Origin of the sequence: Delftia sp. Cs1-4, assembly GCF_000214395.1 — a bacterium.
Lineage (GTDB): Bacteria > Pseudomonadota > Gammaproteobacteria > Burkholderiales > Burkholderiaceae_C > Comamonas > Comamonas acidovorans.
On the sequence record NC_015563.1, the window covers coordinates 3,212,233 to 3,267,601 of the forward strand.

Sequence of the window (55,369 nt, forward strand, 5' to 3'; positions counted from 1 at the left end):
TTTGTTGTTACCCCGTTTTTTGTTTCTCTAACTGCAATGAACTTTTGAGCTTCTTGCAAAGTTTCTTTGACAGCATTGAGAGTAATTTTGTCTATTGTTTCTGCCAGTTGGGGGTAGGCTGCTTTTAATATTGATAAATCTTTATTGCAAGATAAAGTTAAATCATAAGTTCTGTGCTTGCCAGTTTGATAAGTAAGATTTTTGCCATCCGGTGATTGGCCTTTAAATAGCTTATTGTATTCGTCTATCGTAAGTTCATCTTTTAGACCTAAAAATTCTTTAGCAGAGCCGAGCCAAAAACCTTTGCTTTCTTTGTCGTAATAGTTTTCTTTTTCGCCGTACTCATTGGTATAGTAGCTACTATTTTTTGATTGTTTTATTCTTAACATTTATTTTCTCCCTTTTAGTTTTTTTAATTTTTCCTCAGTTGTCAGAGTGTTAGTATTCTTTGTGGGTGGCTCTATAGCCTCTAGAACCTCTACAGCCGTGTTCAGCAAGCCAACGGCATGGCTTGGGTCAGCGAGGCTCACAAGAGCCTCTAAGCCGATTTTTGCTATCTCGTCGGTTTCTTCTTTAGAAGAAGAGCTTTCAGCCGATGGCTGTTCTGACTTCGTAGTTAGATTTTCTTCAAAATCTACAGAGAATTGAATTCCATCTTTTCCTTGAAAAGATTGGGTTTGTTCAACATTTTTGCTTGCAGTATTCATAACGATCTCTTTGCTTTCTTTATTCTTTTGCTTGAAAGTATTTGTTATAAATTTCTTGTTGTTCGCTTTGCATTGAGCTTGTCTTTGCTCAATGATTTCTTTGCCAAAATCTTTGAATGGAATTTTAACTACTGCAAAAATGGGATTTTGCACAGTCTTGATGCAGACAAAAACACCTGTTTTATCGGGGCCTAAAATATTCTTTAGAATGAGCGGATCATTTTTTACGTCTCTTTCTTGAGTTCTCTCTGATGAGCTTTGACCATCCTTGTTAAAATTTGCAGATTGTGAAGTTTCAATGATTTTGTAAGAGCCTAGAATATTTTCATAGTCTTTTACATCGTCTGTAGCCATTCTGCATATTACTAAGTTGGGAAACGTAGAAAGAAAATCGTTTGCTAAATCTTTGTTTTTTGTAAAGTGAAGTGCTTGAGTTCTTCTCTGTAAGCAAATAACTAGCCTAATTCCGGCCTGTCGGCCCAGGTCGTTTAACCCGTTAAATTTTGGTATATCCAAGAATTTTGCAAAGGCATTGAATTCATCAAGAAGAAATCTGAATTCTTTATTCTTCAATTTCTTTGAAAAATTCAAGTATTCACTATCTAATAGAAATGCTGTTGCAACATTGACAAAGCAAGCAACTACAGAGCTTGCAATGCTTTCATAAGTTGCATCGTTTCTTATGATGATATGCTTGTATTTTGCTCTTCTGTAGATGAAGTCTTTTACATTCAGCCTGCTTTTTTCGTCGTGCCAGAAATTTGCAATTGACTGCCATTTTATGATGGTTGGAACACAAGAGCCAATAATTCCATCAACCATGTTATTTCCATCTTTGGAAATTAAGTTTCCTAGTGGTGCGTAAAATTCTTTGAGATTGTGGAAGTCTTCGGCTGTTTGCTTTGCGTAAAATTCTTGACAAATATCTATTTCTTGCCAATCTTTTTCTTTTTCTTTGCAGAGTTTTAAGCAAATAGCTTTAATCACTGCATATGATGTTTCATACCAATAACTGTCGCCGTCAGGTTTTGTCCCGTGAAAAGATAAAATAAACAAGTCAAGAATTGCATCTTGCTTGTTCTTATCTTTGTTGAAAATCATGCCCCCAAAATCTATGGCTTTTGTTTGTTCAAGCCATGGGGCAATCACTGCAATCTTTTCCCCGACTGAAAGATATTTGTCTGTGTAGTCGCCCTTGGGGTCGTGAACAATTGAGTAGCTGCCGGCCTGAATACTGGCTTCGTGGTAGCGGTCAAGAGTCACTGTCTTGCCTGAGCCTTGTTCTCCAGTGATGAGAGTGGCCACCTCGGCGGCCCTCTTGGATAGCTGTACCAGGTCAGTGAGCTGTAAAGCCTTGGGAGCGGGCTCGTAGCTGTTGAACTGCTCTAAAGCTGTTTCGTCGTAGACAAGTCGCGGGCTGTTCAAGTCTTTTATCTTGAGTCGTTGAAATGGCTTGACAAACTTGACTGCTGGATAGCTTGCAATGATTGTTGAGACAATGATGTAAAAAGTTAGCTTGTCTTTGATTTTCAGAGCTTCTTTGAACTCGTAGCCTTGTGCTTTGAAAAATAGAAAAAATAAAAAAGTGGAGAAGCAAAAACCTAAGATGAAGAAGAAAACATGTTGGTCAAGATAAGTTCTGTAGTCTTCGTTTGAGATTTGATAATCTGTTTTTCTTGAACGAGCATAGAGTATTTTTCTTTTAGTTATCATTTTTTAACTCGTCTATTTTTTGATTTATCTCCAAAAGAATTTCTGCAAGGGTTGCAAAGTTGTCTTCAAATTTCTTGTTGCTTTCAATTTTCTTTTGCTCTTCAAAGAAAAGTTCAAGCGAAGTTTCCACTAAATATGTGAGAGAAATATTTTTCTCTTTGACAAATTCTTGAGCTTTCTTGTGAAGAAAGTAATTTAATCCGGCTGATATTTTTATCTTGTTTTTATTTTGCATATGTATTCCTTTGTTGCTTATTTATAGTATTCTAAAAATACTAAAAATCAAGTCTTCGTCGGAATACTTTCAAAATCTCTTGCAAGCCTTATTTCATAAGGCTTTGAGTGGAATACTAAAGCCGTCTTAGAGTTGTTTTGTATTCTTCTCGTATTCCATAGAAAAACCCTGGTTTTCAGAGAGGGGCAGAGCCCTATGCAAGCCCGTCAGGGGTTGCGACAGGTGTAAAAGTATTCTGTCTTGTCCCTTGGAGTGGAATACGGTATTTTCTAGGGGGTCAAAAAGTAGTGTTACTTTTACGGGGGTAAATTGAGAAAGATAAAAATTTCAAGAGGCAAAAAAGAAAAGGGCTACATTTCTGTAGCCCTTTTTTATTATCAATTTACTTCGTTTATATGTTGACTTCAATCTTGATGCCTTCAGATTTGGGCGAGAGTTGTACATCATTCCAAGTTTCATATTGCTCTAAATTTTGAATTCCTGCCTCAAGAAATCTGATGGCATTTAAAAATTGTAGCTTCGCTTTTTTGCATCGTTCTGTCTCAAGTTCACTTTGTTTGATGTTCTTGAAATCAAAATCTTTAGCTCGTTGAATGTAGACTTTTAGAAAAGGCTTGTCATCAAATTGAATAAAGTAAACTAAAAATTGCTTGTTGATATTTAGATAAACTCTTTCTTGATTGACGAACTCATTGCTAATTTTTGAGTAAGTTGCATTGATTTTCTTTTCAGTTAGTCTTGTTTGTAGTTCTTGTAATTTCATATTTTCCCTTTTCTTTTTCTAGTTGTTTTGTAATTCTTGTGTATTCTTGATTGAAGTTGTGATGATTTATCTTGTCATCTTTGAGAATTTTCTTTAATTCTTCGTATAGTTTTTCTTGCTCTGTTTTCATTGTTACCCCCTAAAAATCAGATAAATCAGAGCTAGTATCATGCCGGCAAACATGCTGAAGAAGAAAAAACCGGCAAGTTTTAGTTCTGCTTCTGCTTTTGGACTAAAATCGTATTGTCTTTTTTCTTTTTTTGTCTCGTTCATTTTTTGTTCCTTTATAAAAAATTTGCTATCGTGTGAATTCCTGTTTCTGCCAAACCGACAAAAATTATCAGTACGGAATAGCAAGCTAGTTCTAAAATATCTTGTATATCTTCATTCATTTGTTTCTCCTTTTTTCTCAATAAATTCTTGCAGAGCTTCAATCATTGTGTAAGTTCTTGATTTGTTTTCTTTGTCAGCAATCTCTTTTATTTCGTTGTAGATTGCGGTTGGCAAATCAAGTCTAAACGATGATGACTCTATAAACTTCCTATCTATTTTCTTCATTTCTTTCTCCTTTTTTCTTGTACAGTTATACAGTTATATCAAATCTTTATCTTCTTTTCAAGTTTATCGTGTTTTATTTCTAATTTATTTTCTATAGATTTTTTTCTTCTCCCTATTTTTTCCGTTTCGATATCAAGATTTATAATTGAATTAAAAGTATTTGCATTGACATTTTCAAGATCAAGAGATTTTAGATAATCTTTATTTTCATCAAATGCTTTGATGATAAAGTGATGCTCATAGACTTCAAAGTAATCATCTAAATTTTCAGGCTCCTCTATGATTTTAAGTGCCATTAAGAAAAGAAAATGAGGATTTTTCTTATCGTCTATTTGTTTTTGAAATTCTTCTAATTCGTGTTGCTCTAAGTTCTCTAAATTCATTTTATTTCCTTTATTTAATTGATTTTTGTCTTATAAGTTTTGCTAGCCTTTTGCTTTCTCTAACTAATTCTGAAAGTGTCTGCCATTCAATATTTTTTATAAAGCTGTCAAATTGACAAACATTTACACATAGTGTAGGGAAAGATTTATCGTCTTTTATGTCAGATGACCTGAAAAAACTTTTATGTATATTAATCTTTTGGTAAATTGCTTTCCATTGAATGCAATAATTTATTATTGCAAATTCTAAACAGTGGTGGCCGGACTGATTCTCATTTAATATGTTGTATTGAATGCATATTAAATGAGCTAGCTCGTGAATAAAAAGATTGGTATTGTCTGTTGTACTTGCTATGTTGTAGACAATAGCATGTATGTAATCTTCGTTTCTAAAGTCAAAATACTTGTAGTCAAAATCTGCGTAAGCAGCATAATTTGCATGTTGATTGTTGACAAATAATATTGTAGTTTTGTTTAAAAACTCTAATTCTTCACTGTTATCTTTTTGAAAACTTAGCAAGTTAAATATCTTTTCTTTGACTTCTTTGAACTGTTTTTTTGCTAAATTAGTCTCATCTTGTTTTGATAAATCTTTCATATCTCAATCTTTCTTTGTTGTTGTTCGTATCTTTCCACTATCTCTTTATTTTTCTTGATGTGTTGAGCAAAAGGGTCAAATTCTGGCGAGTCAGCAAACGGGTCTAGCTCATCAATTTCAGCCCGCCATGCCTGAGCCTGGCTGAGCTCAACGGCTGTGGGTTGTGCTCGGGTAGGTCTACTCTTTATGAGCTCGTCTAGAGCCTGCTCCTTGGCTCCTGATGGAGTAGGGGAGGGGGTAGCTAGTGGCTGTATGTTGAAAGTGCTGTAAAACTCGTTTGCTCGTCTTCTATGTACATTGAAATGAAACTCTGCTTCATTGTTCTGTACATAAGAAAAAACCTCTTCTAATGTCTTTAGGTTTTCAGCAAACTCCGCTTGAACCAAAAGAATTAGAAGAGGTTTTTTATTGTGAGTCTTGATTAGATTGTTTTTCTCAAGCTTGTTTAGATAGTATTTTGCTGTTGTAGTGTCAATGTTCTTGTTCAGTGCTTCGCTCAAGTATTTTGAAACATCATAAATTGTTAATTCTTCAAAAACTCCGACAAGTCCGTTTTTGAAGGTTTGTTTGCTAGATAGATAAAAATACAGTGTGTAGCTAGCTAAACAATTTAACTTAGCTAAGGCTGTTATTGTTAAATGACTGATTGCTACAAATCTATCTCTCACTGTCTTGTTGTTTATATTATTCATTGATTTTCTGTTGTTGTTATATAACTGTACAGTGAAATAATAAAAAATCAAGAGCAAATTGCATTTTTTCGCGCCGCCTCCTTTTTTTTATTCTTAATACAAAGAATACAGTTGTCTACGACAATACTAGTCTAAATCTAATAGATATTTATTCTAGAATACATCTGTCACTCTTAATATCAACAATGCACGAAAGTAGTGTATAGAAAATTTGTCAACCCCTTTGAAACCCGCATGGATAAACGATTTCAAGGTTTCTTGAATAGTGTATAAAAAAAGTAGTGGGGTGTATGGATTAGTGTATAAGAATTTTCTCAATCGTTCGGAAAGCCTTTATCCATGCGGGTTTTACTGTTTTTTGAGTAGTGTATAAAAAGGTGTATAGAAAAAACATCATATAAATTCTTTGATTTTTCTTGTGTCGCTGTGCGAAAAGATGTTCTTTAAGAAAAAGCTAAATTAAGCAAAAATGATTTAGACGAAAAAAAAGCACTCCGTAGAGTGCTTGTGTGGGGTGTGCTGTTTAAGCAAAAGCCTTGGCAAGCCAAGTTTTACCGGCTTCTGTCTCAAACCAAGCCTTGCCCTCCGCAGTAGACTTCTCAACAAAACTATCTTTGCCAAGCTGCTTAACTGACTGCCAGTATTTGAGAGCATCAGCAGTGAGCTTCCAAACTTCGCGGTCTTTCCAGACTTTAAAGGTACTTTGCCGACCTTCTTTTGTCGTGACAGCAGTAGTAAAGATTAGTTCTTTATCTGTGGATTGGCTTCCCGCAGGAAGAATAATAAGCTTTTCTGCAACAAGCAGAGCAGTGAGAGCCTTGGGGTCAATCTTGCTCTTCTTGATTTCTTCAATAATTTTCTTGCTAGATTTTTCAATCTCTTCTGCCTGTGCAAGCTGTGCTTGCAGTGCCTCCATTTGGGCTTTGATTTGTGCAGAAGTCAAAAAACTTTGGTTGGCAAACATTTTAAAGCCCTCGTTTTGGCTGTTTAAGAAGACTCTATTTTATTGTTGTTCTTTTATGCTGTCCAGGACTTTTTTAACTTTCTTCTGCGATATTGAAGTAGTGTTTTGTTTGTTGCCCTGAAGCATGCCCTATGGACTTTATTGCTTGTTGTTGTGTTGTCATTTCTTCAGGGGCAACTATTGAACTATGTAGCTCTTCAAATTTTCGTACTGATTGCAAGCCCAAGATTTCAGTTGCAAGAACTGAATTTCCTTGGCCTATTTTTGAAAGCAATCTTGAAATGTTGGTTCTTCTTAAGTCATGAAATCTTATCTTTTTGTGTAGCTCTACAGACTTGAGGAAGTCGGTCCACATTTTTTCAAATCCACCTATTGAATAAGAAAAGAACCGCCCATTTTCCGCATTTGGTTTTAGGGTAGCTATGAAGTCCCTGGCATCTTTTGTTAGATAGACTTTTCTAGGTTTGTTGCTCTTAGTGTGTGTGAGCTGTATGTATGTGCTCTTAACTTGTTCTTGTGTCAGGTAAACAATTTCACTTCTTCTCATTGCTGTTAGCAATGAAAGTCTTGTTATGTTGTACAAATCCTTGTTATTTTTTTCAATCAGCTTGCTATAAATAAGTTCCTCTTGTTGCTGCGACAAGATAACTTCTCTTTTTGTGATGGTGTAGTGCCCAAGTAGTTCTTTGTCATAGTTTTTTGTTGGATTGGATAGGTCGGCTAAACCCTCATTGAAGTATTGAAGTTTTCTGTACACATTGGAAATAAAAGTTATTTCCCTACTGACAGAAATAGGCTTGATGGTTCTTAGTCTTGTCTTGATGTAGTTGTTTATGTCAATAGCTTTAATCTCTCTAACATCAAAGCCTTTGAGAAATTTGTAGACTGGCTCATCGGGGTCTAAAGCAAGCTCTAATTTCTTCTCAAGTGTTATATTTCTATCAAGAATGCTTGTGTTCTTTATTGTTTTCAAAAAAGATAACTTGTTATTTCTGTTTCTTCTTTGAAGTTCGGTGGTTGGCTCTTTGATGTAGTCTTGTGCATACAAATCTACAAAATAGCCAAATTGATAGTTGTTGTTATCTAAGGAAATTTCTTTCTTTTCAGACTCAACAGAGTAGATAAGTTCTTGTCCCTTTTTTGCTTTGGTTAGTGCAAGAAATGCTTTGGCTTCATTAATATCTTTAAAATACTTGTCGCACTTGAAATCTTTACGACTAACCTTCACTCTGTAGTAGATAGTTGTGGGCTTGCGGACTAGCTGGATGCCTCTGGGTAGGGTAGTAGCCATAGTGAAATCTGTGGTGAAATTTGGTGCAGTAGTGACATTCTAGAGGCTGTGTAGTGAAATTTCCAGGCATCCTTAACTCATTGATTTAAAAGGGAAAAGTATGATTGAAACCATCACCCTGGGCGGTGGCTGCTTCTGGTGCACTGAAGCCGTTTTCGACCGCGTGCGCGGCGTGAGCGACGTGCAAAGCGGCTACGCCAATGGCGATCTGGACGATCCCAGCTACGAAGACATCTGCACCGGCGAGACCGGCCATTCCGAGGTCATCCGCGTGCAGTTCGATCCTGCCGTGATCCCGCTGCGCGACCTGCTGACCGTGTTCTTCGGCACGCACGACCCGACCACGCTCAACCGCCAGGGCAACGACGTGGGCACGCAGTACCGCAGCGGCATCTACACCACGAATGAGCAACAGGCCGAAGTGGCGCGCACGCTGATCTCCGAACTCACCCAGGCCGGTGCCTACGACGCGCCCATCGTCACCGAGGTGCAGCCCCTGGCCAGCTACTGGCCGGCAGAGGACTATCACCAGGACTACTTTCTCAACCATCCCAACCAGGGCTACTGCGCCTTTGTGGTGGGGCCCAAGGTGCAGAAGTTCCGGGGCGCCTTTGCGCGCTGGGTCAAGCCGTGAGCGGGTGGCGGCGCGTGATGTAAGCGGTTGTGATTCGCAGGCATAATGCAACCCGGTTGCGATAATGCCGCCTGGCTGCCCTGCCGTGTTCAGCGGCCTGACCTTTGATCACCCATGTCCTTGCCGATCCCCACTTCCCTGCCCATACCTGCCGGCATGCGTTCGACGCGTGCCACGCGGGCCGTGCTGGCGATGTGGGAGTCGCGGGCCGACGCACTCCTGAGCGAAGCCGATGTGGAAGCGGCCCTGCACGCCCAGGGCGTGCAGGTCAACCGCGTCACCGTCTACCGGCTGCTGGACCGCCTGGCGGCAGCCGGTGTGTTGCGCCGCAGCGTGGATGCTGCCCGCGTGGCCCGCTACGGCCGGTCCGTGCCGGGCGCGGCCAGGCAGGCCGATGCCGCTGCGCATTTCGAATGCGCGGATTGCCACAGCGCTTTTCGGCTGGGCGGCGAGGGCGGTGGGGGCGGCGAGCCGCTGCAGGCCGCTTTGCTGCAGCTGCACCAAGCGCTGGCCGCCAGCGGCCTGCAGGGCCGGGCAATCGATGTGGCGGTGACAGGGCTGTGCCAGGACTGCAGCAGTGCAGGGCCATCCCGAAATGCCCCTTCCGCCTGAGGCGATCGCCCTAGCCCCTTTCTTCTCTTGCATAGCTCTTCAGGATTTCGCATGACCCTTGCACCGTTGCGCCCCGTTTCCTTGATCCTGGCCGCTGTCTTCCTGGCCGCAGCAGCCCAGGCACATGACCACGACCACGCGAAAGCCCAGCCGGACGCCAAGGCACAGGGCGCCTCGGCGCCGCTCGATGCCCATGCCCGGGCCGACATGGAACGCCATCGCGCCATGGCCAAGGCCCACGAAGCCGCCGCGCAGTGCCTGGCAGCCGGCCGTGATCACGAACAATGCCAAAAGCAACTGCAGGCCGATTGCAAGGGCCTGGCGCTGGGCAAGTTCTGCGGCATGCGCCATGCGCATTGAGTGCGGTCCTGCCCGCCGTGTGGCGCCGTGAGCAATCGCCAGTCTTTGTGACGGGATGGTGAAACCTGCCCCGCAAATTGGCGCATACACTCTGCGCTGCCCATCCAGCCCCTGATCCCTCCATGCCCTTGCAACCCCCGGAACGTCACTTGCCAGCGCAGGCCTCAAGGCTTGCGTTGCGCGGCGCCGTGCCGGGTCGAGCCTGGCTCGTGGCCTGGCTGCTGGTCTGGTCCATTGCCCTGGCGCCGTTGCTGGGCCAGATGCACCGCGTGGTACACGCGGGTGGCCTGGCTGCAGCCACGCTCCATGGCCCGGTGGAGGAGTTTGCCACTTCCTGCAATGCACCCGTCGATTGGGTCCATGCGCTGTTCTCGGGCCACGGCCCGGCGGATTGCCAACTGCTGGACCAGTTGCACGAAGGCATGGCGGGGCCGCCATCCGCCGTGGTGCTGCCGCCTTTCTGGGGCGAGCAGGCCGAACCCGTCCAGCCGGTCGTCGTGCGCGATGGCCGCATGCTGGCGGCCTTCTTCGATGCGCGGGGTCCCCCGCATCCCATCACTGTCTACCTGGCGGCTTGAATCTCCGGGACTGGCGCTGCATGCGCCTGCCCTGCACAGCCGTTTGGCCGCGCCTTGCTGCATTGATCGCAACAAGGCGCCGCGCCCAGGTGCGGCAGTTCCTTGAATGCATATCCGATCGGATGGCTGCATGCGCCTGCAGGGCGCGCCGTGGCCGTCCGCTTCCGACGCCATTTTTTGCAGTGCCCGGATTTCCACGCCCCGCAGGGACGTGGCCGGCCGCTGCCGGGAAGACCAGTGATGAGAGTGACAACAAAGCAATACCACCAGGACGCCAGGGCGCAGGGGGAGAGGACGAAACTGCGCCCGCTGCTGCAGCAACTGCTGCTGGCAGGCGTGCTGGGCCCGGCGACCGGCGGCCTGGCCATGGCGGCAGAGCCTGCCGACCCCATGCCCGCAGCAGGACCCGCAGCCGCAGCTGCCGCCGAGGCGGGCGCGCCGCGCAGTGATGCCCCCGTGCTCAATGAGGTGACGGTCAAGGCCAGCGGCCTGGGCCTGACCTCGGCCGACATGTCCACGCCGGCCACGGTGCTGGAAGGCGACGTGCTCACGCTGCGCCAGGCCGCCACGCTGGGCGAGACGCTGGACGGCGAGCCCGGCATCCACGCCAGCCATTTCGGCGCAGGCGCAAGCCGGCCCATCATCCGCGGCATGGACGGCCCGCGCGTGCAAATCCTCAGCGATGGCTCCGAGCTGCACGATGCCTCCACTATCAGCCCTGACCATGCCGTGGCCAGCGAGCCCATGCTCGCCACGCAGATCGAGGTGCTGCGCGGCCCCTCGGCGTTGATCTACGGCGGCGGCGGTGCCATGGGCGGCGTGGTCAACATTCTGGACGACAAGATTCCCACGTCCATTCCCAAGAATGGCATCACGGGCTCGGCCCAGTTGCGCGGCAGCACCGGCGCTGGCGAGACGGCGGGCGCTTTCTCGCTGACGGGCGGCGCCGGCCAGCTGGCCATCCACGCCGAGGGCATGGCGCGCGATGCCGGCGACTACCGCGTGGGCAGCGGCTGGGCGCCCAACGGCCAGTCCCAGGGGCGCGTGGGCGGCAGCTTCAACCGCACGGACACGGGCAGCCTGGGTCTGTCCTGGATCGGCACGCAAGGCTACCTGGGCCTGGCCTACACGCGCCAGACCGCACGCTATGGCCTGCCAGGCCACAACCACAGCTTCGAGGGCTGCCACACCCATGGCGACCATCTGCACTGCGGCGGCCATGACCACGGCGACGAGGACGGGCATGACCATGGCGGCGACGAACACGATCACGACCATGGCAGCGTGCCGGTGGTCGATCTCAACAGCGAGCGCTGGGATCTGCGCGGCGAATGGCGCAATCCGACGGCTGGCATCGCGGCGCTGCGCGTGCGCGGTGGCTGGACCGACTATCGCCATGACGAGATCGAGGGCGGCCAGGTCTCGACCACGTTCAAGAACCGCGCCCATGACCTGCGCGTGGAGGCAGAGCTGGAGCCCATCGCCGGCTGGCGCGGCGTCATTGGCCTGCAGACCGTGCAGCGCAAATTCAGTGCCGAGGGTGAGGAGGCCTATGTGCAACCCACCGAAACCCGCCGCAACAGCATCTACTTGCTGGAGGAATACCGCTGGCAGGACTGGCGCTGGCAGGCTGCGCTGCGCCACGAGCGCCAGACCGTGGACGCCCAGCAAAGCGGCATCTCGCGCAGCCACAGCGGCACATCGTTCTCGCTGGGCTCGGTGTGGAAGTTCACCCCGGGCTACAGCCTCTCGGCTTCGCTGACGCAGGGCAACCGCCTGCCCACGGCCGAGGAGCTGTACGCCAACGGCCTGCACATGGCGACTTCCACCTACGAGCGCGGCAATGCCGACCTCAAGCGCGAACGCTCGCAGGCGCTGGACATCGGCCTGCGCAAGACGGCAGGCGACACCACGTTCAGCGTCAATGCCTTCCACCATCGCGTCAAGGGCTACATCTACGGCGCCACGCTGGATGAGCATGACGGCCTGCAACTGCTGCAGTACACCCAGGCCGATGCGCGCTTCACCGGCGTGGAGGGTCAGGTGCGCCAGAAGCTGTCGCGCCAGTGGGGCGTGACCCTGTTCGGTGACGCCGTGCGTGCGCGGCTGGAAGACGGCTCCGCCTTGCCGCGCATCCCCGCGGCGCGCGTGGGCCTGCGCGTGGACACCTTCTACAAGGGCTGGGATGCCCAGGCCGAATGGGTGCAGGTGCTGCGCCAGAACCGCGTCACGGCCTATGAGACCGAGACGGACGGCTACGGCATGCTCAACGTCTCTGCCAGCTACACGCTGCGCACCTCGGGTGGCATGCCCTGGCAGTTCTTCATCAAGGGCAACAACCTGACCAACCGCCTGGCCTTCGCCCACACCTCGTTCATCAAGAACGCTGCGCCGCTGATGGGGCGCAATATCACCGTGGGCGTCAAGGTGTCGTTCTAAGGCGGGTTGCCCGCTGCGCTCCCCGCGCCGTCTGCTACAGGTAATGCTGCAGATGGCGCAGGGCGCGCGCGCTGTCAACGCCTATCCACTGCACGACTTCGGTCTCGGCACGGCCCGCGCGCAGCCACTGCACGATGGCCGTGTTGCGCAGCACCTGCGGGCCGACGCGGTGCAGCGGCGCCTGCTGCGACGAGGCAGGCTGCGCGGCATGGGCGCGCTGTATCAGCTGTGAAGCCACATGGAACAGCACGCGCACCGACAGCGGCTGCCCTTCACGCGAATAAAAGACCGTGGCATCGGGTTGAACGGCCTCCGGCCCGCGCTGGCCGGCGCTGAAACCTTTCCAGTCCTGCAGCGCCTTCACCACCGTTTCCGATAGATCCAGCGTGCGCTGCTGCGCGGCGCGTGCGCCATCGATATGCAATTGACAGGGAAGGCCATTGCCTGGTCCGGCGCATTGCACATCGCGCCAGCACAGGCCGCGCACCTCCTCGGGCGCCAGCGCCAGTTCGTACAGCAGCAGCAAGATGGCGCGGTCGCGCGCCGACTGAAAGCCGTCGGCCATCGGTATGTGGCGGGGCAGGGCATTCCACAGCGGCGCGGGAAGGCAATGGCCCTGGCCGTCTTCGGCAGGTGGGCGTTCCTGCGGCGCCAGCCCTGCGGCGGGATTGGCGCCGACCCATCCGTGGTCCAGCGCATGGTCGTAAATGCGTTCCAGCAATCGCCAGTAGCGCCTGCGCGTGACCTCGCTGATGCGGCGGCCGGGCTGGTGGCCCGACAACTGGCCTTCGCGCGGGCGCAGGAAATTCTGGACATCAACGGCGGTGGCCTGTTGCCAGGCGCGGGCCTTCGCCTTGACTTTGCCTTTCGGCGGGGCCGGGGAGGGGGGACCTTCTTTGGCTGACATGCCGGCATCGCCCAGGCTGCGCAGCCAGGCACGCCATACCTTTTCGTAGCCGCTGTCGGGCGCCGTGTCCAGGGCATCCCAGCCCTTGGCGCCCTCGGTTTCCAGCCAATGCCGGAACAGGGCCAGCCCGTCGGGGACAGTGGACGGCGGCTTGCCGGCAGCGGGTGTCTGAGAGGGTGATGAAGTCATGGGCGTTGAGAACAAAACGAGTCAACCAATGGAGTTATTCAATGTAACTTACATGAAGTCAAGCGGCAACCTTGTTATCGACTGATGAACACCAGTGGCGACAAGTCGCCAGAAAAAGGGCCGTTCGGCCTGGATTCGAGTCCTTGGCACGTCTCTAGACGTGTATTGGGCACTTTCAAGCACCCGCGCTGGATCTGCGCGCTGGTGATCGCAAGCGCTGGTCCAGGGGAAGCAAGGGGAGGGCAGAAGGCGGCCCCTGTCTTCAGGACAGGGGCCGCAGCGGTCAAGCCGCCATGCGCCCGAATCGGCCGGCGTTGAAGTCGGCAATGGCCTCGCGGATCTCGGCCTCGCTGTTCATCACGAACGGGCCGTGGCCCACCACGGGCTCTGCAATGGGCTCGCCCTCCAGCCACAGCATGGTGGCGTCGTTGTTGGCCTCCAGGCGCACCAGATCAGCCTCGCGATCGAAGTGCACCAGCTGGCCTTCGCGAACAACCTCGCCGTCGTTGACCAGCACCGTGCCATGCAGCACGACCAGGGCCAGCGTATGTCCGGGCTTGGCGCGCAGCTCGGTGGTGCGGCCGGCTTTCAGGCGCAGGTCCCAGACATTGATGGGCGTGAAGGTGCGCGCCGGCCCCAGGCTGTTCCCAAAGGCTCCGGCAATCACCCGCACCCGGCCCGAGCCGCCTGGCAGTTCCACGGACGGGATCTGTCCATCCACCAGGGTCTGGTAGCCAGGCGCAGCCGACTTGTCCCTGGCGGGCAGGTTCACCCACAGCTGCACCATCTCCAGCCGCCCGCCGCGTTCGGTGAACGCATGGGAATGGAATTCCTCATGCAGGATGCCCGCGCCAGCCGTCATCCACTGCACGTCGCCAGGGCCGATCAGCCCGCCAGCGCCGGTCGAGTCCCGGTGCTCGACTTCGCCCTCATAGACGATGGTCACGGTCTCGAAGCCGCGGTGCGGATGCACGCCCACTCCGCGAGGCTGGGCAGCCGGCTCGAAGCTGGCGGGGCCTGCGTGGTCCAGCAGCAGAAAGGGGCTCAGAGCCGCACCATGGTTGCCATAGCTGAACAGCGAGCGCACGGGAAAGCCGTCGCCCACCCAATGGGCACGGGGAGCGCTGTAGACGCCGAGCATCTTCTTGAGCATTTGCTTCTCCTTGGGAATCGTGGCTGCCGCAGCGTTAGCGCCAGCCACTTTTTGCACATGGGAGAATCTTAGGATTTGAACGATGAATGCGGTAGATAGCAAAATTTGCCTTCATCGTCCTGAATAAAGAACAATGACCATGCTGCGTGTGCTGGCCGAAAGGGCGCAGTGCCTGGTCGTCCTGCCCGGCTGGGAGCCGCGTCGGGAGCTGATCCATGTGGTGTACGCATCCCGGCGCGGGCAATTGCCCGCCGTGCGGCTGCTGATCGACCATCTGGCCCAGGCCTTCGAGGCCCTGGAAGAAGCCTGAATGAGGCAGGGCCTGGCCTGCGGCGCATAATCTGCGCGCGCCGCCAGCCTGCGCAGGCGCAGCTTCCCGATCCCGCTTCAGTGAACTCTCCCGTCTTTGCCTCCCTCATCCCCGTCATTCTTTGCATTGGCGCAGGTTTTCTCGCCGCCCGCCTGGGCTGGGTGCGGGCCGCCGCCATCAAGGATTTGTCCAACCTCGTTTTCCTGGTGCTCACGCCGGCGCTGCTGTTCCGCACCATGGGCGCGGTGCGGGTGCAGGAGCTGGACTTTCAGCCCGTGGCGCTGTATTTCCTGGCGACTGCGCTGATCTTCGGGGTGTCCATGGTCCTGGGCGGTTTTTCCACGCGTTCGGCCGCGCGGGGGCTGGCCAATATGTTCAGCAATACCGTCATGATCGGCGTGCCGCTGGTGGGGCTGGTCTACGGGGAGGAAGGGCTTGTCACGTTGTTCACCCTGGTCTCGCTGCATGCGCTGATCCTGCTGACCGCAGCCACCATCGTGTTCGAGCTGGCCGAGGCCCACGAGCGCCAGCGCTGCGGCCAAAGCGCACCTCGCCCCATGTGGCGCACGGTGCTGCAGGCGGTGCGCAACGGCATCGTCCATCCTGTGCCGCTGCCCATACTCGCCGGCCTGCTGTTCGCACAGACCGGTCTGGCTCTTCCTGGCGTGGTGGATCGCTCCCTGCAGGTCTTGGGCCAGGCGCTGGGCCCCATGGCGCTGCTGCTGGTGGGGGTGACCCTGGCCTATACCAAGGTGGGGCAGAACCTGCGCGAGGCCGTGGGCATCGCGCTGGTCAAGAACCTGGTGCATCCGCTGCTGGTGCTTGCGCTGGCCTGGGCCTTCGGTCTGGGCGGCCTGCCAGTGGCCGTGATGTTCACGGCGGCTGCATTGCCCGTGGGGGCCAACGTGTTCCTGTTCACGCAGCGCTATGGCGTGATGCAGGAGGAGGTGTCCGCCAGCATTGCGGTGTCCACGGCGCTGGCTTTGCTTACCGTGCCGCTGATGCTGTGGCTGGCCCAGCGTCTGCTGGGCTGACGGGTTTCAGCAGGAGCAGCGCCGGCAATCCGGGGGATCAGGGCGCCAAGCGCTGGCGCAGCCAGGTTCCAGATTCCAGCTGGTAGCACAGGCGGTCATGCAGGCGGCTCTTGCGGCCTTGCCAGAATTCCCAGCGCTCAGGCACCAGCCTGAATCCGCCCCAGTGCGGCGGGCGTGGCGGGTTCAGCAGGAATTGCGCGCCGTACTTGGCCGCATTGGCCACCAGTACGCTGCGGCCACTGATGACCTGGCTTTGCGGACTGGCCCAGGCACCGATGCGCGAGTCCAGCGGGCGGCTGTTGAAGTAGGCGTCGCTTTCGGCATCGCTGACCTTTTCCACGCGGCCCTCGATGCGCACCACGCGCTCCAGCTCCACCCAGTGGAACTGCAGCGCTGCAAACGGATTGCCCGCCAGTTGCTGGCCCTTGCGGCTGTCGTAGTTGGTGTACCAGACCAGGCCGCGCTCGTCATAGCCCTTGATGAGCACGATGCGCGTGCTGGGCCGCAGGTCGCCGCCCACGGTGGCCAGCGTCATGGCATTGGGCTCGGGCACCTGGGCGCTCAGGGCTTCCTGCAGCCATTGGTCAAACTGCTGCAGCGGATCGGCCAGGGAGGCCGATTCGCTCAGTTCCGCGCGCTCGTAGCTTTTGCGCAGATCGGCGATCGAGGTGGAAATGCTGCTCATGGCCAGCATTGTGCCTGCGCCCGACCTCCCATTTGCTGCGCTAGAGTTGCGCATGCTCAGAGACTTCAAAGGCCGCCCCTGCGTGATCATCCTCGCCTCGGGCCGTGGCGAGCGTTTCCGCGCGTCGGGCGGCACCATGCACAAGCTCGCCGCGCCGCTGGGCGGCAGCTCCGTGCTGGAACACACACTGGCCGCCGTCCGCGCCAGCGGCCTGCCCTGGCATCTGGAAGATGCGGGCCACCCCGGAATGGGCGATTCGCTGTCTGCGGCCGTGCGTGCCACAGCCGATGCGCCAGGCTGGCTGGTCTTGCCGGCCGACCTGCCGCTGGTGAGTCCACAGACCTTGCTGAAAGTGGCCGATGCATTGCATGCAGGGGCCCGAGCCGCCCAGCCTGTCCATCAAGGCGAGCGTGGACATCCCGTGGGTTTCGGCGCCGCATGCGGCGCGGCGCTCATGGCGTTGAGCGGAGAGAAGGGCGGGGCGCCTGTGCTGAAGGCGCTGCGCGAAGCCGGACATGTGGTTCAGGTCGATGTGGACGATGCTGGTGTGCTCACCGACATCGATACGCTGGACGATCTGGCGCGCGCTGAGGTGTTGCTGCAGAACCGGCCTGAAGTGGGCTGAATTCAGGCTTCGCCGTCTGCCGTAGCGGGGCCGCCTTCGGTCGCTGGGTCGGCTTGGCTGCCTTGGCAATAACCGCGCAGTTTGAGCAAGGCCCGATACATCACCTCCCGTTCCTCCTGCGTCAGCGCCAGCAGAGCAGCGGCCTGGTGTTGTCGGGCCACGGGCATTACCTCGTCATGCAACTGCCGGCCCGCAGGCGTGATGGAGCACAGGATCTTCTTGCGTGGAGTGGAGCCTTGCGCCAGCAGGGCCACAAGGCCGCGTTCCTCGAGCAGCCGCAGCGCTCGGCTCACCAGGGCCTTGTCCGAAGTGGATTGCACCACCAGCGCGCTGAACGGCAACTCGCCTGCATGCGCGACAAGGGCCAACAGCCGCCACTCCGAAACCGTCAAGCCCGCCGTATCGGCATAGGGCACGGTGATGGTGCGCCGCAGCGCATTGCCCACCTGGCTCATCAGCGTGGTCAGAAAGGCATCGACGGTCAGGCTGCTGCCTGCCTCGTCAAGGTGGGTCCAGGGATTGCCTGCGGGCGTGCTGGGCACAGGGAGAGGAGAAGGTGGGATGGACATGTTCCCATCAATTGTTTCACAGGCTGCCTGACGTTTGTCTTGTGGAATTTCTTTAGAGAAATCAATAGAGGTCAATCGGTGTTTTCAGTAAGTTGATTCATCAACTTACTGGAGAAAATCGTCATTGATTCTTTTGAGGATCAATGTTTCATAGGTGAATCGTATGAATTCATCCCATAGCCAGCCCCAGCTGCCATGCCCGTATTTGACCGATGCATGTCCGCGCTTTCAAAGGAGCCAGTGATGACACCCCATCGTCGGCAAGGCCTGACCATTGCAGCATTGGCTTTTGCCACCGCTGTCTGTGGTCCGGCATTTGCACAGGACTACCCCGCCAGGCCGATCACCGTGGTGGTCGCCTATCCCGCAGGTGGTGACACGGACGCCATGGCGCGCCTGTTCGCCGAAAAGCTCACGTTGCGTCTGCGCCAGCCCGTGGTGGTGGACAACCGGCCCGGGGCGGGCGGCACCGTGGGCAACAACCTGGTTGCGCGGGCCGTGCCCGATGGCTACACGCTGCTGTTCACGCCCAACCCCTTCACCATCGCCCCCATGGTGATGAGGCTCCCTCCTGCCGCGACCTATGACCCCTTGAAAGGTTTCACCCCCGTGGTGCAGACCGCCAGCCAGGCCGTGTTGCTCGTGGCCCATCCCTCCACGGGATTCAAAAGCGTGGCCGACATGGTGGCTGCGGCCAAGGCCGGCAAGACGCTCAGCTACGCCAGTCCCGGCGCAGGCTCGCCCATGCACATAGGTGCCGAGTGGCTGAACCGCGCTGCCGGAGTGAGCATTCAGCATGTGCCCTATCGCGGCGTGGCACCGGCCGTCAACGATGTGGCAGCGGGCCATGTAGGACTGGCCTACGTCACGCTGGGGCCGGTGGCCCAGTACATCCAGGCGGGCAAGCTGCGCGCGCTGGCCGTGACCGACCCGAAGCGTTCGCCCCTGCTGCCCGATGTGTCTTCGCTGGCGGAACTGGGCTACAGGGACATCGCCGCGGGTGCCTGGAATGGCTTCTTCGCGCCCAAGGGCACGCCGGCCGCCGTGGTGCAGACCTTGAACACCCATCTCAACGAGATCCTCAGGATGCCGGAGGTGGCGGCAAAGATGGCCACCTTCGGTGCCGTGCCCGTGGGCGGGTCGCCGCAGGTGCTGGCCGATGTCAACGCTGCCGACTACGAGCGCCTGGGCAAGGTGATCCGCGAACTCGGCATCACCGCTGAATGACATGAATACCTCGAATTCCACGCTGGGCCGCGAGACGGCCCAGGTCACGGCGCTGTCCAAGGTACTAGGTCGTGCCCAGTACGCGGGCGACCTCAAGCTGCCGGGCATGCTGCATGCCAAGCTGTTGCGCAGCCCCTATCCGCATGCGCGCATCGTGCGCATCGACATTGCTGCAGCGCGTGCGCTGCCCGGTGTGAAAGCCGTGCTGACCGGGGCAGATGCACCGCGCACGCCCTGGGGCGTGAGCCACAAGGAGCGGCGCATCCTGGCCGACGGCCTGGTGCGCTTTGCGGGTGAAGAGGTGGCAGCCGTGGCTGCCGCCACAGAAGAGATCGCCCGCGATGCGCTGGACCTGATCGAGGTCGAGTACGAAGAACTGCCCGCCATCCTGTCGCCCGAGGAAGCCCTGGATGAAGAAGCGCCCGGCGTTCATCCGGGCCGGGACAACATCGCCCACGAGATCCGCTTCGAGCGCGGCGATGCCGATGCCGGATTCGCCGCAGCTGATCTGGTTCACGAAGCCACGTACACCACGCATGCGCAGTACCCGGGCTACCTGGAACCCATGGCAACCCTGGCCTCCATCGACGCCGATGGCCGCCTGTTGATACAGACCTCCACGCAGTCGGTTTTCCTGGCGCGTGCCCGGCTGGCGGCGGCGCTGGAGCTGCCGGTGTCCGCCATCCGCGTGGTGCAGGCCACCACGGGCGGCGGCTTTGGCGGCAAGATCGTCGAGGACGACAACCAGCTCGTGGCGGGCCTGCTGGCCCTGCGCACCGGGCGGCCCGTGCGCCTGGTCAACAACCGGCTGGAGGACTTCCTGGCCTGCTGCTCCAGCGTCCCCGAGCGCATCACGCTCAAGCTGGGCATGGCGCGTGATGGCCGCATCCTCGCCAAGCAGGTGCACATCGTTGCCGAGTGCGGTGCCTATGCGGGTCTGTCGGCCGAGGTCATGCACGTCAGTGCCATGCGCAGCGACAACATGCACAGGCAGGGCAACGTCCGATCGCACGCCACCCTGGTCTATACCAACAACCCACCGCACGGCGCGTTCCGCGGCTTTGGCGGTACGCAGATGCTGTTTGCGCTCAACAGCCACATCCACATCATGGCCGAGCAGCTGGGGCTGGATCCGGCCGAAGTCCACAAGCTCAATGCAGTGGAAGCCGGCGACGTGACAGTGCATGGCTGGAAGATCGGCAGCGCCGGCCTCAAGGAGTGCATAGACCAGGCCACCGATGCCATCGACTGGCGCGGCAAGCGCGCCCGCCCCCGCCAGGCCCTTGGCGCCCGCCGCAGGGGCGTGGGCATGGCCGCGGCCATGCATGTCAGCGGCAACCGCACCATGGGCAACTGGGACGGCTCCACCGTGGTGGTGCGCATCCATGAGGATGGCCAGGTGCTTGTGCTCAGTGGCGAGTGCGACATGGGCCAGGGCGCGGCCACCATGCTCAGCCAGATCGTCGCCCATGAACTCACGCTGCCGTTGTCGCAGGTCCGCGTGGCCGCACCCGACACGGACAGCACGCCCTTCGCCATAGGCTCGCTGGCCTCGCGCGTGACCATGGCTGCAGGCAATGCCGCCATAGGTGCCGCGCAGGCGGCCCGCAGCAAGCTGCTGGCCCTGGCCGCCGTCGTGCTGGAGGCGCAGGTCGACGACCTGGAGCTGGCCGATGGTCAGGTGCGCGTGCGCGGCACCGACCGTGCGGCAGGCATGGCCGAGCTCGCACGCCAGCACATCTGGCGCCATGGCGGCGAGGGCATACAGGTCAGCCACACCTGGGATGCCCAGACGCAGATGCACGACGCCCAGCTGCACGGCAACATCGCGCCGGCCTATTCCTTCGCGGCCCAGACAGTGGAGGTCGAGGTCGATACGGAAACCGGCCAGGTCCGGGTGCTTGACAGCTATGTGGCCGACGACTGCGGCAAGGCGCTGAACCCCGTCGCCATCCATGGGCAGACCAACGGGGCCACCGTCCAGGCCATGGGCTGGGCCCTTTACGAGCAACTGCACCTGGAAGGCGGGCGCCTGGCCAACGGCAACTTCGCCGACTACACCATGCCAACGGCCGACGCCGTGCCCTTGCTGCGCGGCGGCTTTGTCGAGTCCAACGACCCCAACGGCCCCTATGGCGCCAAAGGGGCCAGCGAAACCGCCATCCTGCCGGGAGCGCCTGCCATCGCCAACGCCGTGTACGACGCCATCGGCGTGCGCATATGCGATCTGCCGATCACACCCGAAAAAATCCTGGCGGCGCTGCGCGCACGCGCCGAGGAGGGCCGTCATGCATGACTTCGACTTCCTGGAGCCCACCTCGGTGGCGGAGGCCAGCCGGTTGCTGGCCGAACTGGGCGAGGACTGCCGCGTGATCGCCGGCGGCACGGCCTTGATGCTGGGCATGCGCCAGCGCATGCTCGCGCCCACGCACCTGGTCTCGCTGGCTGGCATCGATGCGTTGCGCGGCCTGGACTTCGACCCGGTGCGTGGCCTGCGTATCGGCGCCCTGGTGCGCCATGCCGAACTGGCGGCCTCGCCGCTGGTGTCGCATCACTATCCTGTCCTGGCCGGCATGGCGCAGCGCATGGCCAACCCGCAGGTGCGCAATCAGGGCACGGTGGGCGGCAATCTCTGCTATGCCGACCCCTCCACCGACCCGCCCGGCTGCCTGATGGCATTGGGCGCCCAGATCGTGCTGGCCAGCGCAAGAGGCGAGCGCCTGTTGGACATCGAGGACTTCCTGGTCGACTACTACGCCACGGCGCTGGAAGGCGACGAGATCGTCAGCGAGATCCGCGTGCCGCCCATGGGGCAAGGAGACGACCGGCGCAGCGGTGTGTACACGCGCTTTCTGCGCACAGCGGCCGAACATCGGCCGCTGGCCAGCGTGGCCCTGGTGGCGCACACCGCCGGGGGCATCTGCCGCGACGCGCGTCTCGTCGTGGGCGCCTCTACGCCCATACCCGTGCGCCAGCGGCGCGCCGAGGGCTTTCTTGAAGGCCGTGCCCTCACCTGGGCCTTGGCGGCCGAGGCGGGTGACATCGTCGCGGCCGACATCACACCGGCTTCGGACCTGCGCGGCTCGGCGGATTTCCGCCGAGAAATGGTGCGCGTCAACGTGCGGCGCACCGTGGCCGAACTGTTTGGCCTGGACCTGGCACTGGAACAAGGAGAGCTGGCATGAGCCGACATCGCATCGAATGCACCGTCAACGGCGAGCCCTGCAGCGTGGAAGTGCCTGCGCGCCGGCTGCTGTCGGATTTTCTGCGTGATGACCTGCACCTGACGGGCACCAAGCGCGGCTGCGAGACGGGCGTGTGCGGCGCCTGCTCGGTGCTGCTGGATGGCGAAGTGGTGAAGTCCTGCCTGCTGCTGGCCGTGCAGGTCCAGGGCCGCGCGCTCACCACCATCGAAGGCCTGGCCGACCGTATTGCTGGGGGTGCGGGCGCAGACCCGTCACAACGGCTGCACCCGCTGCAGCAAAGCTTCATGCAATGCGGCGGCCTGCAGTGCGGCTACTGCACACCGGGCTTCATCATGGCCGCCTGCGATCTGCTGGGGCGTAACCCCCTTCCCGGCGCGGACGAAGTTCGCCATGGCCTCAACGGCAACCTGTGCCGTTGCACGGGCTACACCCAGATCGTGGAATCGGTCCTTGTGGCCGCGGAGAAAATGCATGGAAATTGAGAAAACCCTGACTGTTTCGGCCTCGCGAGAGCGGGTATGGGCCTTGTTGCTCGATCCCCAGGTCATGGGAGGTGCCGTGCCGGGCATGCAGTCCATCGAAGTGGTCAGCCCCACCGAATACGTGGCGGTGATGCACCAGAAGATCTCCTTCATCAGCGCCAGATTCAAGCTGCGCACACGCATCGTCGAGCAACGCGCTCCCGAGTATCTGCGCGTGGAAGGAACGGGAGAAGACACCTCGGTGGCCAGCTCGCTCAAGCAGCGCAGTGAAATCTTCCTGAGCGCCACGCCGGATGGAGGCACCGAACTGCGCATCAAGATCGACGTGGACCTGCTGGGCCGTCTGGGCGCCTTCGGCCTGAGCGTGATGAAGACCAAGGCCGACCGAATATGGGAGGAGTTCGGTAACAATCTGGCCGCGCGGCTCGAAGGTGGGGGAGGGGAGCCCGCTGCGGGCGAGGCGACCATGCAGGCGCCTGCACCTGTCGCGCCCGCGCCGGCCTCCGAGCCAGCCAGGGAAACGGTGGTGCAAGCCCGGAATTCGCCAGCACCAGCGCCAGCTTCGGAGCTCTCCTCCACGGCCCAAGACCTGCGGGGCCGTGGCTGGTGGGGGCGGCTAATCGGCAGCTTGAGCGGTGAGGGCAGCGCGGGCGCTGCCGACACCATTCATGTCGAGCTGCGCCGTGGCGATACCACGGTCAGCGTCCAATGGCCGGGCGCGCGCGCCGAGCAGTGCGCGGCGTGGCTGCGCGACTGCCTGCGCTGAACGCAGACCCGGCCGAGCACATCATCCGCGCGTGATCACCGCACAGGCCAGGCGCGCTCCCGAGTTGCCGGTGGGTTGCGTGGTGTAGTCGTCCGGGTCCTTGTGCACGATCAGGCCACGACCCACCACGCTGTTGGGGCCCTGGTCCAATGCCAGGCCGCGCGACACAAAGTCGATGCTTGCCATGCCTTGCGCATCGGATCGCAGGCTGGGCAGGTCGCCCGTGTGATGGGTCGAAGAATCGAAGCGGCCATGGGCCTGGCCGGTCGGGTTGAAGTGGCCGCCCGCGCTCAGGCCGTCAGGGCTGGAGCAATCGCCTTTTTCATGCACGTGAAAGCCGTGCTCGCTGTTCGGCGCCAGCCCCTGGACGGAGCCTTGCACGCGCACGCTGCCATCGGCCTGTGCCGTGAACTGCAGGCTGCCGCTGACCTTGCTGCCTTGCGTGGGCTGCAGCTGGGCCATGGCCACATTGCGGGAGGCGGGCGCTGTCGTGACGGCTGCCGGGGTCGAGGCGGAGGCTGCGGCAGGAGGCTTGGGCTGGCTGCCACAGGCGCCCAGGGCCAGCACCATGCCGGCAGCCATCAACAGCTTCACGGCGGTGGACGGGGTGGAGGGCTGCGAAGTGGCGGCGTGGCTGGATTGGGAAGCGTTCAAAGGCATGGCGGCAATCTCCTGGTTGGAATGGGAACTGAAAAGTCACGGAGGCGCATGGCGCGCAGCCGCCATCATGCAGCGTGCGATACGGCGGCCATGTCGGAGAGCGCAGCGTTCTGTGGCCGTGCGCGGCGATGGCGTCAAACGGAGCCTTGCCGCGCGCCTGCGTCGGGCTGGCCTGCGTAGCTGAGCAGGCGCTGGAGCGCGCGGTCACGGATGCCCAGGCGCTTGAGCTCATCGAAGGTTGCGCGCGCATAGTCATGCGTGCTGCCGTAGATGCCCTTGGCCTCGCTGAAAATGCGGCGATAGTCCTCGGGCGCCAGCTCGCCCGTGTGATTGGGGCTTTGCCGGGACAGCGTGAACGCCAGCGCCTGCACCGTGCCCTGGCCGGTGCGGCAGGGCAGCCAGCGGGGGTCATAGACGGCATTGGCCATCTCGCGCTGCCACAGCTTTCTCATGACGTCATGGCCGTGGTGCCGGGGAATGCGGAACACCATGCCCTGGCAGCTGCCGCCGGACAGCATGCCAAAGACCAAGCCAGGGTTCTGGGGGGTGCCGCGGTTGATGGTGCTCCACATCTTCAGCGCCCGGTGCCAGCCAAAGACACGCGCCGTGCGGCGTTCGCAGAAATCGAAATCCGGCCGCCAGATCAGCGAGCCGTAGCCAAAGATCCAGAGGTCATCGCTCCCGCCCCATCGGTGCAGCGCTTCGTCCAGCATGGGCTGTGACTCTCGGCGGGCGAATGAAAATTCTGGCAGGGCGGACATGGGCGCGACAGCATGAAAGAACAATGACGTTTTAACGCCTGGACGCCCAAACGGTGCACAAGCGCGTGCTTTGCCCTTGCAGGGCTGGTCTTCTGTCTCCGCCGCACCACAGTTTTTGCCGGCCGTCACTGCGGGGTTTGGGCGTGGCACGGGGCCCTCGACGGTGGCCCTCTACAATCCACCGGTTTTTCGCAGTCTTTCTGGTTTTCATCCAACAGCTCATTCACGGAGAGTGCTTCATGTCCTTCAGTCATTCCGACGACGACAGCCAACAACGTTTTGCCCTGGGTTTCCTGTTCGCGCTGATTGCGCTCGTCGTCTCCACGGTCGTTGGCGTCGTCGTCTACCAGCGCGGCATTGCGCATGGCCCGGCGAAGATGGCAGGCGGCGCTTCCCCTGTGGCAGCAATGGTGCCCGTGGTCTTGGAGGAAGATGTGGCCCGCGTCGTTGTCGAAAACGGCGTGGTCAAGTTCTACTTCGCATCGGCCAAGGCCGAGCTGGCCGTGGGCGCCAATGAAGCGCTGGCCGACGTGGTCGCCGGTGTGAAGGGCGGCAAGCGCGCCGTGATCTCGGGCTACCACGACGCCACGGGCAGCGCAGAACTCAACGCCGAACTGGCCAAGAAGCGCGCCCTGGCAGTCCAGGCTGCCCTGTCCGCTCTGGGCGTGGCTGAGGAAAAGGTCGAACTCAAGAAGCCCGAGCAGCTGCAGGCTGACGGCAGCAACGCCGAAGCCCGCCGCGTGGAAGTGATCCTGGTGGACTGAGCCTCAGTCTTGCCGCTGTAAACGGCCAAAAAGAAAAGGCCCGGAGCGTCAATCGCTCCGGGCCTTTTCTTTTGACGGCTGCGTGGATCAGGAATTGCGCAGCGGGTCGAACTTCGCGTCACCGTCAGGCTGGGTCCCGGCATGGGCTCGCGAATTCTCTTGTATGAGTTCGATCTTGTAGCCGTCCGGATCCGTCACAAAGGCAATCACCGTGGTGCCGCCCTTGACGGGGCCTGCCTCGCGCGTCACGTTGCCGCCGGACGCCTTGATCTTCTCGCAGGCGGCATACGCGTCCGGCACGCCAATGGCGATGTGGCCATAGGCCGAGCCCATGTCATAGGCCTCGGTGCCCCAGTTGTAGGTCAGCTCGATCTCGGCTTGGGCCGGGTTGCCGCCCTCGAAGCCCAGGAAGGCCAGGGAGTATTTGTACTCCGGGTTCTCGGAGGTTCGCAGCAGCTGCATGCCAAGAACCTGTGTGTAGAAATCGATGGAGCGCTGGAAGTTGCCAACGCGCAGCATGGTGTGGAGGATTCGCATCCCTCGATTGTGCCGGGATTCCGCCATCTCTTCAGCCGCCCGCCAAGCGCCGCAGTGATCTCATCGCGCACAGGTCTGGCGCCTTCCCGCAGATCGGGCGCTTCAGGTCCCGGCGGCATCTGGCCCGAATCCATTCAACCATTGGTTCAACTGTCTGTTGAATTCTAGGAGTGGGACCTAGGACTGGTACCCGATTTTTCGGCAATAAATCTTGCAAATCAGACAAATCTTAGATTTTTGGATTGAAAAATCAGACAAATCCAATTAAATCCTAGTAGCCGGCTGCCTAGAATAGGAATGTTCTTCGTGCGAATTATTTTAATTTTTTGAGTCATGAAAAATTTCGTCTTGCGGATACTAATTGCCGATGACCATCCGGCAGTTCTGGCAGGCATAGAAAGTGTTTTGGAGGACAAGCATGAAATAGAGATTGTAGGTCGAGCGAAAAACTCCACGGAAATCATAAGCTTTCTGAAGAAAAACGAATGTGATGTTCTGGTAACTGATTACTCCATGCCCGGTGGAACCTACGGTGATGGTCTGGTGATGCTGAATGTCATTCGGAAAAGATTTCCAAGTGTCAAGATCGTCATGCTGACAATGATCGAGAATATTGGAATCATCAAATCTCTTACCAACCAAGGAATCTACAGAATTGTCCATAAAACGGATTCTTTGGGAAGTCTGCTGCCCGCCATCTACGCTGCATACACGGATGGTCAATTCATATCTCCCAGTGCAAGCAAGCTGCTGGGAGGAGAGTGGCTGGGCGCGGTGCGTACATCGATAGAACTCTCAAAGCGGGAGGAAGAGGTTCTGCTTCTTTTCATCTCTGGCATGACGGTGTCCGAGATAGCAAAAAAGCTCTATCGCAGTATCAAGACGGTCAGCACGCACAAGGTGGCTGTCATGAACAAGCTGGGTATACGCAAGGACATTGATCTCATTCGCTATGGAATTGAGATGGGCTGGATTGACGTAAGAAAATAGGTGCAGAAATGCATCGTCATTGCCGCAGACGATCCGACCAAGCTCCATGCCATCCGCAGCTTTCTTGCAAAGATTTCTTTTATTACATGAGGAGATCCACAGCCTGATCGATGGTTGTATCTTGATGCCCAGATGGAAATATATAAAAAAGAGGCTGGAGAAAAGGAAGAGCTCCACCTTCTGACCAAATACAACAAGACACTGCTTTTTGGCGGTGGCCTGGTTTTCTCTCTTCTTGTCATTGTTTTGGCAATGCTTGCGGCCCTGTTCGAGCTCAATGACTTCATGGAGGAAAGAAGAGCCGTATTCCAGAGCAAGAGAACCCGGGTTCTGGTAGAAATAGAAACAAAGCAAGTCATTATGATGCGAGGAATCATTGCATCAGAGTTGCTTTGGGGGCAGACGCACACATCTCATCCCGGTGTCTTTACCGGGGCAGATGCTGTGATGGCAGGGGTGAGTCCTGTAGTATTGCTTGAGAATAAGATCAACAAGAATGTACACAAGCACTACAGAGATATGTTGGGAGAGCTGGCATATTTGGCAAATTCCAGCTTTCTTCAAAATGGAAGAGCAATATCTGCCTATGTCTTCAGTCCGGACAGATCGTTCATAGGCGTCCTTGTGCCGCAGGTGCCAAACGAGCATGAGCGAAAAGACATGCTCTTGAAACTCAGGGAACAGATTTCGACTTTGCCTGAAGATAACGGCACCATCATTCCGTCCGTCCAGCTGCGTCATCCCATATGGCTGCCTCCGAGTAAAAGCATTCTGACCGGGGAGATGTCATTTCAGATTGTTGTCTCGGCTTTCCAAGATGGAAAGCCATTTCTCACGGTGGTGAGCGACATGCCGACTCAATATATTGAGAGCCTTATGCAGCAAGGTGAAGGCAGGAACTCCTTGTTTATTATTGATTCTCAAGGCAACGTTGCGCTGGGTGGGGGGGAGATCGGCGATGCAATAGGGGATTTTTTTGATATCGAGGCGTCGAAATTTCATGGAGGTCTGATAAGTAGATATATTTTGAGCAAGTATGGTGCCGTCTATAGAAATGGACATTTTTATTACTATTCGAGGATATCAAATACGAACATGATACTTCTCCAGGTGTTTTCCTGGAAAGATGCTGTGTATTTAAATGGGAAGTCTCTTGTATATTTGCTGTTTTCATTGATATTCATCATTTTTTTCTGGTGTTTTCTGATATATTTTTATGATAGGGTTTTTATTCCAATATATGGGAAAGCCAAGAATGTGTTCGACACGGAACATCTGAGCCGCACCATCATTGCCATGGCGCCTTATGGACTTGGTCTTCTTGATTTCAAGGAAAAGAAGATGCTGTTGGAAAACAGCATGATGTACAAGTACAAAGAAAGCATGGTGTTGGATGATAAGTCTGCTGGTGAGCGGTTGATTGAATATTTTCTCAGATTCTACGGTGAGAAATATCTGAGTGGAAAAAAGACTGAATATTTGCCGGTAGTCAGCGAAGTCGTGGTCTCTTACAACGGAACGGTTGCAGAGCTTTCAGTGATCATGGTGAAGGCCAAATATCAGGGGAGGCATGTCCTGCTGTGTGGATTTGCCGATATCACTGCACACAAGCAGGTGCAAAGAAATCTGGAAGATGCCAAAAAGGCGGCAGAAGAGGCAAACCAGGAAAAATCTTCTTTTCTTGCTGCCATGAGCCACGAGATACGCACGCCACTGAATGCAATATTGGGCAATCTGGAAATACTGGGAAGAAGCTCCATGTCAGAAGAGCAGCAAACCAGGCTCACCACCATATCATCTTCATCCCATTCTCTTTTGACGCTGCTGAATGATGTTCTCGACTTCTCGAAGATCGAGTCTGGTCAGATGAGTGTGGAATTGGCCAGCTTTGATCTCAAGTCTGTGATCCGGCAGGTTGCTTCCATTTACAAACCGCTGGCTTCGGAACTAGGTATAGGATTTTCCTTGATCATTGATCATTCGCTGAGGGATGGATATATAGGAGATGGCGAGAGAATAAAGCAAATCCTCAACAATCTTCTCAGCAACTCCTTGAAATTCACCAAGGCTGGCAAGATTGACGTGTTTGCATCAGACAGGGCCGGTGAGCTCAAGATCAAAGTGTCAGATACCGGGATAGGCATTCATCCCTCACAGCACCCATTCATCTTTGATGCATTCAAGCAGGCAGGCTCGGATATAGCGGCGGAATTTGGTGGTACAGGGCTGGGCTTGACGCTGTGTCAGCGTATGGCACATCTCATGGGCGGGGAAATCCGGTTCTTCAGCGTGCCGGGAAAGGGCAGCATTTTCGAATTGACCTTGCCCGCATGCCACGTCCAGCCTGTTCCTGCTTCCTTGGGTTGGGACGATGGCGATGTCATGCTTGCAGACGATGAAAGCGCAGGTTATTGCGCAAGGATTCTCATCGTCGATGATCACCCGGTCAACAGGCTGCTGCTTCTGGATCAGCTGAAAATCCTCGGCTTCCAGGCGGAATCTGCAGAAGGCGGGGAATCCGCATTGCGAATGATGTCGCGGAATATGTATGACCTGGTTCTTACGGACCTGCAAATGCCTGGAATGAGCGGTTATGCACTTGCTCAGCGCATCAAGCAGAATTATCCGGGAATTCCTGTGGGAGCAATAACGGCACATGCAGGCAAGCAGGAAAAATTCAAATGTGCAAAATTTGGCATCGCAGATATTCTTGTCAAGCCGGCCTCCTTGAAAAACCTCAAGGAATTCATTGGAAAAAATATAGGAAAGTCTGGCAAGGGTGTCGTTGAAGCTGCGGAAGTTCCGGGCAGCAGATTGCCTTATCGTGATGTATTGATTTCAGCAACCGAAAGCTCATTGGCTGCGTTGAGAAAGCATTTGCTGCAAGGTGATCTGATGGCTGTGCACCGTGAAATTCATGCCATGAAAGGGTCATTTGCGGTGGCTGGGCTGAAGGATAGAGTGGAAGATATGGACCGATTGTCATCTCTTGTCAATATGCGGCACCTCCATGCAGTGGATGAGGCCCTCACTGACCTGCTGGAGAACTTGAGAGATATCTGATGAGCCATGGTGCAATGATGCTGCACTGAACGATTGTGTTTATTCCGTTGATGGTGCCAAATCATGTTTTCCAATATGAATCATAGAAAAGATTTGAATATATCCGTACTGCTGGCCGATGATCATCCTGGAATCATCTCAGGCATCCGGCATGAGCTGTCTTCCGAGCTGGAAATCCTGTTGAAAGCCAGTGTGTCAAATTCAACCGAACTGGTGAAAAAGTTGGATGAGGGTGGCTTTGACGTGCTTGTGTCGGATTACTCCATGCCTACGGGTCAATACGGAGATGGCTTGAATCTTTTTGGCTATATATCCAGAAGATTTCCGAACCTGGGTTTGGTGGTTCTGACCATGTTGGACAATTCGGCCATTCTCCAGGCGCTGGGCAAGGTGTCGAACATCAGCATTGTGAGCAAGGCGGACCCTGTGCTGCATCTGGTTCCGGCCATCCATGCCGCCTATACAGGAGGGACCTACTTCTCTCCCGCCATTTCCGAGCGACTGGAAAAAATGAATACGGGTGTCATGGGAGGCGAAGGAAAATCACCGGGGGTGCTCAGTCCCAAGGAATCGGAGGTGGTAAGGCTTTATGCGGCCGGTTTGCGTATCGACGAGATCGCGGCCAAGCTGAACAGAAGCAAGAAAACCATCAGCACCCAGAAAGTCAAGGCCATGCACAAGCTTGGAATTGAACGAGACATTGATCTGATGAAGTATGCCCTTGAGTGCGGATGGGTGACCTCATCGAGATCTCAATGACGGCCGGTTCTTTATCTGCCGTTCAAGGTCCGGATTTCCTCCAGGAGCTGGTCAAGCTGCAGTTCCAGCGCCAGCAGCGAATGCGCATGGTGCATCAGCCCATCATGGTTGATGCCATTTTCCAGGCCGGCGCAGCGTATTGACAGCTCAGTCAGGTCAAAAAATCGCAGTGAACCGGAAAGATTGTGCAGCTCTCTTTGCACATCCTTGCGATTCTTGCTGGATTTGATGATCGCCAGCGACGAACGTGCAGACTCCAGAAATGCCGTTCTGATGGGGGCCGGGATTTGTTGAAAATGGGCGACGTCATCGGTCGACGAAATGCGGCCGCTGCTGGCAGGCCGGGGCTGAACGGCCAGTTGCAGTGCATCAAAGAGGCCCTGCAGCGAACGCCAGGAGACTTCGATGATGCGGGCGTTGATCACCTTGGGTTGCAGGGGGTGATCGGCCTCGCATTCGATGATGCTGGCAGCTCCTGCCACCAGGCGGTTTTCATCCTTGGGATTCCAGGACGTTTTCGATCCGCAAAGCACAACAACCTGGAACTTCTGGAGGCGATCCTGGCGAATGGCCGTGGGATGGTGGCAGGCGGTGGTCGCCAGGCCCCAACTTTTGAGGTGCGGGAGCAGATGAGCGTGCAGTTCATCGGATGACGCGATGAACAAAACCTGCTCGCCTGAAAATGACAAAGCGGAGGAGGGGGGCTCTTCTGTGGTGGTTATCGATTCGGCGGCAGTCGAGAACTTTTCAGAACGGTATGGTGTGGGTGCGCTGTCCAAGGTGGATGTCTGTTTTTTCATGGGTGGCCGAGCATCTGGAGCCGGCATCTGCAGCCAGTCACTCGCTGGAGGCTTCAGATCCGGCTGGAAGATTGGACCACGGCATCCATCCATGGTGCACGTTTAAGGACATGTCCATAGAGCATTCTTGTTTCACCTGCGTGGCGTCTGGCCTTGGAAGCCCAAGCCCGGGAATTCAGGTGTGGCAGCAAGTGCCGCCAGAATGAAAACAGCCTGCAGAGAACTGCAGGCTGTTTTCATGGAGGCGTTTATCCAGGCTTCAGATGGCGAACTGGGCGCGATCCTTGTCCTTGATCCAGGCAGGGGGCTTGCCACGGCCGGTCCAGGTGTCACCGGTTTCGGGATTGCGGAACTTGGGGGCCACGGTGGAGGGAGCGCGGCGTGCCGTGAAGATGTCGTCGGCAGTCAGGCCGTAATCCTGAACCAGACCGCGAATCTTGGCGATCACATCACTGACTTCTTGCTTGCGTGCTGTCTGGATCTGGGCCTCGAGTGCCTCGCGCTGTGCCAGAAGTTCTTTGTATGTGGTGTTCACGGTAGTTTGCCTTTCATGGATTGAAGCGCGAATATTAACGGTTTTTTAAGAACAAGTTTGCATGCTTTCGATCATTTTCTCCTATGACTGCCATTGGCCGTCCTGACCGTGTTCAAAATGACCGGTCAACGCCAGGTAAAGGCCATGTAAAGAGCCGGTAGTTATGGGGTGCTGTATGTTCCGGAGCCCTTCAAAATCCTGTATGCCCTCGCTTTCAGGTTTGAAGCGCGGTGGTTCACAGGAGTGAGTGACCGGCTGCGAAGGAGTTTGGGCTTATTGAAGGGATGTGAAAGGCGATGCCGTGATCAAACTGCACCGCACATTGGAAATTCTTGAAACCCAGTCTGTACGCTGTTTGCCAACGGTTTTTTGCGTGGGGTTGTGGGGAGGGCGGCGAGCGGACTGCAAGCGAAAGATGAGGGTGCTGGTGGTCCCGTGACATCCTTCGCAAAAGACACGCGTTCTTGCCTACAAAACTGTTTATTCATACAGTATGATGAGGCCATGAGCATCGATCAGATCGCCTTCGCACTCCCCGCAGTCCTTGCCGTCTGGCTGTCGCAGTCCCGTTCCGTTGCCCTGCGGCGGTGGGCCTGCCTTCTCGGCCTGGGATGCATGCCTTACTGGATATATGTGGCCCTGTTGACCGGGCAGTGGGGCATGTTGGCCTTGGCAGGTGCCTTTGCGCTGGGCTGGCTCAAGGGGCTTTGGGTGCACTGGCTGGCACCTCGTCGGCGTGAGGCCGTGGGCTCGGGCCTGGGCACCATCCAGATCACGCCGGGCACCCGTTGACGGCTGGGCCGCTGGTCCGCGCCTTGTGTTCATCGATGCTGCAGGCGGGCGCGTGTTTTACGGGCGCTGTGCATGGCGTGCTCGGGAATTTCAAGCGTTCTCACTGGAATTTGATGCAGATAAAAGCCGAGTGTTTTGCTTGGTTGGTGTGATGGCCGTGCCGATGCGCCGGCTGCCAGGGTGGCCTGCTGTCTTTATGCTCAGCCGTGCATGGCTGCAAGACTGGACCGGGGCTGTGATGCAAGGATTTCTGCCCTTTGTGCACTGTGGTGGTGCACATCTTTCGGGCCTTGGTGCAGGTTTCCGGATCGGCTGGTAGCGCTGTGTTTTTTCGGATATTTCCGATCTGTATGGTGAGTTATGTGAGCAAAAAGCCACGGAGTTTGCGGGTCTGTGCAGGTCCTTGGATGGACGCCGGCTGGCAGTGATGGGCAAGTCCGAGGCATAGAATCGTTTGCATACAACAGGCAGTCATCTATCAGAGTTGCCTCTAAAAACCACGTGAAAACAGCCCACCCCGTTGGCGGTGGGCTTTCTTTTTCGGGCTTGGCCGCGGCGAGCCCGTCGCCTGATTTTTCAGTGCGCACCTATGGTTTGCACCTGTTGTCAACCACAAGGTTTGCACACGATGAAATTCACTCTCAACCAACAAGAGGTCGAGATCCAGGGCGTGAGCCCTGAGACGCCGCTGCTTTATGTGCTGCGCAACGACATGCAGCTCAACGGTCCCAAGTTCGGCTGCGGCCTGGGCGAATGCGGCGCATGCGCCGTGCTGATCGACGGCAAGGTGGCCCGCTCCTGCTCCGTTCCCGTGAGCGTGGTCCAGGGCATGAAGGTCACGACGCTGGAAGGCCTGTCCCAGGATGCGACCCAGGCCGAGCACGCCCGCGTGGCGCGTGACTGGGAAGCAGCCCATCCGGCCGCCGTGCCGGGGATGCCTGCCGGCAAGCCCGCAGCCGATGCACAGGGCAAGGCCGTCTACCGACTGCACCCTGTGCAGCAGGCTTTCATTGACGAGCAGGCTGCCCAGTGCGGCTACTGCACCAACGGCATGGTCATGGCCCTGGTGGCCTTGTTCGACCACAAGCCCACGGCCACCGACGAGGAAGTCACCCAGGCCCTGTCCGGCCACCTGTGCCGCTGCGGCACGCATGTGGAAATCATGCGTGCGGCTGCTCGCGCCCGCGTGCTGATCGCCCAGGGAGGTGCAGCATGAGTGCATCCAACCCCCTTCAACTGACGCGTCGCAACCTGCTCAAGCTGGGCGGCATGGTCATGGTCAGCTCGGTGGCGGCCGCTGGCCTGGTGGCTGAAAGCACGGGTACGGCGCCCGCCGTGGCCGGCGCCTTCCCCATTCCCCCCATCGACCGGGTGAGCAGCTTCATCGCCATTGGCGCGGACGGCAGCGTCACGGCCTACCACGGCCACGTGGACCTGGGCACGGGCATCCGTACCTCGCTGGCGCAGCTGGTGGCCGATGAGCTCGATGTGGAGTTCGAACGCATCACCATGGTGCTGGGCCACACGGGCCGCACGCCCAACCAGGGCCCGACCATTGCCAGCAACACCATCCAGGTGGATGCCATCCCGATGCGCAAGGCCGCCGCGCAGGTGCGCCAGCTGCTGCTGGGCCTGGCTGCCGAGAAGCTGCAGCAGCCCGTGTCCGCACTGACCACGTCCAAGGGCGCGGTGGTGGCCAAGGGCGGCCGGCGCATCGGCTACGGCGAACTGGCCCAGGGCCAGGACCTGAACATTGCGCTGGACAAGGAAGTGCCGCTGCGCACCGGCGGTTTCAACTACATCGGCAAGTCCGTGCAGCGCGTGGACATTCCGGCCAAGGTGCTGGGCGCGCTGGCCTATGTGCACGATGTGCGCGTGCCCGGCATGCTGCACGGCCGCGTGGTGCGCCCGCCCTATGGCGGTGCCGATGCGTCGGCGCCGCTGGGCAGCAGCCTGATTTCGGTGAACGAGCAGTCCGTGGCGCATCTGCCCGGCATCGTCAAGGTGGTGGTGCAGGGCGATTTCGTGGGCATCGTGGCCGAGCGCGAAGAGCAGGCCATTGCCGCCATGCGCCAGCTGGACGTGAAGTGGAAGGACTGGGCCGGCGTGCCCGACCTGTCGCTGAACGCCATGCACGACACCCTGGTCAAGCACGAGAAGACCGACCGCATGCTGCGCGAGGACGCGGGCATTGACGAGGCCTTCTCGGGCGCCAAGAAGGTGATCGAGGCCGACTACGTCTGGCCCTACCACCTGCATGCCTCCATCGGCCCGTCCTGCGCCGTGGCCGAGGTGTCCGCCAGCCAGATCCAGGTCTGGACCGGATCGCAGAACCCGCACGACGTGCGCAAGGACATCGCCACGCTGACCGGCATGGCGGCCGACCAGATCAATGTGACGCGCCTGGAAGCCTCGGGCTGCTATGGCCGCAATTGCGCGGACGACGTGGCATCCGACGCCGTGCTGCTGTCGCAGGCCGTGGGCCGCCCGGTGCGCGTGCAACTGATGCGCGAGCAGGAAGCCGCCTGGGAGCCCAAGGGCACGGGCCAATTGATCCGCGTGCGCGGCGGCCTGGATGAGAACCATGCCGTGCTGGGCTATGAGCTCAAGACCTGCTACCCGTCCAACGACGCGGCAGCGCTGGCCCTGATCCTGACGGGCAAGGTGCCCAACAAGCCCAAGGTGCTGCAGATGGGCGACCGTACGGCCATCCCGCAGTACGAGTACCCCAAGATGCGCGTGGTCTCGCAGGATGCGGCGCCCATCGTGCGCGCTTCGTGGATGCGTGGCGTCTCGGCCCTGCCCAACGTCTTTGCCCATGAGTGCTGGATCGACGAATGCGCCTACCTGGCCGGTGAAGACCCGCTGGCCTACCGCCTGCGCTACCTGAAGGACCCGCGCGCCGTGGCGCTGACGCACGCTGCGCACAAGCAGGCCGGCTGGCAGGATGGCCCGGCCCACCGCAACCCCGCGCCGGCCGACCAGCGTCTGGTCAAGGGCCGCGGCTTTGCCTATGCCCGCTACTACCACAGCAAGTTCCCTGGCTACGGCGCGGCCTGGGCCACCTGGATCTGCGACGTGACCGTGGACCGCGAGACCGGCGTGATCAAGGTGGACAAGGTCTTCGTGGCCCATGACTGCGGCGAGATGGTCAACCCGGCCGGCGTGCGCCACCAGGTGCACGGCAACATCATCCAGTCCACCAGCCGCGTGCTCAAGGAGTACGTGACCTTCGACAGCAAGGGCGTGACCTCGCTGGACTGGGGCGGCTACCCCATCCTGCGCTTTGACGAGCTGCCCGAGATCGACGTGCAACTGGTCGAGCGCCCGGGCGAAGACCCCATGGGCGCGGGCGAATCGGCCTCCGTGCCCAGCGCCGCCGCTGTCTCCAACGCCGTGTTCGACGCCACCGGCGTGCGCCTGCGCGAAGTGCCGTTCACCCCGGCACGCGTGCTGGCCGCACTCAAGGCACAGGCTGCCGATGCAGCCCCGGCCGACAAGGCACAGAACTGAGAGCGGAGGACTGGAACATGCACACACTCAAGAAAATCACCCTCGGCGTGGTTGGCCTGGCCGCCGTGGCCGGCGCCGCCTTCTGGCTGGCCACGGGCCGCAGCGAGATCGCTCCTCTGCAGCAGATCCCGGTGCAGGAATTCAGCCAGCAGCAGATCGACCAGGGGCGCCGCTTGGCGCACATGGGCGACTGCGCTGTCTGCCACACGGCACCGGGCGGCCAGCGCAACGCAGGCGGCCTGGCCATGCCCAGCCCCTTCGGCACCATCTACTCGACCAACATCACGCCCGATGCCGAAACCGGCATCGGCCGCTGGTCGTACGAGGCCTTCGAGCGCGCCATGCGCCATGGCGTGGACCGCGAGGGCAACTACCTGTACCCCGCCTTCCCGTACACGGCATTCACCCGCGTGACCGATGAGGACATGAAGGCGCTGTACGCCTTCCTGATGACCGAGCCGGCTGTCTCCAACGAGGCGCCCAAGACCGCGCTGAACTTCCCGTTCAACGTGCGCCGTGGGCTGGCCCTGTGGAATGCGCTGTACCTGGAGCCGGGCGAGCAGCCCGCGCCCGCCAACCAGTCGGGCGAGTGGATTCGCGGCGCCTACCTGGTCGAAGGCCTGGGCCACTGCGCGGCCTGCCACTCGCCGCGCAACCAGTTCGGCGCCGAGAAAAAGGGTGCCGACCACCTGGCCGGCGCCTTCATCGACGGCTGGGATGCGCCCGCGCTCAACGACAAGGCCGTGGCTCCGCTGCCCTGGACGCGCGAGGACCTGGTCCGCTACATGCAGACCGGCTTCTCGGAGCGCCACGGCGTGGCCGCCGGCCCCATGGCGCCCGTGATCGAAGGCCTGTCCCACCAGTCGGCCGAGGACATCAACGCCATGGCCACCTACCTGATGTCGTACCGCAAGCCCGTGGCAGACGCCGCTGGCGCAGGGGACGCCCAGGCCCTGGTGAAGGAAAAGACCGAGGTTGCCAAGCTGCCGGTCGACGCCCAGGGCTACCGTCTGTACCAGGGCGCCTGCATGGCCTGCCACCGTGCCGATCCCAGCGGCGTGCTGGCCGGCAGCAGCTTCGGCGTGCGCCCCCAGCTGTCGCTGAACACCAACCTGTACAGCGACTCGCCGACCAACGCCATCCACGTGGTGCTCAACGGCATCACGCAACCGGCGCGCCCGCAGCTGGGCACCATGCCCGCCTTCCGCCACAACCTCAGCGACGATCAGATCGCCACGCTGCTCAACACCATGCGCAGCCAGTACGGCCTGCAGCCCTGGGCCGGCCTGAGCGACAAGGTCAAGGCCCTGCGCGAGGAAACACGCCCCGGCAAGGTGGCGGCGCACTGAGCCTGCGCTGCGTCATCTGCGCAGCCTGTGCGCTGCGCTAGGATGGCAAGGGACCGCTGTGCCCACAGCGGTCCCTTTTTTTATGGTGACCCGCAAGATGACAAGCCACATACCCGATTTCCCCCTGCTGACCGGCGCCGACCGCCAATGGCTGGATGCACGTGCCCAGGCGCTGGATGCCGGCAACGGCGAGGCCACGGCCGCCGTCGTGCCCTATCTGGCCGAAGCCGGGCTGCTGGGCCACGGCTTGGCGGATGCCTTGGGCGGGCAGGGCGGCAGCGCCGGCGATGCCATCGAGGCGATTGCCCAGGTGGCCACGCACTCCATGTCCGCCGCCTTTGCCTTCTGGGGCCAGCGCGTGCTGATCGAGATGCTGGCGAACACCGGCAATGCGGCCCTGCGCGAGCGCTGGCTGCCCGCGCTGCTGGCGGGCGAGGCGGCCGGTGCCTCGGGGCTGTCCAACATCATGAAATTCCTCAGCGGGCTGGAGGCACTCAACATCCGCGCCACGGCCCGGGAAGGCGGCGGCTGGCTGCTCAACGGCAGCGTGCCCTGGTGCACCAACCTGCGCGGGCCGCGCTTTCTGGCCGCCATTGCCGTGGCGCGTGACGACGGCGCGCCGCCCATGATCGTGGCCCTGCCGTCCGATCGTCCCGGCCTGGAGCGCTCGCCGGATCTGGAGTTGATTGCCCTGCGCGGCACCAACACCGCCGCGCTGCAGCTCAAGAACGTGGCCATCATCGAAGACGATTTGCTGGCCGAGCGCGCCGGCGGATTCCTGCCGCGTGTGCGGCCGGCCTTCCTGGGCATGCAATGCGGCCTTTCCATCGGCCTGGCACGCGCGGCCTGTGCGCAGGCCGCCTCGCGCATGGGGCAGGGCGGGCATGTGCTGCAGCAGCCGCTGGACGATACCCGCAGCCATCTGGAACAGGCGGTGGCGGCACTCAAGGCCGGTGTCGAGGCCGGCGATTTCGTGGAGGCGCCCGAGCGGCTTTTCGCGCTGCGCCTGGCCCTGCACGACTGCGTGCAGCAGGCCATGCAGCTGGAGCTGCAGACGGCCGGTGGCCGGGCCTACAGCCTGGATGCGGACGATGGCTTTGCCCGCCGCTGGCGTGAATCGGCCTTCATCCCCATCGTCACGCCCAGCGTGATCCAGTTGCGCGCCGAGCTGCAAAAACTGCAAAAGCTCGGCGCCTGACGGCTCAGCCCGCCTTGGCTGCGGGCTGCAGCGCCGGCTCCAGCGCCGTGTCCAGCAGCAGCAAGGCGGTTTGCACTGCAGCCAGCAGCCGCTGGCGCGGCACGCCATCGCGGGCCTGCACGGAGATGCCATGCAGTTGCGTGGCATAGAAATCCCCCAGCGCCTGCACATCGGTGCCGGCGCGCAACTCGCCTTCATCCAGCGCGTGCTGAAGGCGGTCGATCAGGGACTGCGTGCGCTGGCGGCGGTGTTCGGCCAGCCAGGCGGCGACTGCCTCGTTTTCCTCGGCGCAATTGGTGGCGGCGGTGACCACCATGCAGCCCAGCGGATGGGCATCGTCTGTATAGGTGACCACGGCATCGCGCAGCACGCGGGCCAGGGCGTCGCGCACGCGCGGCTCCTGGGCCATGGCGCGGTCGGCAAAGCCGCCATCACCGGCCTCGTAGCGCTGCACGGCCTCGCGGAACAGGTCCTGCTTGCTGCCGAAGGCCGCATAGATGCGCGCTGACGCAATGCCCAGCGCCTGCACCAGGTCGGCCATGGACGTGCCCTCGTAGCCGCGCCGCCAGAACGCCAGCATGGCGCGCTCCAGCGCCTGGTCTCGGTCAAATTCCCTGGGTCTTCCGGCCATCTTCCTCATCCTTCTCAACAGTCAGGGCGGCATCTTAGCGGCGCCGTGATGCTGTCTTGCATCGGCTTCGCAAAAGCAGCCGCATTGGCGTGATACTATTCTTTGTCGATCAACAAACAATAGCTCAACGCAAGGAAATCACATGCAGACCATCAAGGGCCCCAGCCTTCATCTGGCGCAGTTCGCCGACAACAAGGCACCGTTCAATTCCCTGGAAGACATCGCACGCTGGGCGGCCGGCGTAGGCTTCAAAGGCCTGCAGATTCCCGCCTGGGACCAGCGCCTGTTCGACGTGGCCACGGCCGCCAGCAGCCAGACCTATTGCGACGATGTCAACGGCATGCTGGCCTCGCACGGCCTGGTGGCCAGCGAGCTGACCACGCACATCTTTGGCCAGCTCGTGGCCGTGCACCCGGCCTACGATGCCATGTGCGACAGCTTTGCGCCCGAGGCGCTGCGCGGCAATCCGGCCGCACGCACGGCCTGGGCGCTGGAGCAGCTCAAGCTGTCGGCCAGTGCATCGCGCCGCATGGGGCTGAGCGACATGGGCACGTTCTCGGGCTCGTTCGTCTGGCCCTATCTGTTCCCGTTCCCGCAGCGCCCGGCCGGCCTGATCGAAACCGCCTTCGAGGAGCTGGCGCGCCGCTGGCGCCCCATCCTCGACGCGTGCGACGAGCAGGGCGTGAACCTGTGCTACGAAATCCACCCCAGCGAAGACCTGCACGACGGCACCAGCTTCGAGCGCTTCCATGAACTGGTGGGCCAGCACGCGCGCTGCAAGATCCTGTTCGATCCCAGCCACTTCGTGCTGCAGCAGCTCAACTACCTCGACTACATCGACATCTACCGCGAGCACATCCGCATGTTCCATGTGAAGGATGCGGAGTTCCTGCCCAGCGGGCGCCAGGGCATCTACGGCGGCTATTCCTCGTGGCTGGAGCGGGCAGGGCGTTTCCGTTCGCTGGGCGACGGGCAGGTGGACTTCAAGGCCATCTTCTCCAAGTTCGCCCAGTACGACTACCAGGGCTGGGCCTCGCTGGAATGGGAGTGCTGCCTCAAGGACCAGGAAGACGGTGCGCGCGAGGGCGTGGACTTCATCAACCGCCACATCATCCGCGTGACCGACAAGATCTTTGACGACTTCGCCGGCGCCCCCGTGGACCAGCGCCAGATCAACGCCATGCTCGGCATCGCCTGAGCACGCCCGCAGCCAAAGAACCTCAAAAAGAATCCAACAATGAACGCTTTCACATCGAACGCCCTGCGCAAGCAGGAAGACCAGGCCTGCGAGTTCTCGCACGACTACGTGCGCATCGACGGCCGCCGCATCCACTGCATCACGGCCGGGCAGGGCGCGCCCGTGCTGCTGATCCCGGGCTGGCCCCAGACCTGGTATGCCTGGCGCCACGTCATGCAGGCACTGGCGGCGCAGGGCTTCCAGGCCATTGCCGTCGATCCGCCGGGCACGGGCTTTTCGGACCGGCCCGACACCGGCTACGACACGGGCTCCATCGCGCTGACCCTGCACCGCACCATGCTGGCGCTGGGCCATGAGCGCTACCAGGTCGCCGGCCACGACGTGGGCATGTGGGTGGCCTATGCGCTGGCCAGCGACCAGCCGCAGGCCGTGCAGTCCCTGGCTCTGACCGAGGCCGTGATCCCCGGCCTGGCGCCCGAGCCCAGCATCTTTGCGCCGCCAGAGCAGAACATTTTCCTGTGGCACTTCATGTTCAACCAGCTGGCCGACCTGCCCGAGACCTTGATCGCGGGGCGCGAGCGTGCCTACCTGGAATTCATGTTCAACCGCTGGTCGCTGCGGCGCGACCGCGTGGCCGTGGATGTCTATGTGGATGCCTATGCGGCGCCCGGTGGCCTGCGCGGCGGCTTTGCCTACTACCGCGCCATTCCCGAAACCATCCGCCAGAACCGCGAGCGTGCGCTGCGCCCACTGGTCATGCCCGTGCTGGCCATTGGCGCCGAGCACGCCACGGCCGATGCGCCGCTGGCCACGCTGCGCGGCCATGCCGATGACCTGTCGGGCGTGATCGTGCCGGGCTGCGGCCACTTCATCATGGAGGAAGCCGCCGAGCCCTTCATCGCCGAACTGCTGCCCTTCCTGCAAAGGACGCTGTGACCATGGGCCTGGACGCTGACATTGCGCGCTATCTCGCCGAGCTGGCGCAGGCAACCCAGGCCGTGGCCCCGCCCACGCCGCCCACGCTGGCAGCGCTGCGCGAGGCCACCGATGCCGGGCTGCGCGCCCTGCATGGCCCGGCCGAGGCCGTGGCCCGTACCGAAGACTTCACGCTGCCCGCGCGCGACGGTGCGCCGCTGCGCGTGCGCATCTACCGGCCGCTGGCCTCGGACACACCCACGCCCCAGCCCGCCCTGGTCTTCGCCCACGGCGGCGGCTGGTGCTTGGGTTCGCTGGAGGTCTACGACAACCCCTGCCGCGCATTGGCCGCGGCAACGGGCGCCGTCGTGGTCTCGGTGGACTACCGGCTGGCGCCCGAGCACCGCTTTCCCGTGCCGCTGCATGATTTCTGCGATGCCATTGCCTGGACCTTTGAGCAGGCCGATGCGCTGGGCCTGGACAACAGGCGCATCGGCGTGGCCGGAGACAGCGCGGGCGGCAACCTCGCGGCCGCCGCCTGCCTGCTGGCGCGGCAGCAAGAAGGCTGGGGAGCGGCGGGCGCACCGGCCATCGCCCACCAGCTGCTGCTGTACCCGGCACTGGACGCGGCCATGGACTCGCCGTCGTTCCAGCAGTTCGGCGAGGGCCACTACCTCACGCGTGCGGCCATGGAGTACTGCTATGGCGCGTACCTGGGCGATGCGGCACCGGGGCGGCACGAACTTGTCTCTCCGCTGCGCGCGGACCATCTGGCAGGCCTGCCGCCTGCCACGGTGATCAGCTGCGAATACGACCCGCTGCGCGACGAGGCCGAAGCCTATGCGCAGCGGCTGGCCCAGGCAGGTGTTGCGGTGAAGTTAGTGCGCTTGCCCGGCATGGTGCACGCCTGCATGCACATGCTGGGGCTGGCGCCGGCATCACGCCGCCTGTTTGACGAAGCAGGTGCCGCCGTGCGCCAGGCTTTCGGCACGGCCATCGGCTGAGGGTTGCCGGGTGCAGGTCAGGCCTGTGCCAGGAACACGGCCACCAGCGCATTCGCATGGCCGTGCCCCATCTGGTGCTGGGCCTTGAGCCAGCCCACCAGTTCCATGTGCTTGCGGGTGTCCTGCTGTTGCAGCAGATCCATCCAGTGCGCAATCGGCTGGCCGTAGGTCTTCTCGATGGAAGGGAAATACGAGGCCGGTCCCTTGACCTTGCTTGTCTCCGTCATGGCGCTTGTCCTTTTTCTGTGATGCGGGTGGCAGATTGTGCCGCTGGCGCTGTCCGGGCCGGCAGGCAGGGTCAGGTCAGAAACAGCACATCCTTGTGCTGCGGCGCAGGCGGCAGCACCTCGCCGGTCAGCTCGCGCAGCGTGGCCTCGATCATCTGCGACATGGCGTCCAGCGCCAGGTCGTTGGGCGCCGTGCCGAAGGGCTCCTCCAGCTCGGCGCCCAGCGCCTCCAGCGCGAAGAAGGTATAGGCGATGAAGGCCACGATCACCGGCGTCATGAAGCCGATGGAATCCACCAGGCCGAAGGGCAGCAGCAGGCAGTACAGGTAGATGGTGCGGTGGATGATCACCGCGTAGGTGAAGGGAATCGGCGTGCCCGCAATGCGCTCGCAGCCGCCCAGTGCCTCGCCCAGCTTGCACAGGGGCGCCTCCATGGCGGGCACCAGCACGGGCTGCAGGCTGCCATCGTGGCGGCGCGCCTGCAGCCATTCGCCGGCCATGAGCAGCAGCACGGCAGGCTTGAAGCGCACCGTGGCCAGGCGCTCGCAGTCGGCGGCGGGCAGCAGGCGGCGCATGTCGGCCGCGGCATCGGTGCCGCGCAACTGGTGGCGCAGCGCGTGCACAAAGGCCGCCAGCACCATGGCCAGGGCCGGGGCGTGCTGCGGCGCGTCCGTCAAGGTCCGGGCCTGGCGCACCAGGGAGCGCGTCTCGTTGAGCAGGGTGCCCCACAGCGTGCGCGCCTCCCAATAGCGCGCATAGCTGGTGCTGTTGCGAAAGCCCAGGAAGATGGCCAGCGTCAGCCCGATCAGCGAAAACGGCACGAAGTTCAGCGGCACCTTCCAGGCGAACAACTGGCCGTGCAGCGCCGTGACCAGCACGGCGAACAAGGTGGCGGCCATCAGCTGGGGCAGGATGTCGGGCAGCACCGAGCCGCGCAGCACGAAGAGCATGCGCAGCCAGTGGGGGCGGGGCCGGATGATCATGAAAGCTTGTTCCGTGATGGAAAAGAGGGCGCAAGAGGGTGCAAGAGGGCGCAGCAGCCCCGCAACTCTAACCGCCCCGCGCAGTCAGTGCGCCACCTGCGCGCCACTTGTGCGCCACCCTGTACGCGCCGGCTGCGGCTTCAAAGATCGCTGCCGTGGCTGTCGTGGTTGCCGTCTGGCTGGAGAAGGGCCTGTGCCGTGACCGCTGCTGCCTGCTCCGCCTGCCATGCCGTGCGCATGGAAGAGGGCGCCACCGTTGCGCGCGGGGATGGCTGGCTGGTGATGGTGCTCAGGCTGATGAAGCCGGCCAGGTGCTCGCCCTCGCGCAAACCCAGCGCTGAATGCAGGGCCGGGTCAAAACAGCGCTCGCCACTGAGCACGATGGCACCAAAGCCCAAATGGTGGGCGGCGTTGAGGAAGTTGCCCAAGGCCGCGCCCGCAGCCAGCCATTGCTCACGTACCGGCACGCGCGAGCGCGGCCGGGGCGAGATGATGAAGGCGATCAGCGCTGGGGCGCGCGTTGCATGCTCGCGCGCACGGCGGATATCGTCGGCCGGGGCCAGCGGGTCGCGGCGCAGTTTTTCCTGCTCGAACAGGCTGGCCAAGGCCTCGCGCTGGTGGGCGGGAAACTCCAGAACCCGCCAGGGGTGCAAGGCACCGTGGTCCGGAGCGCATAGCGCCGCCTCGATCATCAGGTCCATGTCCCCGCTGTCCGGACCCGGCATGGCCAGCCGCCTGGGCGAGACGGAGCGCCGCGCCAGCAGGGGCGCCAGGCCTGCCCGCTTGCGCGTATCGGCAAAGCAGTGCTTGAGTGCATCCACCGCCTGGGCGAACTGCCGGGCCCAGGCCAGCACCTGTTCGCCCTCCAGCGTGAACCCCTGGAAGGGCCGGCCCGCACGCACCAGCGCGTGGCCGAACTCCGCCTCGGCCGAGCGTATGGCCTGGGCCAGCGCGTTGTCGGAGATGCCGCAGGCCTGCGCTGCGCGCGCCCAGTCACGCTCGCGGTCCAGGGCCAGCAGATGGGGGATGTATTTTTGCGTCAAGTCGGTTCTCCAGCGCGGGCCTGCAGGTGCGCCCAATCAGGTTGCGGTAAATGGCCGGTGGATGATTTCATTATGTTTTCAAGAATACAGCGAAATGCGTGCGCAGAATGCTTGCCGAACCTCGCCAGGCGTCAGGCCTTGGTCAGTTCCTGAGGTGCCTGGCCCAGCGTCGCAATCAACTGCTCGTACATGGCATCCACGGCCGCCGAGCCCTGCGAGGCCTTGCTGCGCAGGGCCGACACTTGCATGGACACCAGCGGCGGCAGCTCGAAGCCGGCCGGCAGGTTCTGCAGCACCTGCAGGTGCGGGGGTACGCTGCAGCGCGTGAACACGGCCACGGCCAGGCCGCTTTCCACGGCGGCCAGCTGGCCGGCAAGGCTGGAGCTGTGATAGACCACGCGGTGCGCGCGCCGCTGGGCCGCCAGGCTGGACAGCGCCGCCGTGCGCGCCAGGCTGGCCGCCTCGTAGACGGCAATCGGCAGGGGGTTCTTCCTCCACACCTCGTGCTGCGGCGCGCCCACCCAGACCAGGGGCTCGTGGAACAGCAGGCGCCCGCGCTGGGGCCTGTCGCGCGAGACCAGGGCCAGGTCCAGCGTGCCGCGCACCACCTGCGGGATCAGCGCGGTGGACTGCTCGCAGGTCAGCTCGATCTCCACGCCCTGGTAGCGGCCTGCAAAGCTGCGCAGCACGGGCGTCAGATAGGTGGATGCGTAGTCGTCCGGCACGCCCAGCCGCACGCGCCCGGACAGGTCGGGGCCGAACAGGGCCGCCTGCGCCTGGGCTTGCAGCTCCAGCATGCGCCGCGCATAGCCCAGCAGCTCCGCGCCTGCGGGCGTGAGCTGCAAATGGCGCGGGCCGCGCAGCAGCACGGGCTGGCCCAGCGCTGTCTCCAGCTTCTTGATCTGCATGCTCACGGCGGCCTGTGATCGGTGCAGCAGCGGCGCGGCAGCCGAGAGCGAGCCCGCATCCACCACGGCCACCAGGGCACGCAGCCAGTCGATCTGCAGGTCGGGGTGGTTCACGGCACGCTCCATAGATTCGAATATCGAATACTAAACCCTCAAACTATTTGCTTTACGAGAATTTACTGCCACGAGACGATCGCGGCCATGCAAGACAGAACCCATTCCTTACAGGCCGCATCCGTAGCCTCCACCGCGCCCGCTCCCACGCCCGCACAAGCCGCTCCCACAGCGCAGGAGACACGCGGCCAGTGGCTGATGATCGCGGGCGGCGTGCTGCTGGGCACCGTGGGCGTATTTGTGGAAGAGGCCCGCCAGCACCCATTGGTCACCGTGCTGTTTCGCTGCGCCTTCGGCGCGCTGGCGCTGCTGGCCTGGGGCTTGGCCACGGGCCGCATGGGGGAGTTGCGCGTGCGCGGCAGGAGTTGGCCGGTGGTGGTGGCCACCGGCGTCCTCATGGTGCTGAACTGGGCCCTGTTCTTTGCCGCCATACCGCGCACCTCCATTGGCGTGGCCACCATCGTGTTCCACATCCAGCCGGTGTGGATCATGCTGTTCGGCACTCTGGTGCTGCGCGAGGCCGTGGCACCACGGCAGGTGGCGGCCATGCTGGCGGCGTTGCTGGGACTGGTGTTGACCACGGGGCTGCTGGGTGGCGATGCGGCGGCCTGGGGACCGGACCATGTGTCCGGGCTGCTCATGTGCCTGGCCGGCTCGCTGTGCTATGCGGCCGTGACCATCCTGGCCAAGACCGAGAAAGTGGTCACGCCGTTTGCGCTGGCCTGGTGGCAATGCGCGGTCGGCACCGTGCTGCTGCTGTGGGTGCCGCTGGTTCATGGCTGGCCGCAGGCGCCGTCGTCCTGGGTCTGGCTGACAGGGCTGGGCGTGCTGCACACCGGCCTGGCCTACGCCATTCTCTTTGCGGGCATGGCCCGCCTCACGCTGGGCCGCATTGCCGTGCTGCAGTACGTCTATCCGTTGACGGCCATCGTGCTGGACTGGGCCGTCTACGGGCGTGCGCTGGGCGCCGTGCAACTGGCCGGTGTGGGCCTGATGGCCGGGGCGCTGCTGGTGGTCAAGGCCCGACAGCTGCGGTGAGCCGTGCGGGCCTTGTGCGCAGGGCCTACTCCTTGCCCAGCGCCTTGTACTGTTCGTACAGCTCGTCGGCCAGCCGACGCAGGGCGCGGCCTATGGCGGCGTACTCGTACTCGTTGAGGTTGGCCAGCGAGGCACGGCCGGAAGGCCGGTCGGACCCGAAGCCACGGCCCGGCAGTAGCACGATGCCGGTCTCGTCCGCCACTCGGAACAGCATGTCGCCGGTCGAGGACTGCTGCACGGCCCATTGCGAGAAGGCCTCGCCATAGAGCCGGCAGGTGACGTTCTGCAGGTCGATCAGCGTGTAGTAGTTGACCGAGTTGGGATTTTCCAGCGGGGGCATGCCCAGCTCGCGGTACAGCGTGGCCTCGCGGCGGCGGATCAGTTGCTTGAGCGCCTGCTTGTAGGCGTCCGCTTCATCCATGAGCGCAAACAGCGAGAACAGCACCATCTGCACCTGTTGCGGCGTGGACAGGCCGGCCGTGTGGTTCAACGCCACCACGCGGCTGTCGGCCACCAGGCGGTCGATGAACTTGAGCGAGCGCACATCGGGCAGCAGCGAGCGGTAGCGGTGGTCCAGCGCCTTCTTGGCGGACTCGGGCAACTGCGCCAGCGCATGGTCGAACACGTTGTCCTTGTGTGCCGCGATCACGCCCAGGCGCCAGCCCGTGGCCCCGAAATACTTGGAGAACGAATACACCAGCAGCGTGTTCTGGGGGCAGACCGAGAACAGGGACTGGAATTCATCGGCAAAGGTGCCGTAGACATCGTCGGTGAGGATCAGCAGGTCGGGCCGCTGCTCGGCCACGATGGCGCGCACTCGGTCCAGGCTGCGCTGGTCCATCTTCACGGACGGCGGGTTGCTGGGGTTCACGCAGAAGAAGATCTTGACGTCCGGGTCCTTGAGCTTGTCCAGCTCGGCGTCGGAGTACTGCCAGCCGTTGTCGGGGTCGGCGTGGATGGGCACTTCCTTGAGGTCGTACTGCGCCAGTTCGGGGATCTCGATATACGGCGTGAATACCGGCATGCCGATGGCCACCTTGTCGCCGGCCTTGAGCAGGCCGCTGATGCGCAGGCTCTCGAAGATATAGGCCATGGCCGCCGTGCCGCCCTCAACCGCGAACAGGTCCACCGACTCGGGCGGCACGGCGCCGCCAGCCATCTCGCGCACGATGTACTGGCGCACGACCTGCTCGCTCACGGTGAGCATGCGCGGCGGCACGGGGTAGTTGCAGCCCAGGATGCCGTCCACCATCTCATGCAGGAAGGCGGCGGGGTCCAGTCCCAGCTGGTCGCGCACATAGCTCAGCGACTTGCCCAGGAACTTCACGCCCTCCTGGTCGCGGTGCTCGGCGATGAAGCGCTCGAAGCGCCCCTCGATGCCGTCGAGCTTGGCCAGCCCGCCCACGCCCACCGTCATGTAGGAGTACGACAGCTCCGACTCCGCCGCCGCGAACAGCCCCAGCCGGAAGAAGGCCCGGCGCGGCGTGGTCGCCAGGAAGTTGGGATTGCCGCGCCCCGCATTGAGCATGAGGCGGTTGGCTTTGCCCGAGGCCACCTTGATCAGCTCGTCCTTGAGTTCGAACGGGCTCAAATTCGCCAGACTCCGATAATCCTTGCTCATTGCGCAGCTCCTTGTGATGGTCCTTGGTGGTCCTTGGGAATAGATCAGGGGTGTTCAGGCAAAGGCGATGACCAGCGGCCCCAGCAATGTGAGGAACACATTGGCCAGCGCATAGGTGATCGCAAACGGTGCCGTGGGAATCGAGTTGCCGGCCTTGTCCAGAATCTCGCCAAACGCCGGATTGGCGCTGCGCGCCCCGGACAGCGAGCCCGCGAACACGGCCACGTTGTCATAGCGCAGCACGTACTTGCCGAACAGCATGGCGATCAGCAGCGGCACGATGGTCACCACCACGCCCAGCAGGAACAGCGTCAGGCCCTGCTGCATCACCGTGGTCACGGCCTGCTGGCCTGACTGCAGGCCCACCATGGCCACGAAGCCGGCCAGGCCCAGGTCGCGCAGCAGCGTGGACGCTGCCGTGGGCATGTTGCCGAAGGTGTGCTTGCGGCTGCGCCACCAGCCGAACAGCAGGCCCGCCAGCAGGGCGCCGCCGCCGCTGCCCAGCGTGATGGGAATGGAGCCCAGGCGCAGCACCAGCAGCCCGATCAGCAGGCCCACCGTGATGCCCAGGCCATGGAAGACAAAGTCCGTCTTGTCGCTGGGCACGATGATGGGGCCCACGGACTGCGCAGCCTTTTGCACATCCTGCGGCGTGCCGAACAGCGTCACCACATCGCCCGGCATGACCATGGTGGCCGGCGCAATCGGCACCGGCGTGCCCGCGCGCATCAGCGCCACTGCGTACACACCGTGCTTGAACTCCTGCGACAGGCTGTCCAGGATGTCCTTCACGCTGCGGTTAAGGTACTGGTTGTTGGAGATGGCCACGTCGCGCCGCACCATCACCACGTCCATGCCCTCGGCGCCCTGCAGCTCCTCGCCCACCGATGCGCCCAGCGCCACCACGGCCGCGCGCCGGCCCACCAGCAAGATGATGTCGCCGGCCTCCAGCGCCAAGCTGCCATCCACGCCCACCAGCGCGTTTTTGCGCTGTATGCGCTCCACCGTCACCGTGCCGCCGTTGGCGGTGGCGCTGGCCTCCAGTTCGGCCACGGTGCGGCCTGCCTGTCCCACGCGGAAAATGCGCCCCACCAGATCCGGCACGGCCGGTGACTCGCCGGTTCCGTACACGCGCACGCCCTTGAGCAGCTCCTGCTCGGCCTGGATCGCGTCCTCGCGGATCTTGCGGCCCGTCAGCCACTGCAGCACGTTCACGCACATGATGATGGCGCCGAAGGAGCCGAAGATATAGGTCACCGCATAGCCGATGGCCACATTGGCCTGCATGCGCTGCACCTCGTCGGGCGCCAGTCCCAGCTTCTCGATGGCCGAGCCCGCCGTGCCGATGATGGCCGACTGCGTCAGCCCGCCCGCTGCCAGTCCCGCCGCCAGCCCCTTGTCCAGATGGAACACCCGGGCGATCACCACCACCGTGACCAGCCCCGACACGGCCACCACCAGGGCCATCAGGATCTCCTTGACCGACTGCCGCCCCAGCGAACGGAAGAACTGCGGCCCGCTCTCGAAACCCACGGCATAGATGAACAGCGCAAACAGCACCGCCTTGATGCCCGAATCGATAGTCACCCCCACCTGGCTGATCAGCACCGCCGCCAGCAGCGACCCCGCCACGCCCCCCAGCTGGAACGACCCGAACCTGAACTTGCCCACCCAGTAACCGAGCGCCAAGGCCGCAAACAGCGCGATTTCCGGAGCCTGATGAAAGATGCTTCTGAGAAAGTCCACAGCCACCTCTGCTTCTGGGGTGAGGTCCACGGCGGTGCAAGGCAACGGGGAACGGCTGCCAGGGGAGAGCAGGGGCTTGCGTGCGCGCGGACTTGGGGGGAACGGCGATTTCTATTAGGAAATATCTATTGAAATACTGATTGAGCACGCATGATTAAGAAATTCTCAATCATATGCGTCTGTTTCATTGTATTTTTATATTTTCTTGGGTTGCAAGCCTACTATTCATTACAAATATGAGTTCCTGCGTAGGACTGCGCCGTCACGCGAGAGGCAGCTGATGCCGATGTTGAAATCGATTTAGGACAGTTCACCCTTCAGATGAATCTGCCTGGACGGCATATCTTGGGCGATCAATGGCAACTGAGGCTAAGAGTTGTCCAAAAGAAAATTGGTAGAATTTTTGCAATTTCTTACAGTACGCCATTACCAAAACACGTTTAGCGCAAATAATTTGTGTTTTATTGAGAATCTTTTTTTCATAGAAAAAATTTATCATACTTGTCGTTTTTCATGATCTGCGCTGGTACTTGCAACTGTTGGAAATATCTAATTAGACAGTAAGCGCTAGAGATTGAAGCAAATTTTTGAATTGAATTTAATAGAAGGACAAAATTGCTCTACCTGGAAAAATATGGAGCCATATTTGCAACGTTGTTGACTTTATTTGTTGCATTTTTTCTCAATGAGGTGGGAAAGGTTAATGGGGTTTATGATTTTTCTGCAGCGTTCGGTTTAATAAAGGAGGATTTATTGCAGCCGATGGCGCTTCCTCTGATGGTTGTGATATGTTTTCTTCCAATACTCTTTTCCAAGGGGCGTGTTTTTTCTGAAAATACCGTTGACGTGCATCAAAGAGCTTTTCTATATGCCGCAATTTTTATTTCAGTCATAGGATTCCCTTTTGATGTTTTGGATATAATCTCATTGGTTTTTCTGGTATATCTGGCAGCTGTTAAAAAAGACAGGCCAATTGCTTTGGTAACGAGTGTGGGATTGTTCTTGATTCTGTTTGTTGCTGTGGGGTATTTGTTTACCGTCATCAAGGCAAACTCATTTGTTGAGACAGAATTTTTTGATCAGAGCATCTTCGCATTGGATGAATACTTGTTTGGTCTCCCTCATAGAAAGGTCGCGGCTCTGGTGGCAAGTCAGCCGGGCTTGCAGAAGTTTCTTTCAGATTTCTACCTTCTCATACATCCCATTATTTTCGGTCAATTGATTTCTTGCGCGCTATTTTCTGAGAGTGCAAGCTATCAGCGATACAAGATATCGCTTTTCACACTGTATACCCTGGGGGCTGGCAGTTATTTCGTCTTTCCGGCTTGGGGTCCATATGCTTATGATTTCGGCTTCTTCAATGGATTAGGTTGGTTTGATGTGAATCACCCGATAGTTGGGATACAGAAATTCATATTCAATAACTCCCAAAAAATAGCGAATTCAGATTATGATTTCTCCAGAATCTCGCCGTATGCGTTTGTGGCTGCAATGCCTTCTTTTCACTTGGCGTTGCCCGCGATATACTGCTTGTGCAATATAAAAAATCCCAGGCTGCTTGTTCCTGGGATCTTGATAGCGGCGGTGACTACGGTGGCGACCTTGGCCACGGGAATGCACTACTTCTTGGACCTGATTGCTGGAGTACTGCTGTCGCTCATATCTGTAGGAGTAGCCAGAGTCTTCATCGGCCTGATAAATAAAAAGACCGCTTCGAGTGCAGCAGCCGTCAACGCTTGAACAGGCTGCGAATGGCGCCGGGGTCGTCCGTAATCACGCCATCCACTCCCGCTCCCAGAAAAGCTCTGGCCTCCTCCAGAGCATCGCCACGGCCGGCAGGCTCGCTGCCTTTCCGATAAGCGCTGGGCAGGTGCAGATTTTCCGGGCGCAGAGTCCATACATGCACCGAGAGGCCTGCGGCCTTTGCGTTGCGCGTCACTCTGGACAGGCTGATCCAGCGACCACGGTCTGTTTCCATGACCATTTCCCGTGCGAGAGCGACACCCTGAGCATACTGGGCAACCTTGGCAAGTCCTTCGGAAGATCTCATCTGCACGTAGGAAACTCCCTGCTGAGCCAAGTCTGGTGGCCCATCTCCAATGCGCATTAACTGCAGAATGCGCACCGGACTGGCAGAACGCAATTGCTTGAGCACTTCCACTTCGAAAGACATGACGAAAACCGGAGCCTGTGCGCTGCTCCAATGGTTGTGCTGTAGAAACTTCAATACGGCCTGGCCTATGTCTTGGCCCTGGGCCTTCAGATAGGCGGCGTGCTTGATTTCGACCAGAAGCCCAACCTTTCGGTTGGTCTTCGCAGTGTAGGCCTTTGCAAGGTCGGCCACTTCCTGGAGCGTCAGGAGTGGAAACTTGCCGTCCAGTTTGGCACTGGAAGGGCGTAGTTGGGGAAAGCGCTCAATGGCCCTCAGGCTTTTGAGTTCCTGCAATGTGAAGTCTTCAGCGAACCATCCCGTCTCTTTTTTGCCATCCACCAATTTGGTGGTTTTCCGTGTCGAGAATTCGGCGTGCGTTGCCACGTCGGTTGTCGAAAAGGGTGGCTCGCCATTCACCTCCATTGCAGCAAGTGCTGCATCGTGACGAACGAGCAAGACTCCGTCCTTGCTGAGCACAACATCCAGCTCCAGCAGATCGGCGCCATCGTGCATGGCTTGTTCGAAGGCTGGCTGGGACATCTCCGGCTTCAGGGCTGAAGAGCCTCGGTGCGCTATGAGTGCCGGAACAGGGGGCCAGGCCGGGGGCGAAGCCTGTGCAAGCTGTGTGGTGGCGAGCAGGCCGGCGATAACTGTGATGGTGTGGAGATGGCGGCGCAGTCGAGGAGGCATGTGGGGTCTCTGTAGAAGCCAGTTCTTCATCATGCAGTAACGAAAAATGTTTGCCTAGAAAGCCGCCAAACCTACCGGGGACTCTTCGCTCGGGAAATTCTCAAAAAATATCCGGCTCCGGCACAGCGCTTCCAAAACCCGTCTCCAGAAAATCAAAATCGCATCCCTCATTGGCCTGCAGGATATGACGGCCGAACAGCCAGCCGTAGCCGCGCTCGTAGCGCGCGGGCGGGGGAGTCCATGCGGCGCGGCGGGTGGCGAGTTCTGAGTCGCTGACTTCCAGGTGGATGCGGCGGGCGGGCACGTCCACCGTGATGCGGTCGCCCGTGCGCACCAGGGCCAGCGGCCCGCCCACGGCGGACTCGGGTGAGCAGTGCAGCAGGCAGCCGCCGTAGCTGGTGCCGCTCATTCGGGCGTCGGACAGGCGCAGCATGTCTTTCACGCCTTGCTTGAGCAGCCTGGTGGGAATGGGCAGCATGCCCCATTCGGGCATGCCCGCGCCCTTGGGGCCGGCGTTGCGCAGCACCAGGATGTCTTCGCCGTTCACATCGAGATGGGGGTCGTCCACGGCCTGCTTGAGGCTGGGGTAGTCGTCGAATACCAGCGCGCGGCCTGTGTGGCGCAGCAGGTGCGGGGCGCAGGCGCTGGGCTTGATGACCACGCCGTCCGGCGCCAGGTTGCCGCGCAGCACGGCCAGCGCCCCTTCGGCGTAGATGGGGCTGGACAGGGGGCGGATCACGTCGTCCTGGTGGACTTGGCTGCCCGCAATGTTCTCGCCCAGGGTCTTGCCGTTGACCGTCATGGCCCCGGTGTCCAGATGCGGGCGGATGCGTTCCAGCAGGGCGCGCAGGCCGCCTGCATAGAAGAAGTCCTCCATCAGATAGCGGTCGCCGCTGGGCCGGATGTTGGCGATCACGGGCACGCGGCGGCTGAAGGCGTCGAAGTCATCGAGGCTGACCGGATGGCCCGCGCGCCGCGACATGGCGATCAGGTGAATGATGGCGTTGGTGGAGCAGCCCATGGCCATGGCGCAGGCAATGCCGTTCTCGAAATGCGCGCGCGTGAGCATGCGGGCGGGCGTGAGGTCTTCCCACACCATCTGCACGATGCGGCGGCCGCACTCGGCGCTCATGCGGATGTGGTTGGCGTCGGCGGCCGGAATGGACGAAGCGCCGGGCAGCGCCAGGCCCACGGCCTCGGCAATGCCCATCATGGTGGCCGCCGTGCCCATGGTCATGCAGGTGCCGTGGCTGCGGGCAATGCCGACTTCCATCTCGCGCCAGGCCTGCTCATCCAGCCGGCCGGCGCGGCGTTCGTCCCAGAACTTGAAGGCGTCCGAGCCCGAGCCCAGCACCTGCCCCTTCCAGTTGCCGCGCAGCATGGGGCCGGCCGGCAGGTAGATGAAGGGAAGGCCCATGGAAATCGCCCCCATGGTCAGCCCCGGCGTGGTCTTGTCGCAGCCGCCCATGAGCACGGCGCCGTCCACCGGGTGGCTGCGCAGCAGCTCCTCCGTCTCCATGGCCAGGAAATTGCGATAGACCATGGTCGTGGGCTTGACCATGCTTTCCGACAGCGAGATGGCCGGCAGCTCCAGCGGAAATCCTCCGGCCTGCAGCACGCCGCGCTTGACGTCTTCCACGCGCTGCCTGAAGTGGGCATGGCACTGGTTGGCATCGCTCCAGGTGTTGACGATGGCGA

At 59.4% G+C, this 55,369-nt stretch carries 56 protein-coding genes and 1 pseudogene (2 of these 57 running past the window's edge); 27 read left to right on the forward strand and 30 right to left on the reverse strand.

Going from position 1 to position 55,369, the window contains the following annotated elements:
* The 12 genes from mobF to DELCS14_RS29920 all read right to left on the reverse strand — a co-directional run.
* Positions 1 to 389, reverse strand: partial view of a MobF family relaxase gene (gene mobF, locus DELCS14_RS29910; RefSeq protein WP_013802245.1) — the 5' portion only. It extends 913 nt beyond the left edge of the window; 389 of the gene's 1,302 nt are visible here — the first part of the coding sequence; its start codon is at positions 387 to 389; its stop codon lies off the left edge, out of view.
* Complete coding sequence (locus DELCS14_RS29915) at positions 390 to 2,420, reverse strand: type IV secretion system DNA-binding domain-containing protein (protein WP_013802246.1); 2,031 nt, start codon at positions 2,418 to 2,420, stop codon at positions 390 to 392.
* Positions 2,410 to 2,655 carry a hypothetical protein gene (locus DELCS14_RS30515; protein WP_013802247.1) on the reverse strand — a complete coding sequence of 82 codons (246 nt, stop codon included), beginning with the start codon at positions 2,653 to 2,655 and terminating at the stop codon, positions 2,410 to 2,412. The genes DELCS14_RS29915 and DELCS14_RS30515 overlap by 11 nt, the downstream gene beginning before the upstream one ends.
* A gap of 391 nt (positions 2,656 to 3,046) precedes the next feature.
* Entirely contained in the window at positions 3,047 to 3,418 is a 372-nt protein-coding gene (locus DELCS14_RS30520; protein WP_013802248.1) for a hypothetical protein, read from the reverse strand.
* A complete protein-coding gene (locus DELCS14_RS31000; protein ID WP_013802249.1) occupies positions 3,384 to 3,548 on the reverse strand; it encodes a hypothetical protein in 165 nt (54 codons plus the stop codon). Before DELCS14_RS31000 ends, DELCS14_RS30520 begins: the two co-directional genes overlap by 35 nt.
* Before the next feature lie 2 nt (positions 3,549 to 3,550).
* Positions 3,551 to 3,691 carry a hypothetical protein gene (locus DELCS14_RS30525; protein ID WP_013802250.1) on the reverse strand — a complete coding sequence of 47 codons (141 nt, stop codon included), beginning with the start codon at positions 3,689 to 3,691 and terminating at the stop codon, positions 3,551 to 3,553.
* A gap of 111 nt (positions 3,692 to 3,802) precedes the next feature.
* Entirely contained in the window at positions 3,803 to 3,976 is a 174-nt protein-coding gene (locus DELCS14_RS30530) for a hypothetical protein (RefSeq protein ID WP_013802251.1), read from the reverse strand.
* A gap of 38 nt (positions 3,977 to 4,014) precedes the next feature.
* Complete coding sequence (locus tag DELCS14_RS30535) at positions 4,015 to 4,359, reverse strand: hypothetical protein (protein ID WP_013802252.1); 345 nt, start codon at positions 4,357 to 4,359, stop codon at positions 4,015 to 4,017.
* A 10-nt stretch (positions 4,360 to 4,369) separates the two neighbouring features.
* Entirely contained in the window at positions 4,370 to 4,957 is a 588-nt protein-coding gene (locus DELCS14_RS30540; protein ID WP_157158268.1) for a hypothetical protein, read from the reverse strand.
* Positions 4,954 to 5,649, reverse strand: a complete 696-nt coding sequence (locus DELCS14_RS30545; RefSeq protein ID WP_013802253.1) for a hypothetical protein — start codon at positions 5,647 to 5,649, stop codon at positions 4,954 to 4,956. The genes DELCS14_RS30540 and DELCS14_RS30545 overlap by 4 nt, the downstream gene beginning before the upstream one ends.
* A gap of 523 nt (positions 5,650 to 6,172) precedes the next feature.
* Positions 6,173 to 6,613, reverse strand: coding sequence for a hypothetical protein (locus DELCS14_RS30550; RefSeq protein WP_013802254.1), 441 nt, complete (start codon positions 6,611 to 6,613; stop codon positions 6,173 to 6,175).
* A gap of 73 nt (positions 6,614 to 6,686) precedes the next feature.
* Positions 6,687 to 7,904 (reverse strand): site-specific integrase, encoded by a 1,218-nt coding sequence (locus DELCS14_RS29920; protein ID WP_013802255.1) that lies wholly within the window; start codon positions 7,902 to 7,904, stop codon positions 6,687 to 6,689.
* Positions 7,905 to 8,004: 100 nt separating this feature from the next.
* On the opposite strand from DELCS14_RS29920, the gene msrA reads away from it, so the two are divergent.
* The 5 genes from msrA (at position 8,005) to DELCS14_RS14270 (ending at position 12,527) form a co-directional block, all read left to right on the forward strand.
* On the forward strand, positions 8,005 to 8,538 hold the full coding sequence (gene msrA / locus DELCS14_RS14250) for a peptide-methionine (S)-S-oxide reductase MsrA (RefSeq protein ID WP_013802256.1): 534 nt from the start codon (positions 8,005 to 8,007) through the stop codon (positions 8,536 to 8,538).
* Between the two features lie 156 nt (positions 8,539 to 8,694).
* A complete protein-coding gene (locus DELCS14_RS14255) occupies positions 8,695 to 9,150 on the forward strand; it encodes a transcriptional repressor (protein WP_043796124.1) in 456 nt (151 codons plus the stop codon).
* A 51-nt stretch (positions 9,151 to 9,201) separates the two neighbouring features.
* Positions 9,202 to 9,510 carry a hypothetical protein gene (locus DELCS14_RS14260; protein ID WP_013802258.1) on the forward strand — a complete coding sequence of 103 codons (309 nt, stop codon included), beginning with the start codon at positions 9,202 to 9,204 and terminating at the stop codon, positions 9,508 to 9,510.
* 122 nt (positions 9,511 to 9,632) lie between these two features.
* On the forward strand, positions 9,633 to 10,088 hold the full coding sequence (locus tag DELCS14_RS14265; RefSeq protein WP_013802259.1) for a hypothetical protein: 456 nt from the start codon (positions 9,633 to 9,635) through the stop codon (positions 10,086 to 10,088).
* 240 nt (positions 10,089 to 10,328) lie between these two features.
* On the forward strand, positions 10,329 to 12,527 hold the full coding sequence (locus tag DELCS14_RS14270; protein WP_013802260.1) for a TonB-dependent receptor: 2,199 nt from the start codon (positions 10,329 to 10,331) through the stop codon (positions 12,525 to 12,527).
* Between the two features lie 34 nt (positions 12,528 to 12,561).
* Here the strand turns inward: DELCS14_RS14270 and DELCS14_RS14275 are convergent, their stop codons facing one another.
* Together DELCS14_RS14275 and DELCS14_RS14280 are read right to left on the reverse strand one after the other, a co-directional pair.
* On the reverse strand, positions 12,562 to 13,623 hold the full coding sequence (locus tag DELCS14_RS14275; protein ID WP_013802261.1) for a tyrosine-type recombinase/integrase: 1,062 nt from the start codon (positions 13,621 to 13,623) through the stop codon (positions 12,562 to 12,564).
* A 283-nt stretch (positions 13,624 to 13,906) separates the two neighbouring features.
* Entirely contained in the window at positions 13,907 to 14,776 is an 870-nt protein-coding gene (locus DELCS14_RS14280) for a pirin family protein (protein WP_013802262.1), read from the reverse strand.
* Between the two features lie 178 nt (positions 14,777 to 14,954).
* Between DELCS14_RS14280 and DELCS14_RS30555 the strand changes: the two are divergent.
* Together DELCS14_RS30555 and DELCS14_RS14285 are read left to right on the forward strand one after the other, a co-directional pair.
* Positions 14,955 to 15,086: pseudogene (locus DELCS14_RS30555) on the forward strand (LysR family transcriptional regulator); the annotation flags it as partial.
* 80 nt (positions 15,087 to 15,166) lie between these two features.
* Entirely contained in the window at positions 15,167 to 16,120 is a 954-nt protein-coding gene (locus DELCS14_RS14285) for an AEC family transporter (RefSeq protein WP_013802263.1), read from the forward strand.
* A gap of 37 nt (positions 16,121 to 16,157) precedes the next feature.
* Here the strand turns inward: DELCS14_RS14285 and pdxH are convergent, their stop codons facing one another.
* Positions 16,158 to 16,805, reverse strand: coding sequence for a pyridoxamine 5'-phosphate oxidase (gene pdxH, locus DELCS14_RS14290; protein ID WP_043796748.1), 648 nt, complete (start codon positions 16,803 to 16,805; stop codon positions 16,158 to 16,160).
* A gap of 52 nt (positions 16,806 to 16,857) precedes the next feature.
* On the opposite strand from pdxH, the gene DELCS14_RS14295 reads away from it, so the two are divergent.
* Positions 16,858 to 17,430 (forward strand): nucleotidyltransferase family protein, encoded by a 573-nt coding sequence (locus tag DELCS14_RS14295; RefSeq protein ID WP_013802265.1) that lies wholly within the window; start codon positions 16,858 to 16,860, stop codon positions 17,428 to 17,430.
* A 2-nt stretch (positions 17,431 to 17,432) separates the two neighbouring features.
* On the opposite strand, the gene DELCS14_RS14300 is transcribed toward DELCS14_RS14295, so the two are convergent.
* Positions 17,433 to 17,999 carry a MarR family winged helix-turn-helix transcriptional regulator gene (locus tag DELCS14_RS14300; RefSeq protein WP_013802266.1) on the reverse strand — a complete coding sequence of 189 codons (567 nt, stop codon included), beginning with the start codon at positions 17,997 to 17,999 and terminating at the stop codon, positions 17,433 to 17,435.
* Positions 18,000 to 18,242: 243 nt separating this feature from the next.
* On the opposite strand from DELCS14_RS14300, the gene DELCS14_RS14305 reads away from it, so the two are divergent.
* The 5 genes from DELCS14_RS14305 to DELCS14_RS14325 are packed head-to-tail and all read left to right on the forward strand — an operon-like array spanning position 18,243 to position 23,680.
* On the forward strand, positions 18,243 to 19,226 hold the full coding sequence (locus DELCS14_RS14305) for a tripartite tricarboxylate transporter substrate binding protein (RefSeq protein ID WP_013802267.1): 984 nt from the start codon (positions 18,243 to 18,245) through the stop codon (positions 19,224 to 19,226).
* Between the two features lies 1 nt (position 19,227).
* Positions 19,228 to 21,522, forward strand: a complete 2,295-nt coding sequence (locus DELCS14_RS14310) for a xanthine dehydrogenase family protein molybdopterin-binding subunit (RefSeq protein WP_013802268.1) — start codon at positions 19,228 to 19,230, stop codon at positions 21,520 to 21,522.
* On the forward strand, positions 21,515 to 22,411 hold the full coding sequence (locus tag DELCS14_RS14315) for a xanthine dehydrogenase family protein subunit M (protein ID WP_013802269.1): 897 nt from the start codon (positions 21,515 to 21,517) through the stop codon (positions 22,409 to 22,411). The genes DELCS14_RS14310 and DELCS14_RS14315 overlap by 8 nt, the downstream gene beginning before the upstream one ends.
* Entirely contained in the window at positions 22,408 to 22,914 is a 507-nt protein-coding gene (locus DELCS14_RS14320; RefSeq protein WP_013802270.1) for a (2Fe-2S)-binding protein, read from the forward strand. The genes DELCS14_RS14315 and DELCS14_RS14320 overlap by 4 nt, the downstream gene beginning before the upstream one ends.
* The gene (locus tag DELCS14_RS14325) at positions 22,904 to 23,680 is read left to right on the forward strand and encodes an SRPBCC family protein (RefSeq protein WP_013802271.1); all 777 of its coding nucleotides are present in this window, start codon (positions 22,904 to 22,906) and stop codon (positions 23,678 to 23,680) included. Before DELCS14_RS14320 ends, DELCS14_RS14325 begins: the two co-directional genes overlap by 11 nt.
* Positions 23,681 to 23,701: 21 nt before the next feature.
* Here DELCS14_RS14325 and DELCS14_RS14330 read toward each other — a convergent pair whose 3' ends face one another.
* A complete protein-coding gene (locus tag DELCS14_RS14330; RefSeq protein ID WP_013802272.1) occupies positions 23,702 to 24,340 on the reverse strand; it encodes a superoxide dismutase family protein in 639 nt (212 codons plus the stop codon).
* Positions 24,341 to 24,474: 134 nt separating this feature from the next.
* Positions 24,475 to 25,101, reverse strand: coding sequence for a gamma-glutamylcyclotransferase (locus DELCS14_RS14335; protein ID WP_013802273.1), 627 nt, complete (start codon positions 25,099 to 25,101; stop codon positions 24,475 to 24,477).
* A 239-nt stretch (positions 25,102 to 25,340) separates the two neighbouring features.
* On the opposite strand from DELCS14_RS14335, the gene DELCS14_RS14340 reads away from it, so the two are divergent.
* Positions 25,341 to 25,865: an OmpA family protein gene (locus DELCS14_RS14340; protein ID WP_013802274.1), complete on the forward strand. Its 525-nt coding sequence runs from the start codon at positions 25,341 to 25,343 to the stop codon at positions 25,863 to 25,865.
* Positions 25,866 to 25,952: 87 nt separating this feature from the next.
* On the opposite strand, the gene gloA is transcribed toward DELCS14_RS14340, so the two are convergent.
* The gene (gloA, locus tag DELCS14_RS14345; RefSeq protein ID WP_043796127.1) at positions 25,953 to 26,402 is read right to left on the reverse strand and encodes a lactoylglutathione lyase; all 450 of its coding nucleotides are present in this window, start codon (positions 26,400 to 26,402) and stop codon (positions 25,953 to 25,955) included.
* Between the two features lie 333 nt (positions 26,403 to 26,735).
* Between gloA and DELCS14_RS14350 the strand changes: the two genes are divergently transcribed.
* From DELCS14_RS14350 to DELCS14_RS14360, 3 genes are all read left to right on the forward strand, one after another.
* Positions 26,736 to 27,392: a response regulator transcription factor gene (locus DELCS14_RS14350; RefSeq protein ID WP_013802276.1), complete on the forward strand. Its 657-nt coding sequence runs from the start codon at positions 26,736 to 26,738 to the stop codon at positions 27,390 to 27,392.
* A gap of 114 nt (positions 27,393 to 27,506) precedes the next feature.
* Entirely contained in the window at positions 27,507 to 30,455 is a 2,949-nt protein-coding gene (locus DELCS14_RS14355) for an ATP-binding protein (RefSeq protein WP_228676889.1), read from the forward strand.
* Between the two features lie 63 nt (positions 30,456 to 30,518).
* Positions 30,519 to 31,214 carry a response regulator gene (locus DELCS14_RS14360; protein ID WP_013802278.1) on the forward strand — a complete coding sequence of 232 codons (696 nt, stop codon included), beginning with the start codon at positions 30,519 to 30,521 and terminating at the stop codon, positions 31,212 to 31,214.
* An 11-nt stretch (positions 31,215 to 31,225) separates the two neighbouring features.
* Here the strand turns inward: DELCS14_RS14360 and DELCS14_RS14365 are convergent, their stop codons facing one another.
* Both DELCS14_RS14365 and DELCS14_RS14370 read right to left on the reverse strand, forming a co-directional pair.
* On the reverse strand, positions 31,226 to 32,014 hold the full coding sequence (locus DELCS14_RS14365) for an Hpt domain-containing protein (RefSeq protein ID WP_228676890.1): 789 nt from the start codon (positions 32,012 to 32,014) through the stop codon (positions 31,226 to 31,228).
* Positions 32,015 to 32,273: 259 nt separating this feature from the next.
* Positions 32,274 to 32,549, reverse strand: a complete 276-nt coding sequence (locus DELCS14_RS14370) for an H-NS histone family protein (RefSeq protein WP_013802280.1) — start codon at positions 32,547 to 32,549, stop codon at positions 32,274 to 32,276.
* 504 nt (positions 32,550 to 33,053) lie between these two features.
* On the opposite strand from DELCS14_RS14370, the gene DELCS14_RS14375 reads away from it, so the two are divergent.
* The 5 genes from DELCS14_RS14375 to DELCS14_RS14395 all read left to right on the forward strand — a co-directional run bounded on the left by DELCS14_RS14375 (position 33,054) and on the right by DELCS14_RS14395 (position 39,401).
* Complete coding sequence (locus DELCS14_RS14375) at positions 33,054 to 33,341, forward strand: hypothetical protein (protein WP_013802281.1); 288 nt, start codon at positions 33,054 to 33,056, stop codon at positions 33,339 to 33,341.
* A gap of 628 nt (positions 33,342 to 33,969) precedes the next feature.
* The gene (locus DELCS14_RS14380) at positions 33,970 to 34,557 is read left to right on the forward strand and encodes a (2Fe-2S)-binding protein (protein ID WP_013802282.1); all 588 of its coding nucleotides are present in this window, start codon (positions 33,970 to 33,972) and stop codon (positions 34,555 to 34,557) included.
* Positions 34,554 to 36,854: a molybdopterin cofactor-binding domain-containing protein gene (locus DELCS14_RS14385; protein WP_013802283.1), complete on the forward strand. Its 2,301-nt coding sequence runs from the start codon at positions 34,554 to 34,556 to the stop codon at positions 36,852 to 36,854. Before DELCS14_RS14380 ends, DELCS14_RS14385 begins: the two co-directional genes overlap by 4 nt.
* A gap of 17 nt (positions 36,855 to 36,871) precedes the next feature.
* The gene (locus DELCS14_RS14390; protein ID WP_013802284.1) at positions 36,872 to 38,203 is read left to right on the forward strand and encodes a cytochrome c; all 1,332 of its coding nucleotides are present in this window, start codon (positions 36,872 to 36,874) and stop codon (positions 38,201 to 38,203) included.
* Between the two features lie 82 nt (positions 38,204 to 38,285).
* Positions 38,286 to 39,401 carry an acyl-CoA dehydrogenase family protein gene (locus DELCS14_RS14395; protein WP_013802285.1) on the forward strand — a complete coding sequence of 372 codons (1,116 nt, stop codon included), beginning with the start codon at positions 38,286 to 38,288 and terminating at the stop codon, positions 39,399 to 39,401.
* 4 nt (positions 39,402 to 39,405) lie between these two features.
* On the opposite strand, the gene DELCS14_RS14400 is transcribed toward DELCS14_RS14395, so the two are convergent.
* On the reverse strand, positions 39,406 to 40,032 hold the full coding sequence (locus DELCS14_RS14400) for a TetR/AcrR family transcriptional regulator (RefSeq protein WP_013802286.1): 627 nt from the start codon (positions 40,030 to 40,032) through the stop codon (positions 39,406 to 39,408).
* A gap of 142 nt (positions 40,033 to 40,174) precedes the next feature.
* On the opposite strand from DELCS14_RS14400, the gene DELCS14_RS14405 reads away from it, so the two are divergent.
* Genes DELCS14_RS14405 through DELCS14_RS14415 form a run of 3 tightly spaced genes read left to right on the forward strand, consistent with a single transcriptional unit; the run spans position 40,175 to position 43,149 of the window.
* Positions 40,175 to 41,230 (forward strand): sugar phosphate isomerase/epimerase, encoded by a 1,056-nt coding sequence (locus DELCS14_RS14405; protein WP_013802287.1) that lies wholly within the window; start codon positions 40,175 to 40,177, stop codon positions 41,228 to 41,230.
* A gap of 39 nt (positions 41,231 to 41,269) precedes the next feature.
* Positions 41,270 to 42,166, forward strand: coding sequence for an alpha/beta hydrolase (locus tag DELCS14_RS14410; protein WP_013802288.1), 897 nt, complete (start codon positions 41,270 to 41,272; stop codon positions 42,164 to 42,166).
* A gap of 2 nt (positions 42,167 to 42,168) precedes the next feature.
* A complete protein-coding gene (locus DELCS14_RS14415) occupies positions 42,169 to 43,149 on the forward strand; it encodes an alpha/beta hydrolase (protein WP_013802289.1) in 981 nt (326 codons plus the stop codon).
* Between the two features lie 17 nt (positions 43,150 to 43,166).
* On the opposite strand, the gene DELCS14_RS14420 is transcribed toward DELCS14_RS14415, so the two are convergent.
* The 4 genes from DELCS14_RS14420 to DELCS14_RS14435 form a co-directional block, all read right to left on the reverse strand.
* Positions 43,167 to 43,376, reverse strand: coding sequence for a DUF4287 domain-containing protein (locus tag DELCS14_RS14420; protein ID WP_013802290.1), 210 nt, complete (start codon positions 43,374 to 43,376; stop codon positions 43,167 to 43,169).
* Positions 43,377 to 43,447: 71 nt separating this feature from the next.
* Positions 43,448 to 44,359, reverse strand: coding sequence for a bestrophin family ion channel (locus DELCS14_RS14425; RefSeq protein WP_013802291.1), 912 nt, complete (start codon positions 44,357 to 44,359; stop codon positions 43,448 to 43,450).
* A gap of 140 nt (positions 44,360 to 44,499) precedes the next feature.
* Positions 44,500 to 45,402, reverse strand: coding sequence for a nitroreductase family protein (locus DELCS14_RS29925; RefSeq protein WP_013802292.1), 903 nt, complete (start codon positions 45,400 to 45,402; stop codon positions 44,500 to 44,502).
* A 131-nt stretch (positions 45,403 to 45,533) separates the two neighbouring features.
* Entirely contained in the window at positions 45,534 to 46,436 is a 903-nt protein-coding gene (locus DELCS14_RS14435) for a LysR family transcriptional regulator (protein WP_013802293.1), read from the reverse strand.
* A gap of 75 nt (positions 46,437 to 46,511) precedes the next feature.
* Here DELCS14_RS14435 and DELCS14_RS14440 point away from each other — a divergent pair, with 75 nt between their 5' ends.
* Positions 46,512 to 47,462, forward strand: coding sequence for a DMT family transporter (locus DELCS14_RS14440; protein WP_013802294.1), 951 nt, complete (start codon positions 46,512 to 46,514; stop codon positions 47,460 to 47,462).
* Between the two features lie 25 nt (positions 47,463 to 47,487).
* Here DELCS14_RS14440 and DELCS14_RS14445 read toward each other — a convergent pair whose 3' ends face one another.
* Positions 47,488 to 49,083: a bifunctional aspartate transaminase/aspartate 4-decarboxylase gene (locus DELCS14_RS14445; RefSeq protein ID WP_012205739.1), complete on the reverse strand. Its 1,596-nt coding sequence runs from the start codon at positions 49,081 to 49,083 to the stop codon at positions 47,488 to 47,490.
* Between the two features lie 54 nt (positions 49,084 to 49,137).
* Positions 49,138 to 50,829: an aspartate-alanine antiporter gene (gene aspT / locus DELCS14_RS14450; RefSeq protein ID WP_013802295.1), complete on the reverse strand. Its 1,692-nt coding sequence runs from the start codon at positions 50,827 to 50,829 to the stop codon at positions 49,138 to 49,140.
* Between the two features lie 615 nt (positions 50,830 to 51,444).
* Here aspT and DELCS14_RS29930 point away from each other — a divergent pair.
* Positions 51,445 to 52,569, forward strand: coding sequence for a phosphatase PAP2 family protein (locus DELCS14_RS29930; RefSeq protein WP_157158269.1), 1,125 nt, complete (start codon positions 51,445 to 51,447; stop codon positions 52,567 to 52,569).
* On the opposite strand, the gene DELCS14_RS14455 is transcribed toward DELCS14_RS29930, so the two are convergent.
* Together DELCS14_RS14455 and araD are read right to left on the reverse strand one after the other, a co-directional pair.
* On the reverse strand, positions 52,559 to 53,659 hold the full coding sequence (locus DELCS14_RS14455; protein ID WP_343299540.1) for a glycerophosphodiester phosphodiesterase family protein: 1,101 nt from the start codon (positions 53,657 to 53,659) through the stop codon (positions 52,559 to 52,561). The genes DELCS14_RS29930 and DELCS14_RS14455 overlap by 11 nt on opposite strands.
* Positions 53,660 to 53,771: 112 nt before the next feature.
* A protein-coding gene (gene araD, locus DELCS14_RS14460; protein ID WP_013802298.1) for an L-arabinonate dehydratase crosses the window boundary here: on the reverse strand, positions 53,772 to 55,369 show its 3' portion. The gene runs 130 nt beyond the window's last position; the window shows 1,598 of its 1,728 coding nt (coding positions 131–1,728); the start codon falls outside the window, past its right edge — the gene reads right to left on this strand; the stop codon is at positions 53,772 to 53,774.

Coding starts and splice junctions, on each gene's coding strand:
- DELCS14_RS29915 (WP_013802246.1), bottom strand. CDS start 2,420: ATGATAACTAAAAGAAAAATACTCTATGCTCGTTCAAGAAAAACAGAT.
- DELCS14_RS30515 (WP_013802247.1), bottom strand. CDS start 2,655: ATGCAAAATAAAAACAAGATAAAAATATCAGCCGGATTAAATTACTTT.
- DELCS14_RS30520 (WP_013802248.1), bottom strand. CDS start 3,418: ATGAAATTACAAGAACTACAAACAAGACTAACTGAAAAGAAAATCAAT.
- DELCS14_RS31000 (WP_013802249.1), bottom strand. CDS start 3,548: ATGAAAACAGAGCAAGAAAAACTATACGAAGAATTAAAGAAAATTCTC.
- DELCS14_RS30525 (WP_013802250.1), bottom strand. CDS start 3,691: ATGAACGAGACAAAAAAAGAAAAAAGACAATACGATTTTAGTCCAAAA.
- DELCS14_RS30530 (WP_013802251.1), bottom strand. CDS start 3,976: ATGAAGAAAATAGATAGGAAGTTTATAGAGTCATCATCGTTTAGACTT.
- DELCS14_RS30535 (WP_013802252.1), bottom strand. CDS start 4,359: ATGAATTTAGAGAACTTAGAGCAACACGAATTAGAAGAATTTCAAAAA.
- DELCS14_RS30540 (WP_157158268.1), bottom strand. CDS start 4,957: ATGAAAGATTTATCAAAACAAGATGAGACTAATTTAGCAAAAAAACAG.
- DELCS14_RS30545 (WP_013802253.1), bottom strand. CDS start 5,649: ATGAATAATATAAACAACAAGACAGTGAGAGATAGATTTGTAGCAATC.
- DELCS14_RS30550 (WP_013802254.1), bottom strand. CDS start 6,613: ATGTTTGCCAACCAAAGTTTTTTGACTTCTGCACAAATCAAAGCCCAA.
- DELCS14_RS29920 (WP_013802255.1), bottom strand. CDS start 7,904: ATGGCTACTACCCTACCCAGAGGCATCCAGCTAGTCCGCAAGCCCACA.
- msrA (WP_013802256.1), top strand. CDS start 8,005: ATGATTGAAACCATCACCCTGGGCGGTGGCTGCTTCTGGTGCACTGAA.
- DELCS14_RS14255 (WP_043796124.1), top strand. CDS start 8,695: ATGCGTTCGACGCGTGCCACGCGGGCCGTGCTGGCGATGTGGGAGTCG.
- DELCS14_RS14260 (WP_013802258.1), top strand. CDS start 9,202: ATGACCCTTGCACCGTTGCGCCCCGTTTCCTTGATCCTGGCCGCTGTC.
- DELCS14_RS14265 (WP_013802259.1), top strand. CDS start 9,633: ATGCCCTTGCAACCCCCGGAACGTCACTTGCCAGCGCAGGCCTCAAGG.
- DELCS14_RS14270 (WP_013802260.1), top strand. CDS start 10,329: ATGAGAGTGACAACAAAGCAATACCACCAGGACGCCAGGGCGCAGGGG.
- DELCS14_RS14275 (WP_013802261.1), bottom strand. CDS start 13,623: ATGACTTCATCACCCTCTCAGACACCCGCTGCCGGCAAGCCGCCGTCC.
- DELCS14_RS14280 (WP_013802262.1), bottom strand. CDS start 14,776: ATGCTCAAGAAGATGCTCGGCGTCTACAGCGCTCCCCGTGCCCATTGG.
- pdxH (WP_043796748.1), bottom strand. CDS start 16,805: ATGAGCAGCATTTCCACCTCGATCGCCGATCTGCGCAAAAGCTACGAG.
- DELCS14_RS14295 (WP_013802265.1), top strand. CDS start 16,858: ATGCTCAGAGACTTCAAAGGCCGCCCCTGCGTGATCATCCTCGCCTCG.
- DELCS14_RS14300 (WP_013802266.1), bottom strand. CDS start 17,999: ATGTCCATCCCACCTTCTCCTCTCCCTGTGCCCAGCACGCCCGCAGGC.
- DELCS14_RS14305 (WP_013802267.1), top strand. CDS start 18,243: ATGACACCCCATCGTCGGCAAGGCCTGACCATTGCAGCATTGGCTTTT.
- DELCS14_RS14310 (WP_013802268.1), top strand. CDS start 19,228: ATGAATACCTCGAATTCCACGCTGGGCCGCGAGACGGCCCAGGTCACG.
- DELCS14_RS14315 (WP_013802269.1), top strand. CDS start 21,515: ATGCATGACTTCGACTTCCTGGAGCCCACCTCGGTGGCGGAGGCCAGC.
- DELCS14_RS14320 (WP_013802270.1), top strand. CDS start 22,408: ATGAGCCGACATCGCATCGAATGCACCGTCAACGGCGAGCCCTGCAGC.
- DELCS14_RS14325 (WP_013802271.1), top strand. CDS start 22,904: ATGGAAATTGAGAAAACCCTGACTGTTTCGGCCTCGCGAGAGCGGGTA.
- DELCS14_RS14330 (WP_013802272.1), bottom strand. CDS start 24,340: ATGCCTTTGAACGCTTCCCAATCCAGCCACGCCGCCACTTCGCAGCCC.
- DELCS14_RS14335 (WP_013802273.1), bottom strand. CDS start 25,101: ATGTCCGCCCTGCCAGAATTTTCATTCGCCCGCCGAGAGTCACAGCCC.
- DELCS14_RS14340 (WP_013802274.1), top strand. CDS start 25,341: ATGTCCTTCAGTCATTCCGACGACGACAGCCAACAACGTTTTGCCCTG.
- gloA (WP_043796127.1), bottom strand. CDS start 26,402: ATGCGAATCCTCCACACCATGCTGCGCGTTGGCAACTTCCAGCGCTCC.
- DELCS14_RS14350 (WP_013802276.1), top strand. CDS start 26,736: ATGAAAAATTTCGTCTTGCGGATACTAATTGCCGATGACCATCCGGCA.
- DELCS14_RS14360 (WP_013802278.1), top strand. CDS start 30,519: ATGTTTTCCAATATGAATCATAGAAAAGATTTGAATATATCCGTACTG.
- DELCS14_RS14365 (WP_228676890.1), bottom strand. CDS start 32,014: ATGAAAAAACAGACATCCACCTTGGACAGCGCACCCACACCATACCGT.
- DELCS14_RS14375 (WP_013802281.1), top strand. CDS start 33,054: ATGAGCATCGATCAGATCGCCTTCGCACTCCCCGCAGTCCTTGCCGTC.
- DELCS14_RS14380 (WP_013802282.1), top strand. CDS start 33,970: ATGAAATTCACTCTCAACCAACAAGAGGTCGAGATCCAGGGCGTGAGC.
- DELCS14_RS14385 (WP_013802283.1), top strand. CDS start 34,554: ATGAGTGCATCCAACCCCCTTCAACTGACGCGTCGCAACCTGCTCAAG.
- DELCS14_RS14390 (WP_013802284.1), top strand. CDS start 36,872: ATGCACACACTCAAGAAAATCACCCTCGGCGTGGTTGGCCTGGCCGCC.
- DELCS14_RS14395 (WP_013802285.1), top strand. CDS start 38,286: ATGGTGACCCGCAAGATGACAAGCCACATACCCGATTTCCCCCTGCTG.
- DELCS14_RS14400 (WP_013802286.1), bottom strand. CDS start 40,032: ATGGCCGGAAGACCCAGGGAATTTGACCGAGACCAGGCGCTGGAGCGC.
- DELCS14_RS14405 (WP_013802287.1), top strand. CDS start 40,175: ATGCAGACCATCAAGGGCCCCAGCCTTCATCTGGCGCAGTTCGCCGAC.
- DELCS14_RS14410 (WP_013802288.1), top strand. CDS start 41,270: ATGAACGCTTTCACATCGAACGCCCTGCGCAAGCAGGAAGACCAGGCC.
- DELCS14_RS14415 (WP_013802289.1), top strand. CDS start 42,169: ATGGGCCTGGACGCTGACATTGCGCGCTATCTCGCCGAGCTGGCGCAG.
- DELCS14_RS14420 (WP_013802290.1), bottom strand. CDS start 43,376: ATGACGGAGACAAGCAAGGTCAAGGGACCGGCCTCGTATTTCCCTTCC.
- DELCS14_RS14425 (WP_013802291.1), bottom strand. CDS start 44,359: ATGATCATCCGGCCCCGCCCCCACTGGCTGCGCATGCTCTTCGTGCTG.
- DELCS14_RS14435 (WP_013802293.1), bottom strand. CDS start 46,436: ATGGAGCGTGCCGTGAACCACCCCGACCTGCAGATCGACTGGCTGCGT.
- DELCS14_RS14440 (WP_013802294.1), top strand. CDS start 46,512: ATGCAAGACAGAACCCATTCCTTACAGGCCGCATCCGTAGCCTCCACC.
- DELCS14_RS14445 (WP_012205739.1), bottom strand. CDS start 49,083: ATGAGCAAGGATTATCGGAGTCTGGCGAATTTGAGCCCGTTCGAACTC.